Source organism: Glaesserella parasuis (genome assembly GCF_002015085.1).
Classification (GTDB): Bacteria; Pseudomonadota; Gammaproteobacteria; order Enterobacterales; family Pasteurellaceae; genus Glaesserella; species Glaesserella parasuis.
Map to the genome: position 1 here is coordinate 1 of NZ_MUXW01000020.1, position 57,671 is coordinate 57,671.

60 protein-coding genes and 1 pseudogene (1 of these 61 running past the window's edge) are annotated in these 57,671 nt (G+C 37.6%); 51 read left to right on the forward strand and 10 right to left on the reverse strand.

Annotated elements, in window-relative coordinates; all coding sequences use genetic code 11:
• The 4 genes and pseudogenes from B0183_RS13200 to B0183_RS06505 all read right to left on the reverse strand — a co-directional run.
• Positions 1-111 (reverse strand): annotated as a pseudogene (locus tag B0183_RS13200) (IS256 family transposase, variant Zn-binding type); the annotation flags it as partial.
• A 261-nt stretch (positions 112-372) separates the two neighbouring features.
• Entirely contained in the window at positions 373-3,462 is a 3,090-nt protein-coding gene (locus B0183_RS06495; RefSeq protein ID WP_016528221.1) for an efflux RND transporter permease subunit, read from the reverse strand.
• 11 nt (positions 3,463-3,473) lie between these two features.
• A complete protein-coding gene (locus tag B0183_RS06500; protein ID WP_075630567.1) occupies positions 3,474-4,679 on the reverse strand; it encodes an efflux RND transporter periplasmic adaptor subunit in 1,206 nt (401 codons plus the stop codon).
• A gap of 22 nt (positions 4,680-4,701) precedes the next feature.
• Entirely contained in the window at positions 4,702-5,283 is a 582-nt protein-coding gene (locus B0183_RS06505; protein WP_021115681.1) for a TetR/AcrR family transcriptional regulator, read from the reverse strand.
• A 241-nt stretch (positions 5,284-5,524) separates the two neighbouring features.
• On the opposite strand from B0183_RS06505, the gene purH reads away from it, so the two are divergent.
• Positions 5,525-7,123, forward strand: a complete 1,599-nt coding sequence (gene purH, locus B0183_RS06510; protein WP_078208539.1) for a bifunctional phosphoribosylaminoimidazolecarboxamide formyltransferase/IMP cyclohydrolase — start codon at positions 5,525-5,527, stop codon at positions 7,121-7,123.
• A 75-nt stretch (positions 7,124-7,198) separates the two neighbouring features.
• Here purH and metC read toward each other — a convergent pair whose 3' ends face one another.
• The 3 genes from metC to B0183_RS06525 all read right to left on the reverse strand — a co-directional run bounded on the left by metC (position 7,199) and on the right by B0183_RS06525 (position 10,294).
• Entirely contained in the window at positions 7,199-8,389 is a 1,191-nt protein-coding gene (metC, locus tag B0183_RS06515) for a cystathionine beta-lyase (protein WP_010785914.1), read from the reverse strand.
• On the reverse strand, positions 8,386-8,949 hold the full coding sequence (locus B0183_RS06520; protein WP_016528215.1) for a methylated-DNA--[protein]-cysteine S-methyltransferase: 564 nt from the start codon (positions 8,947-8,949) through the stop codon (positions 8,386-8,388). Before B0183_RS06520 ends, metC begins: the two co-directional genes overlap by 4 nt.
• A 67-nt stretch (positions 8,950-9,016) precedes the next feature.
• A complete protein-coding gene (locus tag B0183_RS06525; protein WP_078208540.1) occupies positions 9,017-10,294 on the reverse strand; it encodes an outer membrane protein transport protein in 1,278 nt (425 codons plus the stop codon).
• Between the two features lie 282 nt (positions 10,295-10,576).
• Here B0183_RS06525 and B0183_RS06530 point away from each other — a divergent pair, with 282 nt between their 5' ends.
• The 23 genes from B0183_RS06530 (at position 10,577) to iscX (ending at position 31,114) form a co-directional block, all read left to right on the forward strand.
• The gene (locus tag B0183_RS06530) at positions 10,577-10,852 is read left to right on the forward strand and encodes a YfcZ/YiiS family protein (RefSeq protein WP_026917133.1); all 276 of its coding nucleotides are present in this window, start codon (positions 10,577-10,579) and stop codon (positions 10,850-10,852) included.
• A 51-nt stretch (positions 10,853-10,903) separates the two neighbouring features.
• Positions 10,904-11,485: a Uma2 family endonuclease gene (locus B0183_RS06535; RefSeq protein ID WP_005713681.1), complete on the forward strand. Its 582-nt coding sequence runs from the start codon at positions 10,904-10,906 to the stop codon at positions 11,483-11,485.
• A gap of 163 nt (positions 11,486-11,648) precedes the next feature.
• Complete coding sequence (locus tag B0183_RS06540) at positions 11,649-12,329, forward strand: acylneuraminate cytidylyltransferase family protein (RefSeq protein ID WP_010785910.1); 681 nt, start codon at positions 11,649-11,651, stop codon at positions 12,327-12,329.
• Positions 12,316-13,539, forward strand: a complete 1,224-nt coding sequence (locus B0183_RS06545; protein ID WP_078208541.1) for a flippase — start codon at positions 12,316-12,318, stop codon at positions 13,537-13,539. Before B0183_RS06540 ends, B0183_RS06545 begins: the two co-directional genes overlap by 14 nt.
• Positions 13,514-14,452 (forward strand): glycosyltransferase family 52, encoded by a 939-nt coding sequence (locus B0183_RS06550; RefSeq protein ID WP_035519706.1) that lies wholly within the window; start codon positions 13,514-13,516, stop codon positions 14,450-14,452. The genes B0183_RS06545 and B0183_RS06550 overlap by 26 nt, the downstream gene beginning before the upstream one ends.
• Positions 14,449-15,543, forward strand: a complete 1,095-nt coding sequence (locus B0183_RS06555) for a hypothetical protein (protein ID WP_035519708.1) — start codon at positions 14,449-14,451, stop codon at positions 15,541-15,543. Before B0183_RS06550 ends, B0183_RS06555 begins: the two co-directional genes overlap by 4 nt.
• Positions 15,543-16,616 carry a glycosyltransferase gene (locus B0183_RS06560; protein ID WP_051621642.1) on the forward strand — a complete coding sequence of 358 codons (1,074 nt, stop codon included), beginning with the start codon at positions 15,543-15,545 and terminating at the stop codon, positions 16,614-16,616. Before B0183_RS06555 ends, B0183_RS06560 begins: the two co-directional genes overlap by 1 nt.
• Positions 16,592-17,278: a glycosyltransferase family 25 protein gene (locus B0183_RS06565; protein WP_078208542.1), complete on the forward strand. Its 687-nt coding sequence runs from the start codon at positions 16,592-16,594 to the stop codon at positions 17,276-17,278. The genes B0183_RS06560 and B0183_RS06565 overlap by 25 nt, the downstream gene beginning before the upstream one ends.
• A gap of 1 nt (position 17,279) precedes the next feature.
• Positions 17,280-18,032, forward strand: a complete 753-nt coding sequence (locus tag B0183_RS06570) for a glycosyltransferase family 2 protein (RefSeq protein ID WP_035493560.1) — start codon at positions 17,280-17,282, stop codon at positions 18,030-18,032.
• Positions 18,033-18,179: 147 nt separating this feature from the next.
• Positions 18,180-19,307: a sugar transferase gene (locus tag B0183_RS06575; protein ID WP_234802043.1), complete on the forward strand. Its 1,128-nt coding sequence runs from the start codon at positions 18,180-18,182 to the stop codon at positions 19,305-19,307.
• Between the two features lie 124 nt (positions 19,308-19,431).
• Entirely contained in the window at positions 19,432-20,589 is a 1,158-nt protein-coding gene (locus tag B0183_RS06580; RefSeq protein ID WP_035523896.1) for a polysaccharide export protein, read from the forward strand.
• Between the two features lie 3 nt (positions 20,590-20,592).
• Positions 20,593-21,036: a low molecular weight protein-tyrosine-phosphatase gene (locus B0183_RS06585; RefSeq protein ID WP_010785901.1), complete on the forward strand. Its 444-nt coding sequence runs from the start codon at positions 20,593-20,595 to the stop codon at positions 21,034-21,036.
• Between the two features lie 18 nt (positions 21,037-21,054).
• Positions 21,055-23,142, forward strand: coding sequence for a polysaccharide biosynthesis tyrosine autokinase (locus tag B0183_RS06590; RefSeq protein ID WP_078208544.1), 2,088 nt, complete (start codon positions 21,055-21,057; stop codon positions 23,140-23,142).
• A gap of 234 nt (positions 23,143-23,376) precedes the next feature.
• Positions 23,377-23,823, forward strand: a complete 447-nt coding sequence (locus tag B0183_RS06595; RefSeq protein ID WP_075630551.1) for an Rrf2 family transcriptional regulator — start codon at positions 23,377-23,379, stop codon at positions 23,821-23,823.
• 31 nt (positions 23,824-23,854) lie between these two features.
• The gene (locus tag B0183_RS06600) at positions 23,855-25,075 is read left to right on the forward strand and encodes an IscS subfamily cysteine desulfurase (protein WP_021113876.1); all 1,221 of its coding nucleotides are present in this window, start codon (positions 23,855-23,857) and stop codon (positions 25,073-25,075) included.
• Between the two features lie 164 nt (positions 25,076-25,239).
• Positions 25,240-25,623, forward strand: coding sequence for a Fe-S cluster assembly scaffold IscU (gene iscU, locus B0183_RS06605; protein ID WP_005714639.1), 384 nt, complete (start codon positions 25,240-25,242; stop codon positions 25,621-25,623).
• Positions 25,624-25,783: 160 nt separating this feature from the next.
• Positions 25,784-26,107, forward strand: a complete 324-nt coding sequence (gene iscA, locus B0183_RS06610) for an iron-sulfur cluster assembly protein IscA (RefSeq protein WP_010785898.1) — start codon at positions 25,784-25,786, stop codon at positions 26,105-26,107.
• A 9-nt stretch (positions 26,108-26,116) separates the two neighbouring features.
• The gene (hscB, locus tag B0183_RS06615; RefSeq protein ID WP_010785897.1) at positions 26,117-26,638 is read left to right on the forward strand and encodes a Fe-S protein assembly co-chaperone HscB; all 522 of its coding nucleotides are present in this window, start codon (positions 26,117-26,119) and stop codon (positions 26,636-26,638) included.
• Between the two features lie 54 nt (positions 26,639-26,692).
• On the forward strand, positions 26,693-27,712 hold the full coding sequence (locus B0183_RS06620; protein ID WP_005714644.1) for a virulence RhuM family protein: 1,020 nt from the start codon (positions 26,693-26,695) through the stop codon (positions 27,710-27,712).
• A gap of 105 nt (positions 27,713-27,817) precedes the next feature.
• A complete protein-coding gene (locus tag B0183_RS06625; RefSeq protein WP_078208545.1) occupies positions 27,818-28,453 on the forward strand; it encodes a DUF2625 family protein in 636 nt (211 codons plus the stop codon).
• 174 nt (positions 28,454-28,627) lie between these two features.
• Positions 28,628-30,484: a Fe-S protein assembly chaperone HscA gene (gene hscA / locus B0183_RS06630; RefSeq protein WP_078208546.1), complete on the forward strand. Its 1,857-nt coding sequence runs from the start codon at positions 28,628-28,630 to the stop codon at positions 30,482-30,484.
• Between the two features lie 94 nt (positions 30,485-30,578).
• Positions 30,579-30,920 carry an ISC system 2Fe-2S type ferredoxin gene (gene fdx / locus B0183_RS06635; protein ID WP_010785894.1) on the forward strand — a complete coding sequence of 114 codons (342 nt, stop codon included), beginning with the start codon at positions 30,579-30,581 and terminating at the stop codon, positions 30,918-30,920.
• Entirely contained in the window at positions 30,920-31,114 is a 195-nt protein-coding gene (iscX, locus tag B0183_RS06640) for a Fe-S cluster assembly protein IscX (protein WP_010785893.1), read from the forward strand. The genes fdx and iscX overlap by 1 nt, the downstream gene beginning before the upstream one ends.
• Positions 31,115-31,198: 84 nt before the next feature.
• Here iscX and B0183_RS06645 read toward each other — a convergent pair whose 3' ends face one another.
• Positions 31,199-33,049 carry an ABC transporter ATP-binding protein gene (locus B0183_RS06645; RefSeq protein ID WP_021119080.1) on the reverse strand — a complete coding sequence of 617 codons (1,851 nt, stop codon included), beginning with the start codon at positions 33,047-33,049 and terminating at the stop codon, positions 31,199-31,201.
• Positions 33,050-33,164: 115 nt separating this feature from the next.
• The gene (gene luxS, locus B0183_RS06650; protein WP_021119079.1) at positions 33,165-33,674 is read right to left on the reverse strand and encodes an S-ribosylhomocysteine lyase; all 510 of its coding nucleotides are present in this window, start codon (positions 33,672-33,674) and stop codon (positions 33,165-33,167) included.
• Between the two features lie 263 nt (positions 33,675-33,937).
• Here luxS and typA point away from each other — a divergent pair, with 263 nt between their 5' ends.
• Entirely contained in the window at positions 33,938-35,785 is a 1,848-nt protein-coding gene (gene typA, locus B0183_RS06655) for a translational GTPase TypA (RefSeq protein ID WP_021119078.1), read from the forward strand.
• Positions 35,786-35,833: 48 nt separating this feature from the next.
• Positions 35,834-36,097: a GrxA family glutaredoxin gene (locus B0183_RS06660; protein WP_012621534.1), complete on the forward strand. Its 264-nt coding sequence runs from the start codon at positions 35,834-35,836 to the stop codon at positions 36,095-36,097.
• A gap of 391 nt (positions 36,098-36,488) precedes the next feature.
• On the opposite strand, the gene B0183_RS06665 is transcribed toward B0183_RS06660, so the two are convergent.
• Complete coding sequence (locus tag B0183_RS06665) at positions 36,489-36,833, reverse strand: DUF5339 domain-containing protein (protein WP_021112247.1); 345 nt, start codon at positions 36,831-36,833, stop codon at positions 36,489-36,491.
• 428 nt (positions 36,834-37,261) lie between these two features.
• On the opposite strand from B0183_RS06665, the gene B0183_RS06670 reads away from it, so the two are divergent.
• The 25 genes from B0183_RS06670 to B0183_RS12740 all read left to right on the forward strand — a co-directional run.
• Positions 37,262-38,812, forward strand: a complete 1,551-nt coding sequence (locus tag B0183_RS06670) for a cytochrome ubiquinol oxidase subunit I (RefSeq protein WP_021112162.1) — start codon at positions 37,262-37,264, stop codon at positions 38,810-38,812.
• 13 nt (positions 38,813-38,825) lie between these two features.
• The gene (cydB, locus tag B0183_RS06675) at positions 38,826-39,974 is read left to right on the forward strand and encodes a cytochrome d ubiquinol oxidase subunit II (RefSeq protein WP_021113881.1); all 1,149 of its coding nucleotides are present in this window, start codon (positions 38,826-38,828) and stop codon (positions 39,972-39,974) included.
• 11 nt (positions 39,975-39,985) lie between these two features.
• Positions 39,986-40,084 carry a CydX/CbdX family cytochrome bd oxidase small subunit gene (locus B0183_RS06680; RefSeq protein ID WP_005619000.1) on the forward strand — a complete coding sequence of 33 codons (99 nt, stop codon included), beginning with the start codon at positions 39,986-39,988 and terminating at the stop codon, positions 40,082-40,084.
• Between the two features lie 4 nt (positions 40,085-40,088).
• Entirely contained in the window at positions 40,089-40,379 is a 291-nt protein-coding gene (locus B0183_RS06685) for a cyd operon YbgE family protein (protein WP_078208547.1), read from the forward strand.
• Between the two features lie 169 nt (positions 40,380-40,548).
• The gene (gene ybgC / locus B0183_RS06690; RefSeq protein ID WP_021111517.1) at positions 40,549-40,947 is read left to right on the forward strand and encodes a tol-pal system-associated acyl-CoA thioesterase; all 399 of its coding nucleotides are present in this window, start codon (positions 40,549-40,551) and stop codon (positions 40,945-40,947) included.
• A 24-nt stretch (positions 40,948-40,971) separates the two neighbouring features.
• A complete protein-coding gene (tolQ, locus tag B0183_RS06695; protein ID WP_021112163.1) occupies positions 40,972-41,652 on the forward strand; it encodes a protein TolQ in 681 nt (226 codons plus the stop codon).
• Positions 41,653-41,717: 65 nt separating this feature from the next.
• Positions 41,718-42,158 carry a colicin uptake protein TolR gene (gene tolR, locus B0183_RS06700; RefSeq protein ID WP_005711390.1) on the forward strand — a complete coding sequence of 147 codons (441 nt, stop codon included), beginning with the start codon at positions 41,718-41,720 and terminating at the stop codon, positions 42,156-42,158.
• Positions 42,159-42,174: 16 nt separating this feature from the next.
• Positions 42,175-43,422: a cell envelope integrity protein TolA gene (gene tolA, locus B0183_RS06705; RefSeq protein ID WP_078208548.1), complete on the forward strand. Its 1,248-nt coding sequence runs from the start codon at positions 42,175-42,177 to the stop codon at positions 43,420-43,422.
• A gap of 19 nt (positions 43,423-43,441) precedes the next feature.
• Positions 43,442-44,728 carry a Tol-Pal system beta propeller repeat protein TolB gene (gene tolB, locus B0183_RS06710; protein WP_016528199.1) on the forward strand — a complete coding sequence of 429 codons (1,287 nt, stop codon included), beginning with the start codon at positions 43,442-43,444 and terminating at the stop codon, positions 44,726-44,728.
• 19 nt (positions 44,729-44,747) lie between these two features.
• Positions 44,748-45,197, forward strand: a complete 450-nt coding sequence (pal, locus tag B0183_RS06715) for a peptidoglycan-associated lipoprotein Pal (RefSeq protein WP_021111522.1) — start codon at positions 44,748-44,750, stop codon at positions 45,195-45,197.
• A gap of 145 nt (positions 45,198-45,342) precedes the next feature.
• Positions 45,343-46,203, forward strand: a complete 861-nt coding sequence (gene djlA, locus B0183_RS06720; RefSeq protein WP_075630545.1) for a co-chaperone DjlA — start codon at positions 45,343-45,345, stop codon at positions 46,201-46,203.
• Positions 46,203-46,826 (forward strand): DUF2238 domain-containing protein, encoded by a 624-nt coding sequence (locus tag B0183_RS06725; protein ID WP_078208549.1) that lies wholly within the window; start codon positions 46,203-46,205, stop codon positions 46,824-46,826. Before djlA ends, B0183_RS06725 begins: the two co-directional genes overlap by 1 nt.
• Before the next feature lie 15 nt (positions 46,827-46,841).
• Positions 46,842-47,795: a tRNA dihydrouridine(16) synthase DusC gene (dusC, locus tag B0183_RS06730; RefSeq protein ID WP_075630543.1), complete on the forward strand. Its 954-nt coding sequence runs from the start codon at positions 46,842-46,844 to the stop codon at positions 47,793-47,795.
• Positions 47,795-48,841: a TIGR01620 family protein gene (locus B0183_RS06735; RefSeq protein WP_035493545.1), complete on the forward strand. Its 1,047-nt coding sequence runs from the start codon at positions 47,795-47,797 to the stop codon at positions 48,839-48,841. Before dusC ends, B0183_RS06735 begins: the two co-directional genes overlap by 1 nt.
• A 274-nt stretch (positions 48,842-49,115) precedes the next feature.
• Positions 49,116-49,904: a tRNA pseudouridine(38-40) synthase TruA gene (gene truA / locus B0183_RS06740; RefSeq protein ID WP_010785880.1), complete on the forward strand. Its 789-nt coding sequence runs from the start codon at positions 49,116-49,118 to the stop codon at positions 49,902-49,904.
• A 68-nt stretch (positions 49,905-49,972) separates the two neighbouring features.
• Positions 49,973-51,448 carry a ribonuclease G gene (gene rng, locus B0183_RS06745; protein ID WP_078208550.1) on the forward strand — a complete coding sequence of 492 codons (1,476 nt, stop codon included), beginning with the start codon at positions 49,973-49,975 and terminating at the stop codon, positions 51,446-51,448.
• 192 nt (positions 51,449-51,640) lie between these two features.
• The gene (locus tag B0183_RS06750) at positions 51,641-52,648 is read left to right on the forward strand and encodes an extracellular solute-binding protein (protein ID WP_404856574.1); all 1,008 of its coding nucleotides are present in this window, start codon (positions 51,641-51,643) and stop codon (positions 52,646-52,648) included.
• Between the two features lie 136 nt (positions 52,649-52,784).
• Positions 52,785-53,363: an LPS export ABC transporter periplasmic protein LptC gene (gene lptC, locus B0183_RS06755; protein ID WP_021113890.1), complete on the forward strand. Its 579-nt coding sequence runs from the start codon at positions 52,785-52,787 to the stop codon at positions 53,361-53,363.
• A gap of 25 nt (positions 53,364-53,388) precedes the next feature.
• Positions 53,389-53,892 (forward strand): lipopolysaccharide transport periplasmic protein LptA, encoded by a 504-nt coding sequence (lptA, locus tag B0183_RS06760; protein ID WP_035497265.1) that lies wholly within the window; start codon positions 53,389-53,391, stop codon positions 53,890-53,892.
• Positions 53,893-53,901: 9 nt separating this feature from the next.
• Positions 53,902-54,627 (forward strand): LPS export ABC transporter ATP-binding protein, encoded by a 726-nt coding sequence (gene lptB, locus B0183_RS06765; RefSeq protein WP_005711365.1) that lies wholly within the window; start codon positions 53,902-53,904, stop codon positions 54,625-54,627.
• A 43-nt stretch (positions 54,628-54,670) separates the two neighbouring features.
• Complete coding sequence (locus B0183_RS06770) at positions 54,671-55,210, forward strand: PTS sugar transporter subunit IIA (RefSeq protein WP_043895410.1); 540 nt, start codon at positions 54,671-54,673, stop codon at positions 55,208-55,210.
• On the forward strand, positions 55,201-56,061 hold the full coding sequence (gene rapZ / locus B0183_RS06775; RefSeq protein WP_078208551.1) for an RNase adapter RapZ: 861 nt from the start codon (positions 55,201-55,203) through the stop codon (positions 56,059-56,061). Before B0183_RS06770 ends, rapZ begins: the two co-directional genes overlap by 10 nt.
• Position 56,062: 1 nt before the next feature.
• Positions 56,063-57,244: an FAD-dependent monooxygenase gene (locus tag B0183_RS06780; protein WP_078208552.1), complete on the forward strand. Its 1,182-nt coding sequence runs from the start codon at positions 56,063-56,065 to the stop codon at positions 57,242-57,244.
• 22 nt (positions 57,245-57,266) lie between these two features.
• On the forward strand, positions 57,267-57,563 hold the full coding sequence (locus B0183_RS12735) for a hypothetical protein (protein WP_035520711.1): 297 nt from the start codon (positions 57,267-57,269) through the stop codon (positions 57,561-57,563).
• A 19-nt stretch (positions 57,564-57,582) separates the two neighbouring features.
• Positions 57,583-57,671: the 5' end (the start) of a hypothetical protein gene (locus B0183_RS12740; protein ID WP_234802044.1), read on the forward strand. Its footprint extends 181 nt past the window's final position; the window shows 89 of its 270 coding nt (coding positions 1-89); its start codon is at positions 57,583-57,585; its stop codon lies off the right edge, out of view.

The following is a 57,671-nucleotide window of genomic DNA, read 5'->3' on the forward strand; positions in this document are numbered from 1 at the left end:
AGTCCAAATTTTAATTGAATCTAATTTAGATTTTAAGATAAACGTTTTATAACATTCATTACAAAAATAACGTTGAGTATTATTTTGTATATCATGTTTCTTTATTTTCAGACTTTGGCAAAATGGGCAGTTTTTTGTTCATATTTCAAAAAGAGGGCTTAAAGCCTTGTACTATAAGACTTTAAACCACTTTTTAGCAACAAATTTGTCTATTACACCAATAAATTACATCTTTTATTAAAAAAGGTTAAAGCTTCATCAGGCTTTAACCTTTTTACTATGTCGCTATGTCTTGGCTACTGCACTATCAAAAAAATAAGCAACCCTTACCGAGTTGCTTATTAATTTTACCGCTACATCAGGAATTAAAGTTTAATCCTTAGCATATTTCGCTTCATCAAACTCTCTCAACGGCTTATGCTCACTACCTAAATAGGTATAGATCACAGGCAATACAAACAGTGTAAAGAGTGTACCGATAGCTAAACCTGCGACAATCACCATACCAATACTAAAGCGAGCAATCGCACCTGCCCCTGAAGCATAAAGCAGAGGAATAAGACCTGCGATCATCGCGGCAGTCGTCATCATAATCGGACGCAAGCGGATAGTTGCAGCGTGGAAAATAGCATCACGGCGAGATTTTCCGTGAAGCAACTGCTCTTCTTTTGCCACTTCACACATCAAGATACCGTGTTTTGTTATCAAGCCTACGAGGGTGATTAAGCCGACTTGAGAATAAATATTCAAGGTTGCACCTGATACTTTCATAATACCCAAAATATTCATCACCAATAACGCCCCACTGATTGCTAGCGGAACAGAAACTAAAATCACCAACGGATCACGCCACGATTCAAACTGAATAGCTAAGACGATATAAATCATCACAACTGCCAGCACAAAGGTAAACATTAATGCGTTACCCTCTTGGATATATTGACGAGATTCAGCTTTAAAATCATATTGATAGCCTGATGGCAAGGAGCGAGCTAACTCAGCTTCAGCCCATTTTACGGCATCACCAATAGAACCCGACACCACACCGCCAATTGTTGCCGAGTTAAGCTGGTTCATTCGGCTGAGGGAAGCTGGTTCTGTACTTAATTCCATTGTGACAAAAGAACCCAATGGGATAGATTGTCCGCTCGCTGTTGTCACATAGTAGTTCATTAAATCCTCTGGATTTAATCGGTCATTTCTCACCGCTTGCGATACAATCGGATAAGCTCTGGAATCAATATCAACACGAGTAACTATAGCCCCTGACAAGAACGAACCTAAAGTGCCACTCACCTGTTGCATCGTTACGCCATAAGTCCCCATTTTCTCACGGTCAAACTTCATCTTCATCGTTGCCGTGTTAAATTTAAGGTCTAAGTTAGCGAAGAAAAATTGCCCTGACGCTTGTGCTTTGGCTAAAATTTCACTGGCGACTTCTGCAAGTTTTTCATAGCTATCTGCAGTCGTAATAACCAGTGAGAACGGCAGCCCACTTTCACCTGTCTGAATTTCAGGGAAAGCAACGGCGTTAATATCCATACCAACCACTTGTTTTGCCATACCTGCAACAATGTCTTTCACTTCAAACTGCGATTTGCTACGTTCAGACCAATCTTTTAAAGAGATAATCGACAATGAACTGTTGCCACCGTTAAAGCCTGCAATCGACATTGCGCCGTGAACCTCAGGCAATTTAACCACTTTCTCATTAAAAGGTTTCATCACTTCCTGCGTATAGTCCAAGTTAGTATTTGCAGGACCAGATCCAAAAGCAACCACAACACCACGGTCTTCAGAAGGTGCAACCTCACTAGACAATGAAGTAAACAAGAACGGTAAGCTCGCAAAAATAGCAATCGCAAAGAACAGCATAAAGCCACGCACTGCCATCACTGCTGAAAGCATATTTTGATAACAGCTTGTCATCTTATCTAACATAGCGTGAATGCATTTGACTAAACGCCCTTCTTCACCCTCTTTATGTTCTTTTAACACACGGCTAGACATCATCGGCGAAAGGGTTAATGCTGCAATCCCCGAAATAAATACAGCACCAGCAAGGGTTAAAGCAAACTCTTTAAACAGAGATCCTGTAACCCCTTCCATTAATGCCATCGGTGAATATACCGCCGCAAGAGTAATGGTCATTGAAATGACAGGCAATGCAATCTCACGCGTCCCAATAATTGCCGCATCGAAAGGCGTTTTGCCCTCTTTAACGTGACGCTCTACATTTTCCAATACCACAATCGCATCATCTACCACCAAACCAATTGCCAAAATCAATCCTAGCAAGGTGAGCAAGTTGATCGAGAACCCAAGCATCTGTAATAAGAATAACACCCCAATCAATGAAATCGGGATAGTGATAACAGGGATAATCATCGCACGGAGTGAACCTAAGAATAGGATAATCACAATAAGCACAATGATTGTTGCTTCACCAATGGTTTTAATTACCTCAGAAATAGAGCTATTAATCGCAATAGTGCTGTCATACAAAATCTCAGCTTTAATGGAAGCGGGCAGATTCTTCTCAATTTGTGCAAATAACGGATAGATATTTTTGGCAACGGTTAATTTGTTTGCCGTTGCTGCAGACTCAACAGCAATCACCACTGCATCTTTGCCATTTGCTGTGGCTCGAGCATTATCTGAAGATTTATTCAGTTCAACGGTCGCAATATCTTTTAACTTAATTTGCATACCATCTGCTTTGGTTGCCACAGTAATATTTGCCAGCTCTTCTACCGTTGGAGTTGTCGATAACACCTTGTTTTTATAGACAGTGTAATAACCATTTGCACTGCCTGCCGCCGTCGAAAGGTTATTTGCACTTAATGCCGATAACACATTCGCACCTGAAAGGTTATAGCCAGCCATTCTATCTGGATCTAACCAAATGCGTAAGCCAAAGGTTGAACCACCAAAGATACCAACGCTAGACACCCCATTGATCGTAAAAAATTGCGGTTTCACCACGCGATTTAGGTAGTCCGTAACTTGTGGAGATGAAAGATCATCAGAGGTAAAACGAATATACATAAACGCATCATTTGATCCCGATGATACGCTGATCGCAGGATCATCAATGCCACTAGGCAAGCTTCCACGAATTGCATTTACTTTAGAAGAAATATCCGATAACGCCTCTTGAGGATTGGTATTTAACTTCATCTTTGCCGTTACCGTCGTAGTACTTGGTGAACTTGATGAAGTCATATAGTCGATGTTATCTGCCTGTGCAACAGCTTCTTCAATTTGTGACGTAACAAGAGCTTGCATTAAACTTGCATCTGCACCCGCATAATTAACACTCACAGTAACAATTGAGATCGTCATCTCAGGATATTCACGCACTTGTAGCTTGCTAATAGACTGTAAGCCTAAGATTGTAATCAATAGGCTAATACAGATAGCAAGTACGGGGCGTTTGATAAAAATGTCGGTAAATTTCACAGCTTACCCCATTACAGTTTTGTTTTTGTCGCTGGTGCAATAACCCCAACAGGTTGCACATCAGAAATTTGAATTAAGGCGTTATTTTTTAAACGTTGTAAGCCACCAGTGACAATCACATCACCGGCTTTTAAGCCTTTGCTCAAATGAGAATAGACTCCACTGCGTTCAGCCGTCGTAACTTCCATCTGTTTAGCACGATAGATTTTATTGATGTCTAAACTTTTGTTCATTTCAGTCATTTTAGTCACTTTTTCCTTATCTTCATCAGATAATGGTTGAAGCACATAAACAGTTTCGCCATACATTGTATAAGTAACCGCAATTTGTGGCACAACAACCTGATCGTATAAGGTTGGTAATGCAACATTTAAGCGAGCAAACATACCTGAAAGCAACTTATCTTGCCCTTCTGTGACCACTGCTTCAAGATTAATCAAACCAGTTGATGTATCCACCGCAGGATCGATAGCGGTAATTTTCGCAGGGAAAGTACGAGCAGGTAGAGCATCAATGGTTGCGGTCACTTTTTGCCCAACAAAAATATCTTCTAAGTTAGTCTGAGGTAAGGTAAAACGAATTTTCATCGCAGACTGATCTTCCACACGCACAATTCCTGTGCCAATCGTCACATATTGCCCTACATTCACATTCACAATACCCGCTTCACCGTCGAAAGGCGCATAAATTTGACGACGCTCAATCTGAGCTTTTGTCGCCTCAATAGTCGCCACAAGTTGCTCATAAGTTGCTTTGGCATTATCAAATTCCGCTTTTGAAGCACTGCTTGACGCTACTAAGTTACGATAGCGATTATAGTTTGCTCTCGCTGTCGATAACTGAGCTTCTGTCGCTTTCAAACTGGCTTGTTCCGCACTGCTATCAATTTCAACTAATAGCTGACCTTTTTTCACTTTATCGCCAGACTTCACCAAAACTTTAGTGACCGTGCCAGCCGCCTGTGAACTTAACATAGCCCCTTGATTCGGACGAATAGAACCAACCGCAGAAATAACAGGTGTCCATTCTCTATTTTTAACGGTCATCACTGTTACATTGCTCACAGGCTCAGGCATATTCGCCGCAGCTTCAGCCTTTTTCATCGAAATAAACTGTTGCATACCAACAACACCACCAAACACGATAAGCACAACCAATAAGGTCACAACAATAGCAAACTGCTTACCCTTCGTTGTCTTTTTCATATTTATTATCATATTTTCTCCATATCAATTTTGATTAAATCGTAATCGCTTTCCAAGTACGGATAATCACTTCTTCAAGCATCTCTTGAGCATAAGGTTGATTTAACATTAACTGCTGATACATCAACTCCCACGCTGTTTTCATACTAATTGCAAGTAAAACAAAAGGCGGTAAGTTCGCAATAATATTTTGCGATTGCCCCTGCTTGACAAATTTATTCCACGTCACCCAATCTGCATTCAAACATTCCACCATTGTCGCTTGAAATTGTGGTAGCGACTCGTACTGATGCATATTTTTAACAATATTAGGGTTATCCAACATAAACTGCCAAGTTGCATTCCACAATTTTTTATATTGCTCAAACAGAGGCAAATCAGGATCATATTCCCGATCTACCGCAGAATGAAACGTATTAAACAAATACAACACAAGCTGATTAAGCAAAGTCTCTTTATCCTTAAAATAAAGATAGATCGTACCCACAGATACCCCAGCTTCTTTTGCAATTTTGTGGGTCGAAAGGTTTTGAACCCCTTCTTTTGCCATCAACCTATCTGTTGCATTGAGAATACACATTGCCACCTCATTTTGAGGCAAAATATCCTTAAACATAAAAACAACTCAAGTTACTGAACGTTCGTTCATTCTACTGAGAAAAAAAGATTTTCGCAAAATTTAAAGTTTAAGTTTTGTAAATCATAGATTTGCGCAAACGGTTGCGTTATAATCATCCCTATGATCAAGTAGGGACGCCACGCCTGGCGTCCACTTAATTCAATCTTATATACATATTCAAAGGACACCAAGCGTGGTGTCCCTACATTATTTTTATTCAAATACAAAGGAACCCATAATGGCTCATCGTCCAATCCAACAAGTATTATTAAGTGTGTCTGACAAAACAGGCATTGTCGAATTTGCTCAAGGCTTAGTTCAACGTGGTGTAAAACTACTCTCAACCGGCGGAACAGCAAAATTACTCGCAGACAACGGTTTACCTGTAACCGAAGTATCGGACTACACAGGCTTCCCAGAAATGATGGATGGACGTGTTAAAACCCTACACCCGAAAGTACACGGTGGGATCTTAGGTCGCCGAGGCACAGACGATGAAATTATGGCACAACACAGCATTGAACGAATTGATATGGTCGTGGTTAATCTCTACCCATTTGTCGCCACCGTTGCTAAACCGAACTGCACTCTTGAAGATGCGGTAGAAAATATCGACATTGGCGGACCTACAATGGTGCGTTCTGCGGCGAAAAATCATAAAGATGTTGCGATTGTCGTCAATAACAACGACTTTAACGCTATTCTTGCTGAAATGGATCAAAACCAAAACTCACTCACCTTAGAAACCCGTTTCAACCTTGCAATCAAAGCCTTTGAACACACCGCTCAATACGACTCAATGATTGCCAACTACTTCGGACAAAAAGTACCGCCATATCAAGGTGCTGAGGAAGAAGATATTACCCAAGTCTGCGGACAGTTCCCACGCACATTAAACTTAAATTTCACCCGTAAACAGACAATGCGTTACGGTGAAAACAGCCACCAAAATGCCGCATTCTATGTCGAAAACGAACTGAAAGAAGCGTCTGTGGCAACCGCAGTTCAACTACAAGGCAAAGCGCTTTCCTACAACAACATTGCAGACACGGACGCAGCCCTTGAATGTGTTAAAGAATTTAACGAGCCAGCTTGTGTGATCGTTAAACACGCCAACCCTTGCGGTGTCGCTCTTGGCAAAGATATTTTAGAAGCCTACAACCGAGCTTACCAAACCGACCCAACTTCTGCCTTTGGTGGCATTATCGCCTTTAACCGTGAATTAGACGGCGAAACGGCACAAACAATCGTAGATCGCCAGTTTGTCGAAGTGATCATCGCCCCAACCATCTCTGAAGCAGCCAAAGAAGCCTTAGCGAAAAAGAAAAACGTTCGTGTATTAGCGTGTGGCGAATTTAGCGAAGCACAACCACGTTTAGACTTCAAACGTGTCAATGGTGGCTTACTAGTCCAAGATGCCGACCAAGGACAAGTTGCTGTTGAAGATTTACAATTTGTATCTGAACGCAAACCAACCCAAGAAGAATTAGACGATTTACTCTTCTGCTGGAAAGTGGCGAAATACGTTAAATCCAATGCGATTGTCTATGCGAAAAATAAACAAACGATTGGTATCGGTGCGGGACAAATGAGCCGAGTGTATTCCGCGAAAATCGCAGGGATCAAAGCAGAAGACGAAGGCTTACAAGTGGCAGACTGTGTAATGGCATCTGATGCCTTCTTCCCATTCCGTGACGGCATTGATGCCGCGGCAAAAGTCGGTATTACTTGCGTTATCCACCCAGGTGGCTCAATGCGAGATCAAGAAGTAATTGATGCTGCCAACGAACACGGAATGGCGATGGTATTAACGGGAATGCGTCATTTCCGTCATTGAAATCCCTATCAGCCTTTTGGGAACCTTCCTCCGTAAGCGGGGGAAGGTATGAAAACAAATATATTCTGAAGATATTTACGATGTAATTCGCTCAAACCCTGCTTCAAGATCAGCAATCAAATCTTTCACATCTTCCAAACCAATATGAACACGAATCAGCGTCCCTGTTAATTTACGTTCAATGGCTGGGCGAATACGTTCAATCTCTTTAGGTTGATTAGCCAAAATTAACGACTCAAATCCACCCCAAGAATATGCCATTGAGAAAACCTCAAAATGGTCGAGAAAATTCGCAAGCTCTTCATCAGATAAGGTTTTGCAAAGTTCAAAGGAAAATAGACCGCTTGAACCTTTAAAATCACGTTTAAAATATGTGTTTCCTGGACAGCTAGGTAGCGCAGGGTGATAAACCGCTTTGACTTCAGAGCGTTGAGCCAGCCATTGAGCCACAATAAGACTACTTTCTTCGTGTTGTTTTAAGCGAATACCTAAGGTGCGTAAGCCACGAGCGGTGACATAGGCAGAATCAGCATCAACCATTTGCCCCATTAAATAAGAGTGTTCGCGTAGCTGATCCCAACAACGAGCATTTGAAACGGCAGTACCAATCATTGTGTCAGAATGCCCCACAAGGTATTTTGTTCCTGCTTGGATTGAAATATCAATGCCGTGTTCAAGAGCTGGAAAAAGAATGCCTGCAGACCAAGTATTGTCAATCATAATCACAATTTCAGGGTTGATTGCTCTTGCAGTACGAACAATCGTTGGAATATCAGGAACTTCCATTGTCAGTGAACTTGGCGATTCGAGAAAAAGCACTTTGGTATTCGGCTGAATTAGCGTTGCAATTCCTTCCGCCATTAATGGATCATAGAAAGAGGTTGAAACCCCCATTTTCTTTAATACGATACGACAAAAATCTTGCGTTGGTTCATAGGCTGCTCCAGTCATCAGAACGTGATCGCCTGGTTGTACAAAGGATAAAATCGCATTACTGACCGCCGCTGCACCGCAAGGGTAAAGGTAGCAACCAGCTCCATTTTCTAGTTCACACATTGCATCTTGTAGAGCAAAATGAGTTAGTGTGCCACGTCTGCCGTAAAATAAAGCCCCTTTATAGCGGTTTTTGGTGGCTTCTTTTTTGTCTGCAACAGAATCAAATACAAGGGAAGAGGCTCGTTGAATAACGCTATTTACAGAACCTTGGGTGTAACGTTTTTTTCGCCCTGCGTGAACAAGTTGAGTTGCTAAGTTGTGCTTTGTCATATTGATGTCCATTTTTTATGTTTTGGGTTTACAAATTCAGTGCCTTTATTTTGATAAGAAATACCTTCTAATTCAAGTAGATAACGTTTAGCGGGAAGCCCACCACCAAAACCAGTAAGCGCTTGCGTTTTGCCTAACACTCGGTGGCAAGGTATTAAAATCGAAATCGGGTTGCGTCCAACAGCTCCTCCAACAGCCCTAACGGCGTTAGGATTATTTAACTGCTTGGCAATATCTCCGTAGCTTACCGTTTTACCATAAGGAATCTCAAGCAATATTTTCCAAACAGCTTGCTGAAAAGCAGTACCCTGAGGGTTTAAAAAATCTAGCTGACAAAACGCCACGTTTTCCCCTGAAAAATAGCGGTTTAATACTTGCACTGTTTTGCAAAATAGTTGTTGAATTTCACCGCTTGCCTGTTCTGAACTTTTCCATTGTTGAAAGTTAAGTGTTTGTTGCTCTTGTTCAAATTCAATGCCAAGTAAACCTGTTTGGTTTGCAATAAGAAGCAATTTCCCCACTGGCGAATCATAAAATTGATAGAATATCTGAAATTTCATAGGATTATCCTAAAACAAAAGGCGTGTCACTTAGTGTACACGCCTTTGAGGTTACATCAAATGAAAATTAGAATTTGTAGTTTACGTTTAAGCCGTAAAGGTTAGCAGTTGATTTAACTTTAAATTCACCCACTGCACTTGTAACTGCTGTAACTTGGCTCTCAGTAAAGGTATTTTTGCTACCACGCAAATGTGCATAAGAGAGGTCAACAGATAAATTCGGGGTAAAGCGATAAGTTGCACCTAAAGTGTACCATGTACGATATGTATCAGGGATTGAGATAGATGGATGTGCCACGCTTGCACTTTCATCATAAGCAATACCTGCACGTAATGTTAATGCCTCAATCACATCATAAGACACGCCTAACGCAATGCGAGAGTTATTATTGAACTTCTTATCTTTTTGTAACAATACTCTACCGTTGTTATCTGTTGCACGAAGTTCTCGGAAGCTATTCCAATGTGTCTTTTTATAGCTATATTGTACAGCCAATTTCTCAGTAAGTTTATGATAACCTGAGATTTCCCAATATGCTGGTAACTCAAGGTTTAAGCGACCTGGAATTTCAACATTGGCACTTTGAGTACCCACATATTTCCCTTTGAAACGTAAATCCACTGGAGAATGGTATGCAACACCAAGACGGTTGTTTTCATTAATATCATAGGTTAAGCCCACATTCCAACTAAAGCCCCATTTATCGTCTTTTAATCGACTTGCTGTCGCTGTCGGTGCCATAGGATTTAAAGCACCAAAATGGCGCTCTAATGTTGCTTTTGCATGTACTGCATTTAAGCCAGCACCAAAGCTAAATCCGTAGCCAAGATCATAAGCACTGCTGAAGTTATAGTTTACCGCACTAAGTTTTGTTTTACCTGCTAATACGCCAGCACTATAGGTTTTCTCAAATTCTGATTTTAAGCCATAATTAACATTAACACCGCCACCCACAGCAAAACGCTCAGAGATTGGGGCAACAACATATAAATTAGGGACAATTGCACTTGGAATAATGTCTTTTGCATTTGCATTTCCTGTTGCTGATGATGGAATCGCTCTTCCATTTACTGTTCTATTAAAAGAACCTTTAAAAGAACCTTCAACATCAACATCGGCATCAACATAAACCCCACCTGCAGAAATTTCTACTTGTTTGAATTTGGTCATTAATGCTGGGTTTGTTGCCACAACAGAAGCGTTATCTGCAACTGCCGCATTACCTGCATACGCCATACCCAAACCAGAAGTTGACACTTCAGCTAATTGGAACGCTGCCGCAGAAGCACCAGCTGCAGAAAAAGTAAAGATAGAAGCAAGAGCTGTTTTAGTAAATTTATTCATTAGGTAATCCTTTATAGAATCGACTGTATCAAAATTAATTTATTTCACGTAAAAAATAAATTAAAGAACTGAAATGAAAATATATTGTCATTCTACGTAGCTTAATCATCGGTCGCAATAAAATTCCTCTAAAATACAAAGAGTTCCGACCAGTCAAATAAAAAGATGACATCTTAAAATGGATGTTTTTTAAACTAAAAATTGTTGTTGTTGTTGTTGTTGGAAAAAGGTAGTATAATCAATGGTATAAGAATACAGTTTGCCAGTTTCGAGAGGTAAAATATGTCCGAATGTAATTCAAGTTCCTGCTGTTCTATTGATGTGGGAACTATTATTGATAACAGTGATTGTGCTGTAAATTTTACTCAACTTTACACTACTAAAGCAGAAGCTGAAGATGCTTTAGCATTTTTAACCAGTAAAGCTCGATCAACAGAATCTGAGCCTTGTGAGATTAGCAGTGAAATTATTTCTACAGAAAATGGCTTCCAACTTACCGCTTGTTTCAAGTTTAGCTACCAAGTTGAATCAATGATTTTTGAGTTGGGAATAAGATAGCGAAGCGCTAGATAAAACTCACATAAACAGCTAGGCAATTCGGAGCTTAATATGAATGAAATCACAAGTCTTAGCCAATTAGATTTAAATGGCAGTTATAGCTATGGCGATTATTTAAAATGGAAATTTCAAGAGCGCGTTGAAATTATCAAAGGCAAAATAATGGCAATGTCGCCAGCACCTAATCGATTACATCAACGGATTTCGATGAAATTAACAAAAGCATTCTTAGATGTTTTTGATAGTCATCAGTGTGAATTATATGTCGCTCCCTTTGATGTTCGTTTTCCAGACAGCAATGGCAAAATCAAAACGGTAGTGCAACCCGATTTGTGTGTTATTTGTGACCCGAATAAATTGGACGAAAAAGGCTGTATTGGCGCGCCAGATCTAATCGTTGAAATTCTCTCCCCTGGTAATTCAAAAAGAGAGATGAAAGACAAATACGAACTCTATCAAGAACAAGGCGTAAGTGAATATTGGATAGTCCGCCCTGAAGAACAACATATCCAAATTTATGTGCTAGAAAACGGACGCTACATAGGCGTGCAACCTGTCGTGGAAGGCGATGTAGTTACATCAATAAAATTTCCAGCGTTGAGTTTTGATACGAGTGGGTTGTATGAGTTGTGATTGAGATTAGGGGGATGTATACAAATATGCAAAGATATTTCCCCCATCCGCCCTTCGGGCACCTTCCCCCGTAAACGGGGGAAGTATTAAAAAAGTAATGTAGTCTGAAGATAAAAATTCTTCCCCCATTTATGGGGGATGGGACCATGTAAAGGAGATAAATATGAAAAAAGTAGCCATTATCCCAGCAAGAGCTGGTTCAAAAGGAATCAAAGATAAGAACCTACAACTTGTTGGAGGAATATCTCTAGTTGGGCGAGCCATTTTAGCCGCTCAAGAATCTGAATCTTTTGATGAAATTATTGTAACCTCAGATGGTGATAAAATTCTTGCCGAAGCAGAAAAATATGGAGCAATACCATTTCGTCGCCCTGCTGAATTGGCTCAAAGTGATACTAGAACAATTGATACTATTTTACATTGTGTTACAACGCTTGGATTAACAGAGGGTGTCACTGCACACTTTCAACCTACCAGCCCATTGCGTTCAGGTTTGGATATTCGTAATGCCATGGAATTATTCTTGGCAGGAAATTGCAAATCAGTCGTGTCAGCATGTGAATGTGAACACCACCCGTATAAATCTTTCATTTTGGACGAAAATCACAAAATTCTACCTATTAATCAATTAAGTGATTTTGAAGCTCCTCGTCAGTCATTACCTAAAGCTTATAGAGCAAATGGCGCAATTTACATCAACGATACCGCAAGTTTATTAAAAGAAAAAAATTTCTTTATTCCCGAAGTGAAGTTTTATTTAATGCCAAGTTACCGCTCTATTGATATTGATACAACATTGGATCTGCAACTTGCGGAAAGTTTGGTAAACAATGAAAGTTATTAAAGATAGTGCAATCTATCTATTTGGAGAGTTAGTTTCAAAATCAATTCCTTTTCTTTTACTGCCCTATTTATCTAGAAAATTAGGTGTAGAAGGATTTGGAGAACTCTCTTATTATCAAACATTTTTAGCACTATTTGTTATTTTTATTGGGTTAAGCCAAGAAGGCGCTGTCGCTCGCTATTTTTATCGATATGGAAAACGTTCTTTAGATTTAGTGGTAACAACGGGGTATGCTTATACTATTACGATAGGAGCTTTAGGGCTAATCGCCTGTTGGATAGCAAAATCTGAAATTATGTTTTATTTAGTATTAAGTAGCATATTTCAAGTATTTCTTGCAGTACAACTTAGTATAAGGCAATGTCAAAAACAAGCGTTTCCTTATACACTGATTCAATTAGGCTCAGCAATAACCAATGCAGTATTTACAGTATTAATATTGGAAATCTATGAAACCGCGTTGGCAGAAAAGCGTATTATTGCAGTACTATGTAGCAATATTTTTATTGCTGTTCTAGCTTATATTATTTATAAACGAAAAACAGCGACTAAAATTTTTAGCATCGCACAATATAAACTCGCATTATGGTATGTAATTGCTTTCGGATTTCCAATGATATTTCATCACGGAAGTTTCTTTATAAAAGGGCAACTAGATAGAATCTTTATTTATCACAGATTTAGCGAAGCTGATCTTGGTTTGTATGCGATGGGGGCGCAAATTGCGAGTATTTTATCTGTGGTTATTTTGGCAGTAAACAAAGCATTAGTTCCTTATTTATTTGAAAGATTAAAACAAGGCACCGTAACATTAAAACATTTACAAAAATGGGCAATGTATTCATTGTTTATTGTACCAATACCTTCATTGATAACACTATTAATTCCCGAACAACTATTTTTATGGTTGTTAGGTGAGCAGTTTCAGGGAGTGAAATACTATGTGGCACTATTCTTGCTTTCAACAAGTTTGATTATTCCCTATTTATTTTTAGTAAATTATCCGTTCTATCACGGAAAAACAAAACAGATTTCATATTGCTCTGTTTTATCGACAGGGATTTATTTGATTGCACTAGGTGGGTTAATGTTTACGGAGATTAGCTATATACCTTGGGCGAGTGTTTTAAGTAGTGTAATCATTTTGTATGTTCTAGGTAAATCTAGTAATAGGGATTTTAAAAATGAAAAAAAAATTAATAATTGTTAATTCTATGTTTGGATTAGTATATTCAATGATTTTGTTTGGTCATAAAAATGTAACTTTTGTAGTTAGTGATGGGATATCTAAAAAGATAAGAGAGAAACTATTAAAATTAGGCGTTGATGTATTTTATATTCCTTATCCAAAAGGAATTTTAAGTTATTTAAAATATATTTTAATATCTAGTATATTTAGTTTTTTTATTAGATATAAATATTCTGAATGCATTGGTCATGATCATTTATTTATATCTAATTTGCTAGCTAAACCATACGTTCTAATTGAAGATGGGTATGGTAATTATGCAAATTTAGGACCTAAACGAGGGGTTATATACAGTATTATATATAGAAAATGGTTGGGGTTAGGTCGAAGCGTCTTCTGTAAAAAAATTATTCTGACTGGCAGAAATATAATCCCTAGTGATATTTTGAATAAGGTTGTAACTATTCCTATATCTATTCTAGAACGTCCTTATATGCAGAGACTAAGTTGTATTATTAGTAAGTTGTTTGGCGTTGATCATACTTTGCTAGATAATGTTAAGTTTGTTATATATACACAACCGCTATATCAAGATGGATTTATCTCCAGAGAAGAGCATATTAATATATATTTAAGAATCATAAGAGATTCCATAAGGAATTTATCTGTCAATGAGTTTATATTATTGAAACCTCATCCAAGAGATAGTATAAACTATGAGGAGTTATTGAGCGAATATAAAAATTTATTATTTTTAGATAAGGATATTCCATCAGAATTTTTGGGGTTAATATATCCTAATTATAGCTTCCTTAAAGGAATATCTTTATTTTCTAGCTCTGGGTTAGGAGATGATAACCATACTTTTGTTGCTTCTAAATATTTAGATTCTCAGCAGATTATTAAAATGAAAATTCCAACGGATTTAATATGAATATAGTAATGCCCTTTTTGTTTATACTAGGTGTATCTATTATAAACTTTGGTTTGTTAACAATAATATTTTCGGCGTTAATTTTGTTAGGTGGGAAAAGGTTATTATTGAGATATTCCCTTTCTGAATGTTGTATTTACATTATTTTTATTGGGTATTTAATTATCGGATGGGAATTTTTTGAAGATAGCAATGATAAACTATATTTAATTTCTTTTTTGTATTTTTGTATTGCTGTTATCTTTGCTAAGATATTTTTAGGATTTGAAAGAGTTTATTATATAAAAGCTATAGAGTACTTTATCTATTTTTACATAGCAATTATTATTTTGCAATATATCTTATTTTTTACATTTAAAATATATCTTGATTTCCACAATATTATTACTTTGGGAGAATATCATAGTAGGATTGGTAGTAATACTATTTCTAGTTTGGGGATGATTAGAGCTACAGGGTTGTCAATTGAACCATCAAATGCATCTTCTACTATAGCATATTTGATATGTTTATATTTTGTTTTGGAAGATAATATATCTAAAAAATATCTAATATTATCTCCAGCGATTACATTATCATTCACATCAATATTAGTATTTATTCCTGTTTATTTTTTTAGTATATTATCAGGAAGTTTTAAAAAAAATAGCATACTTTATTTATTATTAGGTTGTATTGTTTTATATATCGGATATATAATTCTAGAATATAGGCTATCTTATGATGATTATGATGCAATTTCTTTTAGGAGCCTTATAATTTATTTTTTATTAGAAAGTAATTGGGTGAATTTATTGATTGGTCATGGTATTTATATGTCAGAAATCCCAATTCAATTGGGCAATTATACATTGTACCATTCAAATATAAGGGATGCAGGGTTGTTTTTTAATTTAATATTCTCTTTTGGGATACCTATAACTGTGATATTTTATTACATTTTTTTAAAAAAGTTATTTTCAATATCCATTCTTTCTGCGGTTTTATTTGTTGCATTAGGAATGCTCAAATTTGATTATATGCAACCTATTTTCTGGTTTGTCATGAGTATTATAGCTACGTATAAACCTAATAATCTAAGGAGATATTAGTGAATAAAAAAATTTTGATTGTTTCTCCTGCCTTAGTTTATGGAGGAGGAGAAAGTTACCTATTACAATTAAATAATATACTTAACCAATTAGGTTTTTTTACAGAATTTATTGTATCCAATGAGCGTTTGTTCAAAAATTTAGAATGTAATAATAAAAAACTTATTATGGCAAAAAATCAACATATAGCAGCGCTAAAATGTATCTTTTTAATCAGAAAAATTTTACGGGAGCACCAATATGATTTTGTAATTTTAAATGGCTTATCAGAGATAGGAGTTTTTTCTAATTTTATCTCGCATGAGAAGATCATTGTAATTGGGCATAGTAATGAAGAATGGTTAATATATAAACCTTATCGTATAGGTGTATTACATACTTTAAAAAGAGTAATTTCATATAAGTTTGATAAAAAATTATTTTTATTTATTGCTTTGAATGATATCACTGTTTCTAATACTAGATTATATGGGAATTTATATAAGAAAACAGTGAAGATTTATACAGGTATTGAGGCAATGAATGTAGTCAATGAATCTGATCCTAATATAATCTTTTTTGGTAGAATAGGTAGACTTATAGAAAAGAAAGGTAATCGTAATTTAATAAAAGCTTTTAGTGTTATTCATAAAGTATATCCTAATACTAAATTAGTATTTGCGGGAGATGGGTATAAGAGAAAAGAATTAGAGCAGTTGGCAAAAGATTTAGATATAAGTGATTCGGTTATATTTATGGGAGAAGTTAATCCGCAACAGTTTTATTCTAAAATAGATTGTATGATATCTCCTTCATTAAGCGAAGCCTTTCCAATGATTTTATTAGAGGCTATGTCATTAAAGATTCCTATTATATCTACTAATGTTGGAGGATGTACAGAAATTCTAGTTGATGGAAAAACCGCTAGATTGATTTCCCCTAATAATGTTTTAGAGTTACAAAAAGCAATGGTAGACTATATACAAAATAAAGAAACATACAAAAAGTTTTCAGAAGAGGCTTATAGTGTGTATTTGTCTAAATTTTCAACATTTTCATTTCTAAAGCAATGGGAGATGGTTTTAAAATCATGATTGTAGAGGATACTGTATTAGTTAAAGTAATTTCATTAAAAGATGAAATAGAAAAAAGACAACATATTATTAACGAGTTAAAAGAAGTCATGAATTTCTCTTTTTTTGATGCTATTGATGGAAGAGATTTATTGTCTATGAAATACTTTAAATATCTTAGGAGGTTAAGAGGTAGAGCTAAGAATAGAGGATATATCACTCCAAGTGAATTAGGATGTACGTTAAGTCATTTTTCCGTGTATCGTGATTTTTTAAATAGTGATAAGGAATGGTTATTAGTTCTAGAAGATGATGTAACTATAAATAGTAATTTATTTTTTCTATTGGAGAGTATTATTAATCAAAATTATAGTGACTATATTAATATTCTGGGGGGACAGGAGGGGTTGAAAAGACCTAGAGTGCTAGAGTTTCTTTTTCGAGAAAATATAAAAATTCTTAATTCCCCTTTTTATGGATTCTTTTTATATCGAACGTGTAGTTATTTGGTTTCTAGAGCTGTTGTGGAAAGATTGTATCATGTACATAAAAAGTTTTGTTATTTAGCAGATGATTGGGGGAATCTTGCTATTCAATCTAGTATCAAAGGTTTTACATATTGTAAGATTTTTTCTCATCCTGAAGATTTATCTAATTCTAGAATAGAGTGTGAAAGGAAATAACATGAATAATAAAGTCTCAATTATAACCCCTTGTTATAATTCTGAAAAATTCTTGTATGATGTATATAACTCTCTTTGTTGTCAGACTTTTAAGAATTTTGAATGGATTGTAGTTAATGATGCTTCTAATGATTCCACGAATGATATTATTGTCTCTTTCATTAAAGAGTCTAAGTTAGATATTCTTTATATAATAAATGATAAAAATGAAGGTGTATCATCATCTAGAAATAAAGGATTAGATTTAGCAACAGGAGATTATATTTGTTTCTTAGATTCTGATGATATTTGGTTGGAAAATAAATTATGGGTTCAATTGGATTTCATGACTAAGAATAATTTATATATATCATATATGGATTATAATCAAGTGAATGCTAACCTTGGGTTTGTTAAAAAAATAATTTCTCCAAATGAGTGTAATTTTCAACGTTTATTAAAATCTAATGTGATTGGAAACCTTACTTGTATGTTTAAGTCTGATATAGCTAAAAATATTAGGTTTGTTAATCATGGTCATGAGGATTATATTTTCTGGTTAAGTATTTTAAATTTAGGTTATAAAGCTCATAAAGTCGTAAGTAATAGTATACTCTGTCATCACCAAGTTTATCAAGGATCATTGTCCTCTAATAAATACAAAGCAGCTAAATGGCAATGGAGTATATATAGAAATATATTAAAACTAAGTACATTAAAATCTGTTTATTATTTTATTCATTATGCAATGAATGGAATTGTAAAACATATGTAATTGTCACAATTGAGAAGGAAAAATTAGTGAATAGTCTACAGAGATATGTTAATTTACTTAATAAATTACTCCCCAATATATTTTTTTCAGATGATAGTAATGTTCATATTGGACGTTATATTTCCTATCATGTTATTAGGGGTAAATGTGGATGGTAAATTTATTATTCCATTAATCATTAGTCAATTCATTATTTTAGCGCTATTTATAATATTGATGCGTTATCCTGGTAACCGTTCTGTCGGGTTTATTCCTAGTTCTGTTATCTCAGTTTATGGATGTCTTATTTTATTCTTAGCTATTTTTAGATTAAACTACTCCTCTCTATTGCTTATTTCTAGTTTTTTTATGAGCTTGCTTTCAGGTTTCATTCTATATTTTATTACGATACGGTTTTCAAAAAAACGTATTGCCATTATCCCCTTAGGTAACATACAGAATTTAGAAAAAATCACCACCGTAGATTGGATAAAATTAGAAAAACCAGATTTATCAGAAAAAACTTATGATGCAATTGTTGTCGATCTTTATTCAGAAGATCTAGCAGAAGAGTGGCAGAAATTTTTAGCTGAAACTGCGTTAATGAATATCAAAATATATAACGCTAAAAATTTAGAGGAATCATTAACAGGTCGTGTTAGATCTCGTTATTTTTATGAAAATGACTTAGGAACTCTTCAACCATCAGGAATTTATCAGATCATTAAAAGAGTCATTGATGTCATTGCTGTATTAGTCACTTTACCAATTACTATTTGTATTATGCTTATCACAGCAATTGCTATTCGCTTAGAAAGTAAAGGAAATGTTCTTTTTATACAAAAACGTGTAGGTCAAGGCAGGAAAGAATTTAATCTTTATAAATTCAGAAGTATGTGTCAAGATTCTGAAAAAGATGGTGCAAAATTTGCCACAACAAATGATATGCGTATAACAAAGGTAGGGAAATTTATTCGCAAAACGCGTATTGATGAATTGCCGCAATTTTTTAATGTATTAAAAGGGGACATGAGTTTAATAGGGCCACGGCCAGAACAGAAAGTATTTGTAGATAAGTTTATTAAAGAAATTCCTTTTTATAACTATCGACATATTGTAAAACCAGGTATTTCAGGTTGGGCACAAGTAATTCAAGGCTATACTGCCGACGTAAATGACACAAAAATAAAGCTACAATATGATTTATATTATATTAAGAATTTTTCTATTTGGTTAGATATTCTCATTGTTTTCAAGACAATTAAAACAATGCTCACTGGATTTGGTGCAAGGTAGGCAACGATATAAACTAATACATAAAACCTTAAGTAACAAACACTCTACATTATTGAGAATTTTTACAAAATCAAACCACTTGTTATAATAGACTTCTATTAATTATATAAATAAGGAACAAACTATGCGTAAACTAACTCAAGCTCTTATCGCCACCGGAATTGCTTTATCTTTATCTGGATGTGCTACAGTTTATCCTACGACACAATCTCCTATTAATTCAAATGTAAAAGTAAGAGGAGAAAAAGTAGATATTGCTAAAGCTGTTGATGCTTATTTAATTACCCCGTCTTTGGTTAAGCAATTAGCGCCTCGTGTATCTGTGGCTAAAGTTAATGCTCGATTAGAACAACAATTGAAAAGTTATCAATATAAAATTGGTGTAGGCGACGTGTTAAATGTGACAGTGTGGGATCACCCAGAGTTGACAACACCTGCAGGTGCTTATCGTTCAGCTGCTGAATCAGGTAACCAAGTCCATGCCAATGGAACGATTTTTTACCCTTATGTCGGAAAAGTTGAGGTTGTAGGACTAACGGTTAATCAGGTGAGAGATAAATTGGCGAAGCAGCTATCTGCCTATGTTACCGATCCTCAAATTGAAGTGACTGTTGCAGCATATCAATCTAAGAAAGCTTATGTAACAGGGGAAATTAAAAATCCTGGCCAGCAGTTTTTAACTAATGTTCCATTAACTTTATTAGATGCAGTGAATAAAGCTGGCGGTTTGTCTGAAAATGCTGACTGGCATAATGTGACTATTACTCGTCATGGTAAAGAGGAGAAAGTCTCTTTAGCAGAATTGATTCAATTTGGTAATTTAACGCAGAATCGTTTGTTATCTGATGGCGATGTGGTTCATATTCCACGCAATGATGCGAATAAGGTGTTTATTGTGGGGGAAGTGTCAAAACCTCAGATGTTGAAAATTACTCATTATGGTATGACGTTAACCGAAGCAATTGCTCAGAGTGGGGGAATTGATAAATTATCTGCAGATGCAACGGGTATTTTTGTTATTCGTGGTCAACGTGATGTAAATAAGTCAACGGTTTCAAATGAAGCTGAAAAAACAGATAAGATTGCAGATATTTATCAATTGGATTTGACTAATGCAACTTCCTATGTATTAGGAACAGAGTTTTATTTAAAACCTTATGACATTGTTTATGTGACAACAGCGCCAGCAACTCGTTGGAATAGAGTGATTGCCCATGTTGTTCCATCATTATCTGGTTTCAATAATCTAACAGAGTCTATCTTAAGAGTGAGGAATTGGTAATTAATGTTTGGAAGTATTTTAGTTGTTTGTATCGGTAATATATGCCGCTCCCCCGTCGGAGAAAAATTATTAAAACAATATTTTCCTGAAAAGCGTATTTTTTCAGCAGGTATTTCAGCTGAGCGTAGCCATTTAGTTGGAAAAGGTGTAGATCCAACAATGCAACAAGTTGCTATTTCTCGTGGAGTGGATCTTTCTGAACATCGTTCACAGCAATTAACGTCTGAACTATGTAAGAATGTAGACTTGATTCTTGTCATGGAAAAAGGTCATATTGACTTGGTTCGACAAATTTCACCAGAAAGTTCTGGAAAAGTCATGTTATTTGGTCATTGGTTGGATAGCAATAAAGATATTCCAGATCCTTATCGTCAAAGTGAAGATATGTTCCGAGAGGTTTATGCATTGATTGAGGATGCAGCATTGAGATGGAAATTGAAACTCTAATTTTAAGGCAGTTAAAAGATGAATGAAAATAATCATGATGAAATTGATTTAGTAAAGTTGTTGGGGGCTTTATTAGATTATAAGTGGTGGATAGCTCTTTTTACATTGTTGGTGACGTTATTTGGTGTTGCTCATGTTTTACTAGCTCCGCCTGTTTACACTGCGAATGCTTCAATTCAAGTAGAAAGTAAATCTTCAAGGGGGCTTTTAAACGATTTCCCAGGAGTTTTAGAGGGTGAATCATCTTCAAGTACTGAAATTGCAATTTTAAAATCAAGAATGGTTTTATCTAATACTGTTGAGCAACTTAATTTAACTACGGTAGTTGAACCTCAATTCTCGATCCCTTTTCTTAGTAAAGGTCTTCATCGTTTGATGGGATATGAACCACAATTGTCGCTCTCTTTATTTGAGCCTAAGAATCCTCAGATGAAAGAGATGATTTTGGAGGTTGGGGAGAATGCTGGAGAGTTCTCATTATTTTTCGCAGATGAAAAAGTTCTTGAAGGGAGCATTGGGAAAAAGTATCAAACGGAAGATTTTTCGTTTGCGATTTCTGAATTAGAGGCTAAGCCAGGACAATTATTTAAAATTAAAAAGAATGATGTGTTGTTAGCAATTAACTCTTTACAAAAACAAATTTCGGTAACAGAGAGTGGTAAGCAGACAGGCATTATTGAAATTTCTATTAATGGAGAGAATAAAGCTCAAATTAAGAAGATAGTAAAGAGTGTATCTGAAAATTATTTGCTGCAAAATATTGTTCGTGATTCTGCAGAAGCGTCTAAGAGTTTAGAGTTTTTGTCTAAACAATTACCAGAACTTAAAGCTCGTTTGGCAGAGTCTGAGAATAATTTGAATGAATTCCGCTTAAAAAATGAATCAGTAGATCTCAGTCTAGAAGCCAAATCAGCATTAGATACTATAGTTCAGTTAGAAGCAGATTTAAATGAGTTAGCATTAAAGGAGAGTGAAATTTCTCAGAAATTCACTCGAAATCACCCTGCTTATGTTGCTTTGATTGATAAGCGTAAAGTATTAAATGAGGAAAAAATTCGTTTAAATAAACAAGTAGAACGTTTACCTAATACTCAAAAAGAGGTTATTCGGTTAACTCGAGATTTGGAGGTAAACCAGCAAATTTATATTCAATTGTTGAATAAAATGCAAGAGTTAGAAATTGTTAAGGCTAGTACGGTAGGAAATGTTCGTATTTTAGACGAGGCGCAAGTTTTTCCTAATGCCGTTTCACCTAGAAAAATGATTGTGGTTGCCTTGGCATTTATGTTAGGACTTATCTTTGCCTCAATTACTGCGATAGCGAAAACGCTACTACATAGAGGTATTGAGGGAACATCTGAATTAGATGTGTTAGGCTTGCCAACGTATGCTACGATTCCATATTCAAATGAACAGCCTATTTTTTCTAAGCATAAGGTTCAGCGTTTTACATTATTGTCGGAGTCAACGCCTACAGATCCAGCAGTTGAGGCTTTGCGTAGTTTGCGTACAAGTTTGCATTTTGCAATGTTAGAAGCTAAAAATAATATATTAATGATTTCTGGAGCTTCTCCGTCTGTGGGAAAAAGTTTTATTTCAACCAATTTGGCTAATGTTCTTGCTAAAGCTGGGCATAAAGTGTTGTTAATTGATGCAGATTTAAGAAGGAGTTATTTGCGTCGATTATTAGGTTTAGCAAAAGAGGTTGGATTGAGTGATGTGATTGCACAGCAAATTCCTTTTGAACAAGTGATTCAACATTATGATAATTTTGATATTATTGTTAAAGGAGAAACTCCACCAAATCCATCTGAATTACTATCTAATGCTCGTTTTCAGGCACTATTAGAATGGGCAGCAAAAGAATATGATTTAGTGATAGTGGATACAGCGCCTATTTTGGCTGTTACAGATGCAGCTATTATTGGTAGGTATGCGGGAACATCTTTACTTGTTGGGCGTTTTGGTGAAACTACACTTAAAGAAGTTGGATTAGCTAAAGAACGTTTTGAACGTGCAGGGGTCTTTATTAAAGGTTTTATTTTGAATGGTATAAAACGTAAGGCTTCTAATCGTTATGATTATTATCAATATGATTACAAATAGTTGCTAACTTTGTAATCTTGACGTAAGCGGTGGGATTTTAACTATGGTTATAAAAATAGTTTAGAATTTCGCCGCTTAGTGTTTTATCTAAACTTTAAAATAATGTTTATGTGAATAAGATTAGCAAATTGATTAAAAAAACCTTTTGATTTAATTTGTGTAAAAATATTGACTAAATTAGTAGGGTATATAGAATTCTTTCCTAACAATCGAGCATTTTTAAAAAGTTTGAGTATGAAATTAACTTCACGAGGACGTTATGCTGTAACTGCAATTTTAGATATTGCGTTGCATGGCAAAGATATGCCAGTGAGTTTGGCAGATATTTCAGATCGCCAAGCCATTTCACTTTCTTATTTAGAGCAACTTTTTGCACAACTTCGCCGAGAAGGTCTTGTGCATAGCGTGAGAGGTCCTGGCGGTGGCTACCAATTAGGAAAATCTGTTGAAGAAATCAATGTGGGAATGATTATTGCCGCTGTAAATGAGAGTGTTGATGTATCTAAATGTAAAGGCAATGGAAATTGCAGTAATAACAGTCGTTGTTTAACCCATTCGCTGTGGGAGCGTTTAGAAAATCAAATCGAACAGTATTTACATACGATAACTTTAGTCGAATTAGTTGAAGAAAATAGCGATCACGATTGTGAGACTTCTCACTGCCACGATCATCACCATTAATCTTATAAAAATCTCTTAGTTAGGAGTAACAATGAAATTACCAATTTATTTGGACTACGCAGCAACTACGCCCGTTGATGAGCGTGTTGCAAAAAAAATGATGGAATATATGACAAAGGACGGCGTGTTTGGTAACCCTGCATCTCGTTCTCACAAATTTGGTTGGGAAGCAGAAGAAGCGGTTGATGTAGCTCGTAATCAAATCGCTGATTTAATCGGTGCAGATGCTCGTGAAATCGTATTTACTTCAGGTGCAACCGAGTCTGACAACCTGGCAATTAAAGGTGCAGCACATTTCTACCAAACCAAAGGTAAACACATTATCACTGTTAAAACTGAACATAAAGCCGTATTAGATACGTGCCGTCAGTTAGAGCGTGAAGGTTTTGAAGTCACTTATTTAGAGCCTGAAACAACAGGTTTAGTGGATATTGCAAAATTCGAAGCTGCAATTCGTCCAGACACAATTTTAGTTTCCGTAATGCATGTGAACAATGAGATCGGTGTTATTCAACCAATCGAAGAGATCGGTAAAATCTGCCGTGCGAAAAAAATCATTTTCCACGTGGATGCAACACAATCAGTGGGTAAAATCCCTGTGGACGTTCAAGCATTAAACGTAGATTTAATGTCTTTCTCAAGTCATAAACTTTACGGGCCAAAAGGTATCGGCGGTTTATATGTTTGCCGTAAGCCTCGTGTACGTTTAGAAGCGATTATTCACGGTGGTGGCCACGAGCGTGGTATGCGTTCAGGTACATTACCTGTTCACCAAATCGTGGGTATGGGTGAAGCATATCGTATCGCAAAAGAAGAAATGGTAACTGAAATGCCACGCATCAAAGCACTTCGTGACCGTTTATTTAACGGTTTCAAAGATATGGATGAAGTGTATGTGAACGGTACGATGGAAGCAGGTAAACGTGTAGATAGCAACTTGAACATCAGCTTTAACTTCGTTGAAGGTGAGTCAATGATGATGTCGTTAAAAGACATTGCGGTATCTTCGGGTTCTGCGTGTACATCTGCAAGTTTAGAGCCATCTTATGTACTTCGTGCATTAGGCTTAAACGATGAATTAGCACACAGCTCAATCCGTTTCTCAATCGGTCGTTGGACAACGGAAGAAGAGGTCGATCACACTATCGAAATCGTGAAAAAAGCAGTAACTAAATTACGCGAACTTTCACCACTTTGGGATATGTTCAAAGAAGGTATCGACTTAAACTCAATTGAGTGGTCGCATCATTAAAATGAAATTCTTCCCCCATGTAATGGGGGAAGTACCTTGCGAAGCAAGGTGATGGGGGCAAATAATCAAGTAAATTTTTCTATATATTCAATCCCCCTTCGGTTTCGCTTCGCTCAACCACTTCCCCCGTAAACGGGGGCAGAATAAAACAGAGGAATTAAAAAATGGCATACAGCGATAAAGTTATTGATCACTATGAAAACCCACGTAACGTAGGTTCATTCGACAAAAAAGCATCAGATATCGGTACAGGTATGGTGGGCGCACCAGCGTGTGGTGACGTAATGCAACTTCAAATTAAAGTGAACAAACAAGGTATCATTGAAGATGCTCGTTTCAAAACTTACGGTTGCGGTTCAGCGATTGCATCAAGCTCATTAATTACTGAATGGGTAAAAGGCAAATCATTAGATGAAGCTCAAGCAATCAAAAACAGCGACATCGCAGAAGAGCTTGAATTGCCACCAGTAAAAGTACACTGCTCAATTCTTGCAGAAGATGCAATTAAAGCAGCGATTGCAGATTACAAAGAGAAAAACGGTAAGTAATCTCTAACAAGCGGTTAGTTTTTGCAAAAAATTTGCAAAATCTGACCGCTTGCGTTTAAAGCGGTTGTAGGGTGGGTTTTAACCCACCATCTCTTTCATTAATGGTGGGTTAAAACCCACCCTACAAACGTTTTAGTAAATCAATTCATTAGGAGAAAAAATGAGTATCACCCTAACAGAAACTGCGGCAGATCGTGTTCGTACCTTCCTTGAAAACCGTGGCAAAGGCATCGGTTTAAGGCTGGGTGTCAAAACATCGGGCTGTTCAGGGTTAGCTTATGTCCTTGAATTTGTTGATGTATTAAACGAAGATGATCACGTTTTTGAACAACACGGTGTTAAAATTATTGTAGATGAAAAAAGCCTTGTTTACCTCAGTGGCACGGAATTAGATTTTGTCAAAGAAGGATTAAACGAAGGATTTAAGTACAACAACCCAAATGTGAAGAATGAATGTGGTTGTGGTGAAAGTTTTAACGTCTAAGAGGTTATGATGTCAAATCCATTTACGCTTTTTGATCTGCCTGTGCAATTCCAAGTAGATAATGCTCAACTGTCTGAGCGTTATTTAGCCTTACAAAAATCGCTTCACCCCGATAATTTTGCGGCAAGTTCTGCGACAGAACAGCGTTTAGCAATGCAGAAATCGGCGGAAATTAATGATGCGTTACATATTCTCAAAGATCCGATTTTGCGTGCTGAAGCGATCATCGCTATTCATACGGGCGAACAGCAAGATATTGAGCAAAAAAGTAACCGAGATATGGCGTTTTTAATGCAACAAATGGAATGGCGTGAAACCTTAGAAAGCATTGAAACCACAAAAAACGAAGCGGATCTCACCGCTTTCGCCCAAGAGATTGAACAACAGCAAAAAGCCATTTTACAACAACTTGAGCAAGCTCTTAATGCACAACAATGGGCGGATGCACTAGCCATTAACGACAAACTTCGTTTTATTAAAAAATTATTGGTAGAAATTGAACGAGTAGAAGAGAAGTTGTTTGAGTTTTAATTATGGCAGATTCGCCATAATTAAAATATCCGATTATTTGACGAGTGAATTAACATGTCTAACTTACAGATTCCAACGAGTGCGAATATATTATTCTATACAACACCTGATGAATCAGTAAAAGTGAATGTCTTTTACCAAGATGAGACTTTTTGGCTTTCTCAAAAAAGTATGGCTGAGTTGTTTGGTGTTGATGTTCCGGCTATTTCTAAACACTTAGATAATATCTATAGTACAGGGGAGCTTGTTCAATTTTCAACCATTTCCAAAATGGAAATAGTTCAACAAGAAGGTCATCGCCAAGTTACTCGTTTGACGAATGTTTATAATTTAGATGCAATTATTGCTGTCGGATATCGTGTAAACAGTCGGGAAGCAACACAATTTCGAATTTGGGCAACTCAAGTTTTACGTGAATTTATTTTAAAAGGTTTTGTACTTGATGATGAGCGTTTGAAACAAGGTAAACAGTTTGGTTTAGATTATTTTACTAATCTTGTTGAACGTATTCGTGAAATTAGAGCTTCTGAGCGACGATTTTACGAGAAAATTACCGATATTTATGCTCTAGCCAGTGATTATGATAAATCTTCCGCCCATACAAAACGCTTTTTTTCCACTGTTCAAAATAAATTACATTGGGCGATTACAGGCAAAACAGCTGCAGAGTTGATTTATACACAAGCCGATGCAGAAGCTATAAATATGGGATTAACAACTTGGAAAAATGCACCGGATGGAAAAATTTTAAAGAGTGATGTCAGTATTGCTAAAAATTATTTAAGCGAGCAACATATTAAAGAGTTAGAACAGTTGGTTTCAGCTTATTTAGATTTAGCAGAGAATAGAGCTACTCGCCAAATTTTAACATCAATGGCAGAATGGGAAACTTTTTTAGATAGCTTCTTAACTTTATCAAATTATCCGATTTTACGAGATAAAGGAAAAATAAGTCACGAAATGGCAAAATTAAAAGCTGAACAGGAATATGATAAATTTAGAATAAAGCAGGATCGTATTTACAGAAGTGATTTTAATCATTTTTTAGAAGCGACATTGAAACTAAAAAAGTAAAAATTGAGCGAGTAGAAGAGAAGTTGTTTGAATTTTAATTGTGTGGTATTCGCATAAAAGAAAGTAGGGACGCCACGCGTGGCGTCCCTACATAGAAAAATAAATATGAAAACCCTCGAAGAGCTGAATGATAAACAAAAATCCGCTTGGACAATTATGCAAGATTGGTTCAAGCAAGCGAATAACCATTATGAAATCCTGCCGAGAGATGTGGAAAATGCAGGGGCAGAATTGGTGGGAATGCAGTTACCGACAAGTATGCCACTGGGTGCGGTAATTTATGAAACGGGCGGTATTTTAGTCGATCACGGCTGGTTACGCATTTTAGGTTCGGGTAATGAGAAACTGCCACGCGGTTTGTTTGAGTGGAATTTTGGTAAAACCTTTGAACAATCGGGCGAAAGACCGTTTCATTTACTGATTGCTGATGATGCCATTGGTGGTTATTTTGCGGTGAACGGGGGCGGATTAGGCGAAAAAGTCGGTTTAGTTCATTATTTCCACCCGAAAAAGCAGAAATGGGAAAGTATTGGCTTAAATTATTCACAATTTATCGGCTGGGCATTAACTGCCGATATTGCTAGTTTTTACCACAGCCTGCGTAGTGAAAATTGGCAAGCTGAGATTGCAGATTTAAACGGCAATCAAGTGATAAATTTAGACACAAAACAAAAACAACCGATTGAACGCCATTATCAAGCGACATTTGCGCCTGATGATATGGGGTATACGGTGAATTAACATAATCCCTTCCCCCGTTTACGGGGGAAGGTGCCGAAGTCGGATGGGGGGCAAACGAAGTTTGCAAAATTTTTTCAAAATCAAACCGCTTGTAGTTGTCCTAACGGACAATCCCCTCTCCCTAGCCCTCCCCCGTAAACGGGGGAGGGGAATGAGTTATAGAGAGATAATAAAATGGCATTACTTCAAATTGCAGAACCAGGGCAAACGGCAGCGCCGCACCAACATCGCTTGGCGGTGGGGATTGACCTTGGGACGACAAATTCTTTAGTAGCAACGGTGCGTAGCGGACAAGCTCAGGTATTACTTGATGAGAAAGAGCGTGCGTTAGTGCCGTCAGTAGTACATTATGCGGCTGAGAATAAAGTTGTTGGTGTGGAAGCCTTTGAGCAAGCAGCAGCTGATCCGCAACATACAGTGATTTCTGTAAAGCGTTTAATTGGTCGTTCTTTGGCAGATGTTGAACAGCGTTATCCAAATCTGCCTTATCAATTTGTTGCGACGGATAACGGCTTGCCGTTAATTCAAACGCCACAAGGCAATAAAAGCCCGATTGAAGTGTCTGCCGATATTTTAAGTCACTTAAATCAATTTGCAGAAAAATGCTTGGCGGGTGAATTGGCTGGCGTGGTGATTACTGTGCCTGCCTATTTTGATGATGCACAACGTCAAAGTACCAAAGATGCCGCTCGTTTGGCGGGGCTTAATGTATTGCGTTTATTAAATGAGCCAACTGCTGCGGCTATTGCTTATGGCTTGGATAGCGGTCAAGAAGGCGTGATTGCTGTATATGACTTAGGTGGCGGTACTTTTGATATTTCGATTTTACGCCTGAGCCGTGGTGTATTTGAAGTTTTGGCAACAGGTGGCGATACCGCTTTAGGTGGCGATGATTTCGATCATCTGTTAGCGAATTGGATTGCGGAACAAGCAGGTATTCAGCCAAATACAGCAAGTCAGCAACGTGAACTACTTACTCTTGCCACTCAAGTGAAAATTGGCTTATCACAAGCGGACAGTTTTACTGCAAAATTTGCAAATTGGCAGGGTGAAATCAGCCGTTTGCAATTTAATGAGCTAATCCAACCGCTTGTAAAACGCTCGTTAATGACTTGTCGCCGAGCCTTGAAAGATGCTGGGGTAGAAGCTCAAGAAGTGCGTGAAGTTGTGATGGTTGGTGGCTCAACGAGAGTACCTTTTGTGCGTGAACAAGTAGGCGAATTTTTCGGCAAAACGCCATTAACCTCTATTGACCCCGATAAAGTGGTGGCGTTGGGTGCAGCTATTCAAGCGGATATTTTAGTCGGCAATAAGCCTGATGCAGAAATGTTGTTGCTAGATGTTGTACCACTTTCGCTAGGGATCGAAACGATGGGCGGATTGGTGGAAAAAATCATTCCTCGCAATACCACTATTCCTGTGGCAAAAGCACAAGAGTTCACCACATTTAAAGATGGGCAGACAGCGATGACGGTTCACGTTGTACAAGGTGAACGTGAGTTAGTCGATGATTGCCGTTCACTTGGACGTTTTACCTTGCGTGGTATTCCACCGATGGTCGCTGGTGCGGCACACATTCGCGTGACTTATCAAGTCGATGCGGACGGGTTACTGAGTGTCACCGCAATGGAAAAATCAACCAAAGTGCAAGCGTCTATCCAAATTAAGCCGTCTTACGGTTTAACGGACGAAGAAGTCACCGAAATGATTAAATCGTCAATGACGAATGCGAAGCAAGATATGGAAGCCCGTCAGCTGGCGGAACAGCGTGTGGAGGCAGATCGTGTGATTGATAGCGTTGTCATTGCGTTGCAAGAAGATGGTGCAGAGCTACTTTCGGTTGATGAATTTAAAGGGATTGAAGCGGAATTACAGAAATTGATTTACGCAAAACAAGGAACAGATCGCCAAGCTATCCAGCAAGGTATTAAAGATCTTGATATTGCCACCCAAGAATTTGCCGCTAGACGAATGAATTTATCCATTCAAAAAGCCTTAGCAGGTAAGGCGGTTGATGAGGTGATGGGATAAAATCCAGTAGGGACACACTGCGTGTGTCCGCAAAATAAATAACGGACACACGCAGTGTGTCCCTACAAATAAACAGAAGATATTAGAGGACATTATGCCAAAAATTGTTTTTCTTCCACACGAAGAATTTTGCCCAGAGGGTATGGTTGTTGAAGCTCAAGCGGGTGAAAACTTATTAGAAGTTGCTCACAATGCAGGAGTTGAAATTCATCACGCTTGTGACTGTTCTTGTGCTTGCACTACTTGTCACGTTGTAATTCGTGAAGGTTTTGACAGCTTAAATGAAACATCAGATCAAGAAGAAGATATGTTAGACAAAGCGTGGGGCTTAGAAATCGACAGCCGCTTGTCTTGTCAATGTATTGTGGGTGAAGAAGATCTCGTTGTTGAAATTCCAAAATATAACTTAAACCACGCAAATGAGGCAGCACACTAATGAAATGGACTGATGTAAGAATGATCGCAGAAAATCTGTATGATATGAACCCAGATTTAGATCCAACCACCGTGCGTTTTACTGATATGCATAAATGGATCTGTGAGATGGAAGATTTTGAGGATGATCCAGAAGCGTCAAATGAACATATCTTGGAAGCGATTTTAACGATTTGGTTAGAAGAGTATGAATAACCCCATAGGGCTGTAAAACAAAAAGTTGGTAATAATTATATTCCTGATTCTTACCAACTCTTTGATTTAAATAGTTCTTCTATCTTATATATCGTCCTGTAATTCCTGCAAGAACCCACCACTTTGATGAGCCCACAGTTTTGCATAGACACCATTGAGAGCTAATAATTCCTCGTGACTACCTTGCTCAACAATTTCGCCTTTATCTAATACAATCAAGCGATCCATTGCCATAATGGTCGATAAACGGTGTGCAATGGCAACGACAGTTTTCCCTTCCATTAATTCGGTCAAATTTTCTTGAATAGCGACTTCCACTTCAGAGTCTAAGGCACTGGTTGCTTCATCTAATAATAAAATCGGTGCGTCTTTCAACATCACACGAGCAATCGCAATACGTTGACGTTGTCCGCCTGAGAGTTTCACGCCTCGTTCGCCGACGTGTGCATCATAGCCTGTTCTGCCTTTAGCATCACTGAGAAGCGGAATAAAATCAGAGGCAGAGGCTCGCTCAACGGCTTTAAGCATTTCTGCTTCTGTCGCCGTTGGACGACCATAAAGCAAATTATCTCGAACGGAACGATGTAATAATGAGGTGTCTTGGGTCACTAAACCAATTTGCGAGCGTAGGCTTTCTTGTGTTACATCACAAATGTTTTGCCCATCAATTTCCACGGAGCCTTTTTGCACATCATAAAAACGTAACAACAAATTCGTTAAAGTAGATTTTCCTGCCCCACTACGCCCCACTAAACCCACTTTTTCACCCGCCTTGATATGTAAATCAAAGCCTTTCAGTAGAGGCTTTTTCGCATTATAGGCAAAATCAACCTGATTAAATCGAATTTCACCTTGTGCCACTTCAAGCGGTTTTGCCTCTGCTTTATCTACAATTGTTCTTGGCTTGGATAAAGTTTCCATTCCATCTTGTACTGTCCCTAAGTTTTCAAATAAGCTAGCAAACTCCCACATAATCCATTGTGATAGACCTTTAATGCGTAACGCCAAAGCAGTAGAAGTGGCGATTGCCCCTGCAGTCACTTCACCTAACGTCCAAAGCCATAGCCCAATACCTGCGGTGATCGTAATTAATGCGATACTACTAAAATAGGTCAATGTTTCAATCGTTGTCACTAAACGCATCTGTTTATGTACTGTTACCATAAACTCTTCCATCGACTCTTTGGCATAGCGAGATTCTCGATTACCGTGAGAAAACAGCTTCACTGTCGCAATGTTTGAATAAGCGTCGGTAATTCGCCCTGTCATTAAACTGCGAGCATCGGATTGCTCTTGAGCTGCTTGAGCAAGTTTTGGCACATATAACCAAATAATCGTTGCCAAACTGACTACCCAAATAATAAAAGGCAAAAATAGCCAGCCATCAAGCTGAAGCAAAATTACACTGGTTGTCGTCAAATACACAATCGCATAGACCAGCATATCCGCACAGGTCATCAACACATCACGCACGGCTAATGCTGTTTGCATCACCTTAGCAGATACACGCCCAGCAAACTCGTCCTGATAAAAGCTCATACTTTGTCCGAGCATCAAACGGTGGAAATTCCAACGCAACCGCATCGGAAACACCCCTTGTAACGACTGAAAGCGAACAGCACAGCCGAGATAGACGAACACCACGCTCATCAATGCCACAATCAGCATCAATATCAGAGAAGTGCCTTTTTCTTGCCACAATTGTTGAGCAGAATAAGTGTTTACCCAGTCCACCAACTCGCCCATATACTGAAACAAAATCCCTTCAATAATGCCTATAAATGCAACAAAAATGATTAACGCCACAAAATAGCTTCTCATTCCTTTGGTGCTTTCAAAAATAAAAGGAATAACCTTTGCTCGAGGCGTATTCGGCATATCTTCTGGATAAGGATTAATGCGATTTTCAAACCAATCAAATAATTTATTTAACACGGGCTTTCCTTATAAGTATGGTAGGTAAAAATTGCAAGGTAATAAAATGTAGCGGACACACTCAGTGTGCCCCCTACCATTTGAAAAGAAACTATTGTTAGTTCCGTAGCAATAACTATGGATTTAGCAATTTCTCATCTAATGCTAAATCTTCGTTACGGTTAATACCAATCGGTTGTTTTAACACATTACGCGCAATTTCGTGTGCATCAGCTAAAGAGTGTTCTTTATAAGAGCCACATTGATATTCGTTTAATTCAGGAATTTTAGACTCATCAGGCACTTTTTCTAACGCATCACGCATAGAGGCTTCCCACGCTTTTGCCACTTCTTCAGCCGAAGGTGAACCAATTAACGACATATAAAATCCCGTACGGCAACCCATCGGGGAAATATCAATAATTTCAACGGTATCGCTATTGAGATGATCACGCATAAAACCAGCAAATAAATGTTCCATGGTATGAATACCACGAGGCGATAAAATCTCAATGTTTGGACGGACAAAACGTAAATCAAATACAGTAATCGTATTGCCCTTCGGGGTTGTCATGGTTTTTGCAACACGCACTGCTGGGGCATTCATTTTGGTGTGGTCAACTTTAAAGCTATCTAGTAAAGGCATAACAGTTCTCCAATAAATAAAATTATGTAGGGATTATAGCCTATTTAAGCCTGAGTTTTCATACAAGCGGTAAGTTATTCGAAATAATTTGCAAATTTTTACGCCAATCTAACCGCTTGCTTTCTAGTCAGTTTGGTGAAAATTCTGTATAATCGCCCGTCTTTTGTGATCTTCATCACAATTTTGGATTTCGTCAGATGAGCTTTAGCTCATCATTTTTTATTCTCGGTGGGCGAGCCCCACCCTACAATTAAGTTATTTCAATGCAACAATTAGATACTCAAAAACTGCGTAATATCGCAATCATTGCTCACGTTGACCACGGCAAAACCACGCTGGTTGATAAATTATTAAAACTTTCAGGCACATTAGACACTTCTCGTGGTGATGTAGATGAACGTGTAATGGACTCCAACGACCTTGAGAAAGAGCGTGGCATTACCATTCTTGCGAAAAATACCGCAATTAACTGGAACGGCTATCGTATCAATATCGTAGATACCCCAGGACACGCAGACTTCGGTGGTGAAGTTGAGCGTGTACTTTCAATGGTGGACTCGGTATTACTTGTGGTCGATGCCTTTGACGGTCCAATGCCACAAACCCGTTTCGTAACCCAAAAAGCATTTGCTCACGGTTTAAAACCTATCGTGGTTATCAATAAAGTTGACCGCCCAGGTGCTCGCCCTGACTGGGTGGTGGATCAAGTATTCGACTTATTCGTGAACCTTGGTGCGACAGACGAACAATTAGATTTCCCAATTATTTATGCTTCTGCATTAAATGGTGTTGCAGGTTTGGATCACGAAGATCTTGCACCAAATATGGATCCGCTCTTTGAAGCGATTGTAGGGCAAGTTTCTCCGCCAGATGTTGAACTTGATGCACCGTTCCAAATGCAAATTTCACAGTTAGATTACAGCAAATATCTAGGCGTTATCGGTATCGGTCGTATCAAACGTGGTACGGTTAAACCTAACCAACCTGTGACTGTCATTGATGCAGAAGGTAAAACCCGTAATGGTCGTGTTGGTCAAGTGTTAGGTCACTTAGGCTTACAACGCTATGAAGCCACCGAAGCCTATGCCGGCGACATCATTGCGATTACAGGTTTAGGCGAATTAAACATTTCAGATACCTTATGTGACATCAACAATGTTGAAGCACTTCCAGCTTTATCTGTTGATGAACCGACAGTGACAATGTTCTTCTGTGTAAACACATCACCCTTCTGCGGTCAAGAAGGTAAATTCGTTACTTCACGCCAAATTTTAGAGCGTTTGAAGAAAGAGTTAGTGCATAACGTCGCATTACGCGTAGAAGAAACTGATGACTCTGATGTTTTCAGCGTATCGGGTCGTGGTGAATTGCACTTGTCTGTATTAATCGAAAATATGCGTCGTGAAGGTTATGAATTAGCGGTATCTCGTCCAAAAGTAATTTTCAAAGAGATTGATGGTCGTAAACAAGAGCCGTTTGAGCAAGTGACCATTGATATTGAAGAACAACATCAAGGGGCGGTGATGGAAGCGCTTGGTATCCGTAAAGGTGAAGTGCGTGATATGATCCCAGATGGTAAAGGTCGTACTCGTTTAGAATACATTATTCCAAGCCGTGGCTTAATCGGTTTCCGTAATGAGTTTATGACGATGACATCAGGTACAGGCTTACTTTACTCAAGTTTCAGCCACTATGACGATGTAAAAGCAGGTGAAATTGGTCAGCGTATTAACGGCGTATTGATTTCAAACGGCACAGGTAAAGCCCTTGCTTACTCGCTCTATGCACTACAAGATCGTGGTAAATTAATGATCGATCACGGTGCAGAAATTTATGAAGGGCAAGTAATTGGTATTCACAGCCGTTCAAATGACCTAACCGTAAACCCGCTTGAAGGGAAAAAACTCACCAATATGCGTGCGTCAGGTAAAGATGATGCTTTAACCTTAACAACGCCAGTTAAATTCAGCTTGGAACAAGCGTTAGAATTTATTGATGATGACGAGTTAGTGGAAGTAGCACCAAAATCAGTGCGTATTCGTAAAAAATTACTCACTGAAGTAGAACGTAAACGTGCAAGTCGTACCACGACAAGTACCAGCACGAAGTAATGAGAAGTAGGGGCAACAATGCCCCTAATAATTTATAGGAGATTAAAAATGTTTGTAGAAATTTACGGCAGATTAAGTTGCCCTTATTGCGTTCGAGCAAAACAGCTTGCAGAAAAAATGAAAGCAGAATTACCTGATTTCGATTTTAAATTTGTCGATATGATCGCTGAAGGTATTGAAAAACAAGATTTAGAACCGCGTGTGGGTAAACCTGTTGCGACTGTGCCACAAATCTTTTTAGATGAGGTTCACGTTGGCGGTTATTCGGATTTTGCTCCTCTTATAGAAGAGAAGTTTGGAATTAAATTATAAGAAGATTTTAACTTACCCATTTGGAATTCGGTTAGTTAATCTGTAGCATTGCCTATAATAGGCTACTGACATATGAGAGAGCTTTTTAAGGGATTGTATACAAAAATTTATATAAGAATTAGGTTAAAGCCTTATTGTTATAAGGCTTTAACTTTCTAATCAACAAAAATTATTCATTATTTTAGTCTATTAAAAATCGTTATATTTAGATATGAGATCAGTTTTTTTATGAATTTAGAATACTTATTTCATATGGGAACCTATTATGATGAATAGAATTATCAATATAGGAGCTGGTGTAATAGACAAAATAGCAATTAAGAAATCATTATAAATATTTAGACTGTCGGGAGTAATATCACAGGGTATGAGATCACGTAGATCGTGTTCTTTACTCTCCATTGCTATTGTGTTTCAGTCCATTAAGCGCAACCAGCCCTTTATCACAACTTTTTTTCTGCATGATGAGATCTAATTTGAGGATCTGTTGTTTTGATGAAGAGAGTTTGTTCTTCATTGTCTGCATTTGAGTATGTGTACCAGGTTGTTTTTCTGCATCAGCAATCAGTTTATCAACTTCTTGAAACATTTTTTGGCACTGTTCAGGTAATATGCCATTGGTTTGAGGTTTGGTCATTACCAGTGAAGATGTTTTCAATTCAGTAGTGAAACCACTTATCGCAATGAATAATGCACCAGTTGCGATAATCATTGAACGTAAAATAGCGTTTTTCATAGTGTTCCTAATGATTAGTTTAACTGTTAGATGAAAGTCGCGTATACTAACATAGATCTTGATATATCGTCACGTACTATTTAAGGATCTTTATTCTTTATGTAAACAAATTGTTAAACTCAAAAGTTATATTCACAAATAATTTACAAATAGGTTGGACAGATAAATGTGTAGTATTTTGTCTAACTTGATTTATATCAAGTTATAACAATATAAATTTCATATTTTTTAAATATTTAGCTCAAAAATGTGACCAATGTAATAATTTTGCTATTTTTTATTTGCTTATTTACGAGTAGAATAGATTCTTGACATTATTGCTACTTATTAATCTTTGATTAGTAACTGTGCGAAAACAATGTTGATTGGGGGATTACTTGGTATTCTTGTAATCGAATAATTCAGACTTGTATATAAAGAGGTTTGAGATGTTAGACGTTGTTGAACTCTCACGTTTGCAGTTTGCTTTAACTGCTCTCTATCACTTCTTATTTGTACCGCTTACATTAGGCCTTTCTTTCGTTCTTGTGGTGATGGAAACCTTATATGTAACAACAGGTAAAGAAGTGTATAAGGATATGACAAAGTTCTGGGGTAAGTTATTTGGTATTAACTTTGCTCTAGGGGTAACGACAGGGATTACAATGGAATTCCAATTCGGTACTAACTGGTCATATTATTCTCACTATGTGGGTGATATTTTTGGTGCTCCATTAGCGATTGAAGGCTTAATGGCGTTCTTCTTAGAATCTACCTTCATTGGTCTTTTCTTCTTTGGTTGGGATCGTTTATCAAAAGGTAAACACTTACTAACGACTTTTGCGGTCGCATTTGGTTCTAACTTCTCTGCTTTGTGGATCTTAGTTGCGAACGGTTGGATGCAAAGCCCAGTAGGTTCAGAATTTAACTTTGAAACAATGCGTATGGAAATGGTCAGCTTCTCTGACTTAGTGCTAAACCCAGTAACACAATCTAAATTCTTACACACTGTTTCAGCAGGCTATACCTGTGGTGCGATCTTCGTATTAGGTGTAAGTGCATACTATATCTTAAAAGGTCGTGATCTTGGATTTGCTCGTCGTTCATTCTCAGTAGGTGCAAGTTTCGGTTTAGTGGCTATTATTTCTGTATTAATTATGGGTGATGAGTCTGGCTATGAAATCGGTAAAGCACAACCTGTGAAATTAGCGGCAATGGAAGGTGAATTTGAAACTCACCCAGCTCCAGCAGCGTGGAATGCGTTTGTTATTCCTAATACTGCAGAGATGAAAAATGAAGTTGCTATCGCAGTGCCTTATGCAGCAGGGATTATCGCAACTCGTTCTTTAGATACAGAAATTAAAGGTTTGAAAGATCTTCGTGAAGAGAACGTACAGCGTGTACGCAATGGTATCGTTGCTTACGGTTTATTAGAAAAATTACGTTCAGGCAACTATACTGTGGAAGATAAAGAAGCGTTCAAAGCAGTTCAAAAAGATCTTGGCTTTGGTTTACTTTTAAAACCATATACAGACAAAGTTGTTGATGCAACAGAAGAGCAAATCTTAAAAGCAGCAGCGGATACTATTCCAAACGTAGGTCCAACATTCTGGTCATTCCGTATTATGATGATTGCCGGTGGTTTAATGTTATTACTTATAATCGCAGCATTTGTTCAAAATGTACGCGGTACAGTAGGTACTAAACCATTGTTATTAAAAGCATTGTTATGGGGTATTCCACTTCCTTGGATTGCGATTGAAAGCGGTTGGTTCTTAGCTGAATATGGTCGTCAGCCTTGGGCAGTGTATGAGGTATTGCCAACAGGAGTAGCAAACTCTGCATTAACAACAGCAGATCTTTGGATTGCTATTGGTTTATTATGTGGCTTGTACACATTATTTTTAGTTGTAGAAATGTATTTAATGTTCAAATACGGTCGTCTTGGCCCAAGTGCATTAAAAACAGGTCGTTACCATTTTGAACAATCTGCGAAATAAGTAGGAGTAAAATATGTTAGATTATGAAGTTCTACGCTTTATTTGGTGGATTTTAATCGGTGTACTTTTAATCGGCTTTGCAATTACCGATGGTTTTGATATGGGGGTATTAACCCTATTGCCTGTGGTAGGTAAAAGCAATGTTGAACGCCGTGTCATGATTAACTCAATCGCTCCGCACTGGGACGGTAACCAAGTTTGGTTATTAACTGCAGGTGGTGCGATTTTTGCAGCGTGGCCAACAGTTTATGCAGCATCATTCTCTGGCTTTTTCTTAGCTATGATCTTGGTTTTAGCTGCGTTATTCTTCCGTCCAGTAGGTTTTGAATACCGTGCGAAAATTGATGATCAAAAATGGCGTAATGCTTGGGACTGGGGATTATTTGTGGGCGGTTTCGTTCCATCATTAATCTTTGGTGTTGCATTCGGTAACTTATTACAAGGCGTACCATTCCACTTTAATGAGTTAAACCAAGTAACTTACGAAGGTTCAACCCTTTGGAAATTATTAGGCTTATTAAATCCATTTGCATTACTTTGCGGTGTGGTAAGTTTAATGATGCTCACCACTCAAGGTGCAACTTGGTTACAAATGAAAACAACTGGCGAATTGCGTAACCGTGTAAGAAATGTGGCTCAAGTGACCGCTTTAGTGGCGTTAGGTGCATTCTTACTTGCTGGTGTTTGGGTTTACTTCAAAGATGGATTTGTGGTAACTAGCGTTTTAGATCACAATGCACAATCTACTTTAGTGAACAAAACAGTCGTATTAGAAAGCGGTGCGTGGTTCAAAAACTACTTTGAAATGCCAGTATTATTCATCATTCCTGGATTAGCAGTAATCGGTGCATTAGGTACAGTGGTTGGCTCTAAAGCAAATAACGGTGGACTTGCATTCTTATGCTCATCAATTATGCAAGCTGGCGTGATCTTAACTGCTGGTGTTGCAATGTTCCCATTCGTAATGCCATCAATTACTCACCCTGAAATGAGTTTAACAATGTGGGACGCAACTGCAAGCCATAACACATTAATGATTATGTTTGTGGTAGCTTGTATCTTCGTTCCAATCGTATTAGCTTATACTGTGTGGACTTACTTCAAAATGTTTGGTCGTCTTGACGCTAAATATATTGAAGAGAAAAGTGCAAGTTTATACTAAGGAGAACCAATATGTTTTATGTAACTTGGGTACTAGGTGTATTACTTGCTATTCTGTTTGCAACAGTAATCACTGTAAGTATTGAAAAAACAGGTAAGTTTGACGAGTAATGAGATGATTAATTCACTCTATCAACTCACAAGAAAGGGCTGGCTACAAGCCCTTTCTTTTATCCTTTCTATTGCAATGTTTGCAATGATATTGCTCTATTCCAACACCTTTGCTCTCTATTTTGGAGGGAAAATTCCTTACTTAGTCGCAGGTGTTTTCTATGGTATGTTGATTTTATTTGTTCATGGTTTTGGCTTTGAGATTAAATCAATGAGATGGCAGGTCGTTTTTATGCCATTGTTGGGGTATATCATTATCTTACCTTCACTAATTGCATTAGTCGTATTGCATTAGTCTTTAAATTAAGAGCCCAAAGCAACGGGTTCTTATCATATTGCTTATTTTATATTCAATTTGTTTCTAAAAATACTTGCACAACGATTTTTCTCTCTCTAGAATGACGAGCAATTTACGCCTGATTTTGGGGCGTTTTTCGTTTTGGAAAGATAGATAGGGCATTGCAATGGATTTTCCTATTCGTGTGTATTATGAAGATACTGATGCTGGTGGTGTAGTCTATCACGCATGTTATTTACATTTTTTTGAACGTGCAAGAACAGAATTTTTACGTCAGTTAGGGTTTTCTCAACAGCTATTACTAAGTCAATCAATAGCTTTTGTTGTGAAGAAAATGGAGATTGACTATAAGAAACCTGCTTATTTAGACGATTTTCTCACAGTTAAAAGCATTATTTCTGAACTAAAGGGTGCCAAAATAGTCTTTAAACAGACGTTATGGCGAGGTGAAGAGCGCTTGTGTGAAGTGAGTGTGGTTGTTGTGAGTGTTGATCTGTCAAAAATGAAAGCGATCGCCATACCTGAAGATATTAAGCAGGCTTTTAACGCTATAATCTCAATGTAATTGTTTTATTTGGAGTTTTTATCAATGGCAACTGAATTTAATTTAGTTTCATTATTTATGGAAGCGAGTATTGTTGTTAAGTTAGTTATCTTAATACTGATCTCTTTTTCCGTGTTATCTTGGGCAGTGATTATTCAACGTAGCCGCGTATTAACAAGAGCTAAAAAAGATTCTTTAGCCTTTGAAGATCGTTTTTGGTCTGGCGAAGATTTACATCGTTTACACGAAGGGTTAGAACATCGTCGAGATGGTCTAACTGGTGCTGAACACATTTTCTACGTTGGTTTTAAAGAATTTAACCGCTTACAGCAAGCAAACCCAGATTCGCCAGAGTCAATTATTCAAGGTTCTAGCCGTGCAATGAATCTTGCATTAAACCGTGAATTAGAAGAACTTGAAAATTACATTCCGTTCTTAGGTACTGTTGGTTCGATCAGCCCATATATTGGTTTATTTGGAACAGTTTGGGGGATTATGCACTCATTTATGGGACTAAGTGCGGTAAAACAAGCAACCTTACAATCTGTTGCACCAGGTATTGCCGAAGCATTAATTGCCACAGCGATTGGTTTATTTGCAGCAATTCCTGCAGTAATGGCATATAACCGTTTGAACTTGCGTGTAGGCAAATTAGAGCAGAATTATGTGAACTTTATTGATGAGTTCACCACAATTCTACATCGCCAAGCGTTTGCGAAAAAATAAGTAAAAATTAAGTGAAATGCTACCGCTTGTTGCGGTAGTTTGAATGGATAGATAAAGAGGAAACTATGTCTTACCGTCGTCGTAAACGTAATGACATTAAATCTGAAATTAACATAGTGCCATTTTTGGACGTGTTACTGGTGTTATTGCTGATTTTTATGGCAACAGCACCGATTATTAGTCAAAGTGTTGAAGTGGAATTGCCTGAAGATCGCCATAGTCAATCCGTTTCAAATGAAGATAAAACCCCTGTTATTTTAGAGATCGCTGGGGTCGCTTTGTACAAATTGAAAATTGACGGAAACTACATTCAAGTTAATGAACAAGAGAACTTAGCGGAGCAAGAAGTCATTGCTTATGCTGGTGAGGCTTTCCAAAAGGACAATAATACCTTATTCCTTGTGGCAGGTGGTAAAGATGTACCTTACGAAGAGGTAATGAAAGGTATCTCATTATTAAAAGATGCAGGGATCAAAACCGTAGGTTTAATGACCGAAGGTAAATAGTCAGCGAGGATAGAGCGTGAAATATCAAAATGATAGATTAGAACTCGCTATAATTGTGTCAGTTTTACTGCATTTATTGTTGATAGGCTTATTAATACTGGGTTCTTTTTTCACTAATACTCACTTAGCTTCTGCTGGCGGAAGTGGCGGTGATAGTGAATCTCTTGAAGCTGTGATGGTTGATACTGGACAGGTAGCCGCTGAATATGGGCGATTAAAAGCTGAAAAGCAAGGGCAAGCGAAGGTTGAACCTAAAGAAGAGCCTAAAGAGGAAGTTAAGGAAGAGGTTGAAGATAAACCTACCCCAGAAGAAATTGCTGAACAACAAGAACGTGAGAAGGCAATTCAGTTAGCTCAGCAGAAGCAACAAGAAGAAAAACGTCAGCAAGAATTGGCTCGTCAAGAAGCATTGAAACAAGAGCAAATTAAGCAAGAACAGTTGAAAAAACAGCAGGAAGAAGCAACACAACGTAAACTTGCAGAAGCTGCTCGTTTGAAAGCTGAAGCCGAAGCAAAACGTTTAGAAGCCCTTGCAAAGCAAGCGGAAGAAGAACGGAAAATAAAAGAAGCAGAGCAACAAAAACGACTTGAAGAGCAGAAAAAGCTAAAAGCAGAACAGCAAGCTAAAGCACAAGCAGAAAAAGAAGCAAAAGAGAAAGCAGAACAAGAAGCGAAGCTCAAAGCCGAAAAAGAGGCTAAAGAAAAAGCAGAGAAAGAAGAGAAGCTCAAAGCTGAAAAAGAAGCAAAACTAAAAGCGGAGAAAGAAGCTAAGGCAAAAGAGGAAAAAGAAGCGAAAGCTAAAGCTGCTGCAGAGGCAAAAGCGAAAGCTGAAGCGGCTGCAAAAGCTGAAAAAGCGAAAAATAATAAAGCGCTTGATGATTTTTTAAGTGGCGGCGAAGTTGGCGGAGGCACGAGCAACGGCGGTAATAAAAATAGTGCTGGCTCACAAGGCTCTGGCGGTACAAAAGGTTTAGGTCAGGGTGCTAATGTTGATGGCAATGCCTATGGGCAGCGAATTAAAAAACTTATTCAGTCAAAATACCGTGTTGATCCGAGTTTTGCAGGTAAACAATGTGATGTGAAAATTTTCCTAGAGCGAGATGGTACTATTACCAACTATCAAGTCGTTTCAGGGGATAAAGCAGTGTGTGATGCGGCTGTAAGTGCAATTGTAGCAACCCGTAAAGTGCCACCAGCACCATCAGATGCAGTTTATCAGCAATATAAGTCACCAACATTAGATTTTAGTTTAAAAGTTCAATAGTTCAACCTAGAGGGTTAAGATGAAATTAGTATCTCGTTTAACGAGTATTCTTGGTGTTATCGGATTATTTTTTTCTGTTAGTGTAAAAGCTGAGTCAGATGTTAGAATTTCGATTGACCAAGGTGTGAGTATGGCTCAACCGATAGCGGTTATCCCATTTAAAGCAATGGGGGGCGTACCTGATGATGTCGCTCAAATTATCGCTGATGATTTGAGAAATAGTGGCAAGTTTACACCGCTTGATCGTGCGAGTTTACCTGCACAACCAAGTTCAGCGGTAGAAGTTAATCCTGAACAGTGGACGAATATCGGCATTGATAATGTGGTTGTTGGGCAAGTATCTGTGGTAGGTGGTGGCTATAACATCGCTTATCAATTAGTGGATACCCTAGGAAAGTCAGGGGCAGCAGGCAATGTGATTGTACAAGGTTCATTTAATGTTCCAGCAGCTCAAATGCGTTTAGGTGCTCATACAGTAAGCGATCAAGTATTTGAAAAATTAACACAGATCCGTGGTGCATTTAGAACTAAAATCGCTTATGTGGTACAACGTGGAGTGTCCTCTTACGAGTTGCGTGTATCAGATTATGATGGTTTTAACGCCTTTACCATCGTAAAAAGTAAAGAGCCTTTAATGTCACCAGAATGGTCACCAGATGGTTCAAAATTAGCTTATGTGACTTTTGAAAACAAAAAATCACAGGTTGTTGTTCACGATATTCGTTCGGGAGCAAGAAAAGTGGTCGGATCTCTTAGAGGGCATAATGGCGCGCCCTCATTCTCACCAGACGGTTCAAGAGTGGCGTTTGCTTCTAACCAAGATGGTGTATTAAATATTTATGTAACAGGGGTGGGCGGTGGTTCACCAAGACAATTAACCAGTAACGCAGGAAATAATACCGAACCAAGCTGGTCACCAGATGGTGGTTATATCTTGTTTACATCAGACCGTGGTGGCTTACCACAGGTTTATCAAATGAGTTCATCTGGTGGTGGTGCTAGCTTAATTGGTGGCAGCGGCAGTGGTAAAATTTCGGCAGATGGCAAGAATTTAATCATGGTTTCAGGTGATAGAATTGTAAGACGAGATCTTGTTTCGGGTAGCACAGAAGCAATCAGTTCTACGTTTTTAGACGAAAGTCCAAGTATTTCACCAAATGGAACAATGGTTATTTATAGCTCTACCAAAGGTGTGAGTAAAGTGCTACAATTGGTGTCCGCAGATGGGCGTTTCAAAGCTAATTTGCCGGGAGCAGGTGGACAATATAAATTCCCTGCTTGGTCACCTTATCTGACTAAACAATAATTCTTTTTTGGAGAAAAAAATGAAAAAACTAGCTAAAGTTTTAATGATTGCGGCACCAGCTTTCGTTTTAGCAGCTTGCAGCAGCTCAAATGACAACGCAAGTGCTAATGCAGGTCAAACATTCGGTGGTATGTCTGCTCAAGATTTACAAACCCGTTACAACACTGTATATTTTGATTTCGACAGCTACACAGTAAAAGCTGAAGATCAACAACTTTTAGATGCACACGCACAATACTTAGTTGCATCTAAAGGCAAAGTAACTGTTGCAGGTCACGCTGATGAGCGTGGTACTCCAGAGTACAACATCGCTTTAGGTCAACGTCGTGCTGACGCAGTTAAAGATGTTTTAGCAACTAAAGGTGCTAGCAACGTAGCAACAGTTTCTTACGGTGAAGAAAAACCAGCAGTATTAGGTCACTCAGAAGCTGATTACTCTAAAAACCGTCGTGCAGTGTTAGAGTACTAATTTTTAGTTTTCTAAAATGCCAAACAGTAAAGCTCCGAAAATTCGGGGCTTTATTTTTATGTGTAAATTCTATATTACTTAATTATTTTTTAAGGATTTTCCGTTAAAATGCTCACAATTTTGAATAAGTAAGTAAGGGCAGTCGATGCAATTTATTGGGAAAATTCTCGGTTTCATTTTAGGTTATAAGTTTTTTGGCGGATTTTTTGGCGGTTTGCTAGGGCTTATTATTGGGCATTGGGGCGATAAAAAACTGTATGAGCTAGGTAGCGTATCTTCAACTATGTTTGGCAAAGCACTAACTCGTCAGTCACTCTTTATGCAGACAACTTTTGCGGTATTAGGACATATTTCCAAAGCAAAAGGACGAGTAACGGAAAATGATATCCAGCTTGCCCGTCAGTTAATGGCGAATATGAAACTCGATGCAAATAATCAACAACTTGCTCAAAAAGCCTTTACTTTAGGAAAAGAGGCTAATTTCCCGTTACGCCAAGTTATGCAAGAGTTCCGTGAAGCCTGTGGACAACGCCGTGATTTATTGCGTTTCTTCGTGGAAGTTCAAATGCAAGCTGCATTACAAGATGGCAATTTAGATGGCAATGAGCAACAAATTTTATTCACTATCGCCGAAACGTTAGGAATGTCTCGTTTACAGTTTGAGCAGATGATAGCAATGGTGGCAGCAGCTCAACGTTTCCGCTCAGGCTATTATCAATATGAACAGCAAGGCTCAAACCAACAAGGACAATATCAAGGAAATTATGGTGGTTATCAGCGTTCAAGTGAACCAAGTTTAAAAGATGCTTATAGCGTATTAGGGGTGTCAGAAAGCGGCGATCAAACGACGGTTAAACGTGCCTATCGCAAATTAATGAATGAACATCACCCAGATAAGTTAGTCGCTAAAGGTTTACCGCCTGAAATGATGGAAGTGGCAAAAGAAAAAGCACAGCAAATTCAAGCTGCTTATGATCTTATTTGTAAATCAAAAGGTTGGAAATAATGCAAAAAAGTTCTCATATCGTTCCGCTTTTCTTAGCGATTGTGATTACGGTTGTTTCCGTATGGTCTGGTTTTAACCCGACAGACAGAGCCGTCTGGTATGCAGAAGTAATGCCGATTTTTGTGGTATTTGCTCTACTTCTACTCACTTATCAACATTTTCAATTTAGTGGGCTTGCCTATGTGCTGATGTCACTGTGGATGATTATGCACCTCATCGGTGCAAAATATACCTTTGCGAATGTGCCGTTTGATTGGGCAAATCAGTATTTGACCTTCTTAGGCGAAGATCGTAACCACTTTGATCGTGTAGCTCACTACATTATCGGCTTTTATAGTTTCCCAATGGCAGAATGGTTATTGCGTAAACGTAAATGCGGCTTGGGCGTGGCATTCTTCTTCTCGCTCTTTTTTATTATGTCAGTTGCCGCAACTTACGAAATCATCGAATGGCAATATGCAGTGATTGAAGGGGGTAATGCTGGCATTGAATTTTTAGGTTCGCAAGGCGATATTTGGGACGCACAAAAAGATATGCTTGCCGATACGTTAGGGGCAATTACTGCATTAATCATCTACTTAATTGCTCGCCCTGACCTACGTTTACACCATTTTTCTTACTAATAGCGGTCGGATTTTGTGGAAAATTTACCAAAAGTTATCCTTGCACCTATGCAAGGGGTGTTAGACCCTTTTGTGCGTCAATTATTAACGACAGTCAATGATTATGATCTGTGCATTTCAGAATTTGTGAGAGTGGTCGATCAAAAACTGCCGAAGAAAACGTTTTATCGCCTTTGCCCTGAATTACATAATAACGGTTTTACCCCATCGGGTACGCCTGTGCGTGTACAACTTTTAGGACAACACCCACAATGGTTAGCAGAAAACGCAGCACTTGCCGTTGAACTAGGCTCGTACGGGGTTGATCTCAACTGCGGTTGCCCGTCTAAAACAGTGAATGGCAGTAACGGCGGTGCGTCCTTGCTGAAACAACCTGAATTGATTTATCGAGCAACAAAAGCAATGCGAGAAGCGGTGCCTAGCCATCTTCCTGTGTCGGTCAAAGTACGGCTAGGCTGGGACAGTAGCGAACAAGCCTTTGAGATCGCCGATGCGGTGGTGCAAGGCGGTGCAACGGAAATTACTGTGCACGGCAGAACCAAAATGGACGGCTATCGAGCAGAACGCATTAATTGGCAAGCCATCGGCGAGATAAAAAAACGACTGCCTATCCCTGTAATTGCAAATGGCGAAATTTGGGATTATCTCTCTGCAAAAAAATGTCGTGAAGTGACCGCTTGCGATGCGTTAATGATTGGGCGTGGGGCGTTAAATGTGCCAAATTTAAGCAAAGTTGTGAAATATAATCAGCCTAAAATGGCGTGGAACGAGGTATTACAGCTCTTATTTCAATATGTACATATGGAAAACGAACTGGATACCGGCTTTTATCACGTCGCACGCATTAAACAGTGGCTACGTTATCTCGATAAAGAGTATCCCGAAGCGGTGCAACTGTTTGATATTCTCAAAACAGAACACGGCTACGAAGGGTTAAAGCAACACATTACACAAGCGGTGAGATCTTAATGGAAAAACGCATTTTTACCGAAGAAATGGTTGAAACAGAAGTAAAACATCAACCAAAACAAGAGTTTAGCGACGCAGACATTCAGCTTGACGAAGATCCAAAAGCAGTTGAAGCAGAACTGATTATTGAAGAAAGTTTAAAACCCTCTTGCTTCTGGCTAAGGTTATTTCTAGCTGCGTTGGCTCTGTTTGGCGTTGCGACCATTGCTCAATCAGTGCAATGGTTGATTGATACTTGGCAAGCAAATCAATGGATCTATTTTGCCTTTGCCGTTGCTTTTTTTGGCATCAGTTTGGCTGGTGTAGGGGCTATTATCAACGAATGGCGGAAGTTACGTTGGTTGCGTAAACATCATTATCATCAGCAAGTGAGCCAACAATTACTACTGGAAACAGCGGATACAAGCGGTGAAAAAGCACGAGAATTTTGCAAATTGGTGGTTAAAAATTTGGCTCAAACGCCGATGGTTCAACAGGCGGAACAGCGTTGGCAATCTCAGCTTGACGAAGCCTATAACAGCCAAGAAGTGCTGTATCTTTTCAGTGAAAATGTATTAAGCCCGATTGATAACCAAGTGAAAAAGTTAATTAGTAAAAATGCGGTGGAAAATGCAATTATCGTTGCAGTAAGCCCTTTGGCGTTGGTGGATATTTTAATGGTGGCGTGGCGAAACATTGCTTTAGTCAATAAAATCACCAAAGCCTACGGTATGGAATTGGGCTATATCAGCCGTTTAAAACTGTTCCGAATGGTGATGACCAATATGCTCTTTGCAGGGGCAACGGAAATTGCCAGCGATGTCGGGTTAGATTTTTTCTCACAAAATCTCACCGCTCGTTTATCGGTTCGAGCGGCACAAGGGATTGGTATGGGACTGCTCACCGCTCGCTTAGGCATTAAGGCAATGGAATTTTGTCGTCCAGTGGTGTTCCAACAAAATGAACGACCAAAACTTTCTGTTGTCAGACAAGAGCTGATCGGCGTTCTAAAAGAACAAATGTTCAGTAAAAGTAGGGAAGAATTTGAGTTTTTCCACAATAATTAATTTTACAATATCTGCATGAGTTTACTGATGTTGTATTCTCTTCGGGGGCAAAATTGTGTAGTTGTTTTAAATTAAATACTAATCTGGCATAATGCCCGAAGAGCGAATTAATCCCTGAATAAAATGATTTACTGGCTGTTTTTGTTTGGATGTCAATCATTAAATGATACGGACAGCGGTATAAATAATACGATTTAGCTATAGTAACTTATCAAGTTACTTTCTTATGAAAAAAAAGAGTTAATCAGATTAATTAAATGTTTTAGGTTGTCTAATGAAAATTGCCCTTGGAATTGAGTACGATGGTTGCCGTTATTGTGGGTGGCAGCGCCAACAATATGTTGATTCAGTACAGCAAAGATTGGAAGAAGCCTTATCAGTCATTGCAAATTCATCTTGTGAAGTGTTTTGTGCAGGGCGAACTGATGCGGGAGTACATGCTACTGGGCAGGTTGTACACTTTGATACGGATGTAAATCGACCTATGCAGAGTTGGTGTTTAGGGACCAATGCTCATTTACCAGAAGATATTGTGGTGAAATGGGCTATTGGAGTAAGTGACGATTTTCATGCTCGTTTTAGTGCTCTTGCTCGTCGCTATCGTTATGTTATTTATAATAATAAATTACGTTCAGCCATATTACCGAAAGGGATTTCTCATTATCACTATTCTCTGGATCATGAAAAAATGCATGAAGCAGGGCAGTTTTTATTGGGAGAGAATGATTTCAGTTCATTTCGAGCTGCGAAGTGTCAATCACATACGCCATGGAGAAATGTTCATCATCTCATTGTGAGTCGCCATCAAGACTATATTATATTGGATATTCAAGCGAATGCCTTCGTTCACCACATGGTAAGAAATATAGTTGGTAGTTTGATTGAGGTTGGAAGAGGCGATAAACCTGTTGAATGGATTAAATGGCTATTAGAAAAACGAGATAGGACGTTGGCTGCACCAACAGCGAAAGCTGAGGGACTATACTTGGTTGAAGTTATTTATCCTGAGAAATTTAGTATTCCTCAGATGCCATTAGGACCTTTATTCTATTATGGTAAATAACTATTTATGTATATTTTAAGAAAATCAGTACTAGTATCTTTGTAAATGATTCTAGGGATAAATTTAAGATGAATTGTGCAGAATTATTAGTCAATGTAACCCCAAGTGAAACGAGGGTAGCATTGGTTGAAAATGGTGTGTTAAAAGAAGTCCATATTGAGCGTGAGGCAAAGCGAGGTGTTGTCGGTAATATCTATAAAGGACGAGTGACACGGGTTTTGCCTGGTATGCAGTCGGCATTTGTTGATATTGGCTTAGAAAAAGCGGCATTTTTACACGCCTCAGATATTGTTTCTCATACTGAATGTGTTGATGAAAGCGAGAAAAAGCAATTTGTTGTCAAAAATACCAGCGAGTTAGTGCGAGAAGGGCAGGATATTGTGGTGCAAGTGGTCAAAGATCCTTTAGGTACTAAAGGGGCAAGATTGACGACAGACATTACATTGCCCTCTCGTTATTTGGTTTTTATGCCAGAAAATAGTCACGTTGGCGTGTCGCAACGCATTGAAAGTGAAGAAGAACGTAATCGCTTAAAATCGTTAGTTGAGCCGTATTGTGATGAGCTAGGCGGTTTTATTGTAAGAACGGCTGCTGACAGTGTGAGCGAAGAGAGCCTTGAACAAGATGCGGCTTTCTTAAAGCGGTTATGGCGAAAAGTACTAGAGCGAAAAGGAAAATATCCTGCGAGATCTTTACTTTATGGGGAATTAGCTTTGGCACAACGAGTGTTGCGTGATTTCGTTGGAACGCATATTCATTCAATTCAAATTGACTCAAAAATGACCTATGAGCAGGTAAAAGAGTTCTTAGCTGAGTTTATGCCAGAGTTAGCCAAGAATGTGAGTTTATATAGTGGGACTTTACCCCTCTTTGATGTTTATCGCATTGAAGATGGTATTCAAAAAGCCTTGGATAAACGTGTTGATCTAAAATCAGGTGGGTATTTAATCATTGAGCAGACAGAAGCAATGACCACCATAGATATTAACACTGGGGCTTTTGTCGGACACCGAAATCTTGCACATACGATTTTTAATACTAACATTGAAGCAACACAGGCAATCGCACATCAATTACAACTGCGAAATTTGGGTGGTATTATCATTATTGATTTTATTGATATGCAGGAAGAAGAGCATTGTCAGCGTGTGCTAGAGTCCTTAGAGCTTGCCTTAAAAGGCGACCGAGTTAAAACAAATGTCAATGGCTTTACCCAACTTGGTTTGGTTGAAATGACGCGTAAACGTACCAGGGAAAGCCTTGAACGAGTGTTATGTTGCGATTGTTCTTCGTGTAAAGGGCGAGGTACGATAAAAACCGTTGAAACAGTCTGTTATGAGATTGTTCGAGAGGTGGTTCGAGTTCATCATTTATACAAATCGGAACGTTATGTAGTATATGCTTCTCGTAGCGTGGCGGAATACTTGATTAATGAAGAATCTCACGCATTGCTTGCGGAATTAGAAGTTTTTATCGGTAAAAAAGTCGAAATTAAAATTGAGCCGTATTATCACCAAGATCAATTTGACGTAGTGGTAATGTAATATTAGGCTTGATAGCTTAAAAAATAATCTATTTTGAAATAAAGTTGTTGCAAAATACAGGGGGGGGCTTAGAATTCCCCCGTCTTTTATTTGAAAGACTTGGTTTTTTTGGAGTAATCCAACCTCTTCTTTATTTTACTCTTTTAGGAGAACACATTGATGAAAAAATGGGCTGTTGCATTCGCTTCGGGTATGGTGATGTTAGGGGCAAATAGTGCATTAGCAAATGACACTGTACATCTTTATACTTGGACAGAATATGTGCCAGAAGGTTTGTTAGAAGAATTTACTAAACAGACAGGTATTAAGGTTGTGGTTTCAAGTCTTGAATCAAATGAGACAATGTATGCGAAACTCAAAATTCAGGGCAAAGATGGCGGTTATGATGTAATCGCACCAAGTAACTACTTCGTGTCAAAAATGGGTCGTGAAGGTATGTTAATGGAACTTGATCATAGCAAATTACCTGTGATCAAAGATCTTAACCCAGACTGGTTAAATAAACCTTACGACAAAGGCAACAAATACTCTTTACCACAATTATTAGGTGCGCCAGGTATTGCATTTAATACTAATTCATACAATGGTGACAATTTCACCGCTTGGGGTGATTTATGGAAACCTGAGTTTAAAGGTAAAGTTCAATTACTTGATGATGCTCGTGAAGTATTCAACATTGCTTTATTAAAATTAGGTCAAGATCCAAATACTAAAGAACCAGCAGTAATTAAAGCAGCTTATGAAGAGTTATTAAAATTACGTCCAAACGTATTAGCATTTAGCTCTGACAATCCTGCAAACTCATTTATTTCAGGTGAAGTAGAAGTGGGTCAATTATGGAATGGTTCTGTGCGCATTGCGAAAAAAGAACAAGCCCCTGTAAATATGGTGTTCCCGAAAGAAGGCCCAGTATTATGGGTGGATACGCTTGCAATTCCATCTAATGCGAAAAACCCAGATGGTGCGCATAAGTTAATTAACTACCTATTAAGTGCGCCAGTGGCTGAGAAATTAACATTAGAAATCGGTTATCCAACTTCAAACGTAAAAGCGTTAGAAAAATTACCAAAAGAGATTACCGAAGATCCAGCAATTTATCCAACCTCTGAAGTGTTACAAAAAAGTCAGTGGCAAGATGATGTGGGTGATGCGATTGAACTCTATGAAAAATATTATCAAGAGTTAAAAGCTGCGAAGTAATTCATAGACATCGCTTAAAAACCTCAAGGCTTACCTTGAGGTTTTTTGTATGAACTTTTCTTGCAATTTTCGTTCTATATTGCCGTAGGAATTTATGTTAAAATTCTCAGCTGTATCTAAACGAAGAAGAGATTGTATGAATATCCGTTTAAATATTATTCTAGCCACATTAGCAGCAGTACTTGCTGGTTGGTATTATAGTCAACAAAGCAATGGTACTGGATTGTCTCAGCTAATAAAGAAGGAAGGAAGTGCAGAGTATATAGGGCAAAAGATTTCTACAAGTGCTTATGATTTAAATGGAAAGCCGCAATATTTTGCTCAAGCAGAAGAGGTTAAACGTTACGAAAATACGCAACGAACAGAATTTCTAAAGCCATTACTTAATTTATTTGATGCAGAAAGTGCATTAAAACAGTGGCAAGTCGAAGCCGATTATGCAGATGTTACCAAAGATAAAATATTGAATTTGCGTGGAAATGTTAAAATTAATAGCTTAGATCCGACTTCTCGGTTACAGAAAATCGAAGCAGAAGTGTTAAGCATAGATTTAAATACTCAAGATATTTTTTCAGACAGTACGGTGAAATCAACAGGTATTGGATTTACAAGTACTGGAATTGGCTTAAAAGGCAATTTGAAAAAACAAACGGCAACCTTAACCAAAGATGTGAAAACTTATATTGAACCAAAATTTATTAATGTTGATAAATAATTAGAGTTTTACATAGGGATATAGAATGAATTTTAGAACTAAACTTGTATTAATAATTGCATTGTGTCTTGTAAATCTATCGGTTAAGGCTTTGGAAACAGATAGAAATATGCCCATCAAAATTGATTCAGGTAGCCAGTCATTGGATATGGAAAGAAATATTGTGACATTTAGCGACAATGTTGTTGTTACTCAAGGGTCAATTAAGCTTAATGCAGAAAAAGTTACAATCATTAGAAGGGATACTCAAAAGGAACTTATTGAGGCTTTTGGCACACCGGTTGTTTTTCAGCAGACCCTTGATAATGGTAAGATTGTTAATGGTACGGCTAATTCTGTACATTATGATTTAGATTCTGAATTTTTGATATTAAGAGGCAATGCTGAATTAAAGCAGCTAGATAGTGCCATTAAAGCAGAAAAAATTACTTATGATGTCAAAAAACAGAACCTTAAAGCGACGAGTAATGACCGACAAAGAGTAAAAACTGTATTAATTCCAAACCAATTGCAAAGTGATAAGAAATAGGAATTCTGTATGCCAACATTATATGCTGAATATTTGGCTAAAAGTTATAAAAGTCGCCAAGTTGTTAAAGATGTAAGTTTAAATATTAAATCGGGAGAAATAGTTGGACTATTAGGTCCTAATGGTGCAGGAAAAACGACTACTTTTTATATGGTAGTAGGCCTTGTGCGTCACGATCATGGTAAAATCCGTATTGATGATCAAGATATCAGTGTTTTACCTATGCATGATAGAGCAAAACAAGGTATTGGTTACTTGCCTCAAGAAGCCTCTATTTTTCGTCGCTTAAGTGTTTATGATAACTTGATGGCGGTGTTACAAATTAGGAAAGATCTAACCGATGCAGAGCGTCAAGCAAGAGCAGATGAATTAATCGCAGAATTTCATATTGAGCATATTCGTCACAGCTTAGGGCAATCTTTATCTGGCGGTGAACGCCGTCGAGTAGAAATTGCACGTGCGTTGGCAGCTAATCCTAAGTTTATTTTATTGGATGAACCTTTTGCTGGGGTTGACCCTATTTCAGTGATCGATATTAAGAAGATTATTGTGAATTTAAAGGAACGAGGATTAGGTGTTTTAATCACAGATCATAATGTAAGAGAAACCTTAGATGTTTGTGAGCGTGCTTATATTGTGAGTAATGGTCAGATGATAGCTAGTGGGATTCCTCAAGAAATTTTACATAATGAGGATGTGAAAAAAGTTTATTTAGGTGAGCAATTTAGACTGTAATATAAAATTCTTAAGATATTTTTTTGTCGTTTGATTTTTTATGATGCAATTAACCACATTTTTAGATATTAATAATATTCATTACAATGTTCCCATTTCTAATAAAAAACAGGCTTTAGAGTTTCTGGGGAAGGCGATGGCAGAAATATTAAATAATAGCCTTTCACCTACAGATAAACTATGTATTCATCCAGCAGAATGTTTTAGCTATTTCTTTAAACGTGAAAAATTAGGTTCTACCGGAATTAATAATGGAGTGGCTTTACCTCACGCAAAATTGTTGATGAGTCAAGAATTTCAGCTAGAGAAACCAATTGCTATTTTCCTGAAACTAGAGGCAGGAATAAATTTTGAATCAATAGATCATAAGGATGTGGATATTATTTATGCCATATTCTTTTCGGAAAAAATTTGTGTAGAATATAAGGATTCTTTGAGAGAAATAGCACAGCAATTAAGTGATAAGAATTTGTTAAAGCATCTAAGAGCTGCATTATCCAGAGAAGAAATTTGGCAAGTATTGAGTTATTATGATTATTCGGTAAACAAAAATTTAGAATCGAGGAATGTAATGTGGAATTGATTATTATGAGCGGGCGATCTGGTTCAGGAAAGTCTGTTGCGTTAAGAGCGTTGGAAGATTTAGGGTATTATTGCGTGGATAATATTCCTCTTGCTTTAATTCCCCAGTTAACAGATTATTTAGAAAAATTGAAGAGATCTGTTGTTGTTAGCCTTGATGTGAGAAATTTACCAGAAGATCCAGATGTGCTTGAGCAAGTATTACATGCGTTTCCCTCTCACATTTCAAAAACTTTAATCTTTCTTGACTGTCAGCGTAAGGCTTTAGTTCGTCGGTATAGTGACTCTCGTCGTTTACATCCATTATCTACCAATGATTTATCTTTAGAAAATGCGGTTGATTTAGAAAATCATCTTCTTGAACCATTATTTCAGCATGCGGATTATATTATTGATACAACGTACTTTTCTTCACATGAGTTAGCCGAGAAATTAAGAGAATTATTAAATGGATCATCGGAGAAAGAATTAAATATTATTGTTGAATCTTTTGGTTTTAAGTATGGCATTCCTGCTGATGCAGATTATGTTTTCGATGTCCGTTTTTTACCTAATCCCCATTGGAATCTTGAGCTTCGCCCTATGACAGGATTAGAAAAACCTGTTATAGATTTTCTAGAAAATCAGCCAGAAGTTCATCAATTTATTTCTCATACTTGTAATTATTTAGAAGTGTGGTTGCCTTTATTGGAGCAAAATAATAGGAGTTATTTAACGATTGCCATAGGCTGTACAGGCGGAAAGCACCGTTCTGTATTTGTTGCAGAGAAATTAGCCAGGTATATTGAAAGTAAAGGCAAAAAAGTAAGAGTTCGTCACTGTAGTTTAGAAAAACATTATAAGACATCGTAGAATGAAAACAGCAGATATTACCATCATTGGTGGAGGAATGGTTGGCTTAGCTTTAGCAGGATTACTTGCAAATAGTAATTGTCAAATCAAGATTATTGATAAAACAGTTCCTTATTTAAGTAAGTCAATCAGTAATAGAGTAAGTGCAATTAATTTTACTAGCCAAAGAATGCTTGAGGAAATAGGTGCTTGGTATCATATTTCTGAAAGTGATTTATCTCCTTATGACCAAATGTATGTCTGGGAAAAGGATAGTTTTTCAAGTCTCTGTTTTGACAATAAAGATCCCGTAATCAAAGAACTTGGACTAGAGCAGCTAGGATTTATTATTGATAATCAGCAGATTCGTTATGCTCTATGGAAGCAAGTCATTCATCAGCATAATGTAGAAGTGATATTGGATGCTCCTAAATTTTTAGGCATTAATGATAACTGCGCTTTTTTAACTCTAGAAAACGGAGAGATGATTACAAGTAAGTTAGTTATAGGTGCAGATGGAGCTCATTCTTGGGTTCGTCAACAAGCTAAAATTCCATTGATTAGTAGAGATTATCAACACACTGCATTAGTATGTAATGTGAGAACAACAGAAATGCATCAACAAGTGGCTCGTCAAGTTTTTTCGCCTGATAGTATTTTAGCTTTCTTGCCTTTAAAAGATGAACATCTTTGTTCTATTGTTTGGTCTTTGCCTACACTTGAGGCTAGTAGACTAGTTAATAGTGATGAAAAATCTTTTCTCAAACAATTGAATATTGCTTTTGATAATCAATTAGGAATATGTGAGTTACAAAGTGAAAGGGATGTTTATCCTTTGACCGCACGTTATGCTCGCGATTTTGCCCAGCAAAGGATTGCTTTGATTGGTGATGCAGCTCATACGATCCATCCTCTAGCGGGTTTAGGTGTTAATTTAGGTTTTGCAGATGCTATTCTATTGGCAAAAGAGCTACAGAAATTACTCTCCTTTGGAAAAGATATAGGAGAGTACCGTAATTTACGTCAATTTGAACGAGTTAGAAGGTTAGAAGCGATAAAGGTTTTAGTTGCAATGGAGGGCTTAAAGCACCTTTTCTCTGGCAATAATCCATTTAAAAAATTAGTTAGAGGTGTTGGATTATCTGCAACTAATCAAAATAGTTTTGTAAAAAAGCTACTTATTCAGCAGGCAATAAGTGTGTAATAACTGGATAAGAATGATTTATATGAATATATTTAATAAAGATTTTTTAGTATTATTTGGATATTTTGAAATGAATAAGTTTATTAAAATTATTACCTTAGTATTATGTATGATGTTTTTATCTTCTTGTGATAATGTCGGAAAGCATGAGAGTATCAATAGTACTTCTTTAGAAAAAACATCAAAAGAAGATGTGCATACAGTGGAGAGTTCGGCTTCTATTGAAGCTGTGGAAGACTTTAATAAGTTGGTATTATGGAATATTAAGCAAGAACAGGTATTAGCAGAATTGCAACAAAAGCTGAGCAGATCAAGATAAATCTGAAATTGAAGAGGGGTTGAATATCTTTAAAACTAGAATATCTTCTATTATACAAAATCTAGAGATGATAGAGGTTAAAAATACGGATATTCAGTTATTGAAATT

Bases quoted from the DNA above. Each gene is read 5' to 3' on its own strand.
- rng (WP_078208550.1), top strand. From the start codon at position 49,973: ATGAATTGTGCAGAATTATTAGTCAATGTAACCCCAAGTGAAACGAGG.
- tolR (WP_005711390.1), top strand. From the start codon at position 41,718: ATGTCTTACCGTCGTCGTAAACGTAATGACATTAAATCTGAAATTAAC.
- cydB (WP_021113881.1), top strand. From the start codon at position 38,826: ATGTTAGATTATGAAGTTCTACGCTTTATTTGGTGGATTTTAATCGGT.
- B0183_RS06540 (WP_010785910.1), top strand. From the start codon at position 11,649: ATGAAAAAAGTAGCCATTATCCCAGCAAGAGCTGGTTCAAAAGGAATC.
- B0183_RS06570 (WP_035493560.1), top strand. From the start codon at position 17,280: ATGAATAATAAAGTCTCAATTATAACCCCTTGTTATAATTCTGAAAAA.
- B0183_RS06590 (WP_078208544.1), top strand. From the start codon at position 21,055: ATGAATGAAAATAATCATGATGAAATTGATTTAGTAAAGTTGTTGGGG.
- metC (WP_010785914.1), bottom strand. From the start codon at position 8,389: ATGACAAAGCACAACTTAGCAACTCAACTTGTTCACGCAGGGCGAAAA.
- lptC (WP_021113890.1), top strand. From the start codon at position 52,785: ATGAATATCCGTTTAAATATTATTCTAGCCACATTAGCAGCAGTACTT.
- B0183_RS06550 (WP_035519706.1), top strand. From the start codon at position 13,514: ATGAAAAAAAAATTAATAATTGTTAATTCTATGTTTGGATTAGTATAT.
- truA (WP_010785880.1), top strand. From the start codon at position 49,116: ATGAAAATTGCCCTTGGAATTGAGTACGATGGTTGCCGTTATTGTGGG.
- iscX (WP_010785893.1), top strand. From the start codon at position 30,920: ATGAAATGGACTGATGTAAGAATGATCGCAGAAAATCTGTATGATATG.
- B0183_RS06665 (WP_021112247.1), bottom strand. From the start codon at position 36,833: ATGAAAAACGCTATTTTACGTTCAATGATTATCGCAACTGGTGCATTA.
- B0183_RS06525 (WP_078208540.1), bottom strand. From the start codon at position 10,294: ATGAATAAATTTACTAAAACAGCTCTTGCTTCTATCTTTACTTTTTCT.
- lptB (WP_005711365.1), top strand. From the start codon at position 53,902: ATGCCAACATTATATGCTGAATATTTGGCTAAAAGTTATAAAAGTCGC.
- B0183_RS06545 (WP_078208541.1), top strand. From the start codon at position 12,316: ATGAAAGTTATTAAAGATAGTGCAATCTATCTATTTGGAGAGTTAGTT.
- B0183_RS06535 (WP_005713681.1), top strand. From the start codon at position 10,904: ATGAATGAAATCACAAGTCTTAGCCAATTAGATTTAAATGGCAGTTAT.
- B0183_RS06600 (WP_021113876.1), top strand. From the start codon at position 23,855: ATGAAATTACCAATTTATTTGGACTACGCAGCAACTACGCCCGTTGAT.
- B0183_RS06780 (WP_078208552.1), top strand. From the start codon at position 56,063: ATGAAAACAGCAGATATTACCATCATTGGTGGAGGAATGGTTGGCTTA.
- iscU (WP_005714639.1), top strand. From the start codon at position 25,240: ATGGCATACAGCGATAAAGTTATTGATCACTATGAAAACCCACGTAAC.
- purH (WP_078208539.1), top strand. From the start codon at position 5,525: ATGGCTCATCGTCCAATCCAACAAGTATTATTAAGTGTGTCTGACAAA.
- B0183_RS06565 (WP_078208542.1), top strand. From the start codon at position 16,592: ATGGGAGATGGTTTTAAAATCATGATTGTAGAGGATACTGTATTAGTT.
- ybgC (WP_021111517.1), top strand. From the start codon at position 40,549: ATGGATTTTCCTATTCGTGTGTATTATGAAGATACTGATGCTGGTGGT.
- B0183_RS06660 (WP_012621534.1), top strand. From the start codon at position 35,834: ATGTTTGTAGAAATTTACGGCAGATTAAGTTGCCCTTATTGCGTTCGA.
- B0183_RS06685 (WP_078208547.1), top strand. From the start codon at position 40,089: ATGATTAATTCACTCTATCAACTCACAAGAAAGGGCTGGCTACAAGCC.
- B0183_RS06505 (WP_021115681.1), bottom strand. From the start codon at position 5,283: ATGTTTAAGGATATTTTGCCTCAAAATGAGGTGGCAATGTGTATTCTC.
- tolB (WP_016528199.1), top strand. From the start codon at position 43,442: ATGAAATTAGTATCTCGTTTAACGAGTATTCTTGGTGTTATCGGATTA.
- B0183_RS06595 (WP_075630551.1), top strand. From the start codon at position 23,377: ATGAAATTAACTTCACGAGGACGTTATGCTGTAACTGCAATTTTAGAT.
- B0183_RS06520 (WP_016528215.1), bottom strand. From the start codon at position 8,949: ATGAAATTTCAGATATTCTATCAATTTTATGATTCGCCAGTGGGGAAA.
- typA (WP_021119078.1), top strand. From the start codon at position 33,938: ATGCAACAATTAGATACTCAAAAACTGCGTAATATCGCAATCATTGCT.
- lptA (WP_035497265.1), top strand. From the start codon at position 53,389: ATGAATTTTAGAACTAAACTTGTATTAATAATTGCATTGTGTCTTGTA.
- B0183_RS06735 (WP_035493545.1), top strand. From the start codon at position 47,795: ATGGAAAAACGCATTTTTACCGAAGAAATGGTTGAAACAGAAGTAAAA.
- B0183_RS06680 (WP_005619000.1), top strand. From the start codon at position 39,986: ATGTTTTATGTAACTTGGGTACTAGGTGTATTACTTGCTATTCTGTTT.
- fdx (WP_010785894.1), top strand. From the start codon at position 30,579: ATGCCAAAAATTGTTTTTCTTCCACACGAAGAATTTTGCCCAGAGGGT.
- B0183_RS06500 (WP_075630567.1), bottom strand. From the start codon at position 4,679: ATGATAATAAATATGAAAAAGACAACGAAGGGTAAGCAGTTTGCTATT.
- B0183_RS06770 (WP_043895410.1), top strand. From the start codon at position 54,671: ATGCAATTAACCACATTTTTAGATATTAATAATATTCATTACAATGTT.
- B0183_RS12735 (WP_035520711.1), top strand. From the start codon at position 57,267: ATGAATATATTTAATAAAGATTTTTTAGTATTATTTGGATATTTTGAA.
- iscA (WP_010785898.1), top strand. From the start codon at position 25,784: ATGAGTATCACCCTAACAGAAACTGCGGCAGATCGTGTTCGTACCTTC.
- B0183_RS06585 (WP_010785901.1), top strand. From the start codon at position 20,593: ATGTTTGGAAGTATTTTAGTTGTTTGTATCGGTAATATATGCCGCTCC.
- tolQ (WP_021112163.1), top strand. From the start codon at position 40,972: ATGGCAACTGAATTTAATTTAGTTTCATTATTTATGGAAGCGAGTATT.
- B0183_RS06670 (WP_021112162.1), top strand. From the start codon at position 37,262: ATGTTAGACGTTGTTGAACTCTCACGTTTGCAGTTTGCTTTAACTGCT.
- luxS (WP_021119079.1), bottom strand. From the start codon at position 33,674: ATGCCTTTACTAGATAGCTTTAAAGTTGACCACACCAAAATGAATGCC.
- B0183_RS06750 (WP_404856574.1), top strand. From the start codon at position 51,641: ATGGTGATGTTAGGGGCAAATAGTGCATTAGCAAATGACACTGTACAT.
- B0183_RS06625 (WP_078208545.1), top strand. From the start codon at position 27,818: ATGAAAACCCTCGAAGAGCTGAATGATAAACAAAAATCCGCTTGGACA.
- pal (WP_021111522.1), top strand. From the start codon at position 44,748: ATGAAAAAACTAGCTAAAGTTTTAATGATTGCGGCACCAGCTTTCGTT.
- B0183_RS06620 (WP_005714644.1), top strand. From the start codon at position 26,693: ATGTCTAACTTACAGATTCCAACGAGTGCGAATATATTATTCTATACA.
- djlA (WP_075630545.1), top strand. From the start codon at position 45,343: ATGCAATTTATTGGGAAAATTCTCGGTTTCATTTTAGGTTATAAGTTT.
- hscA (WP_078208546.1), top strand. From the start codon at position 28,628: ATGGCATTACTTCAAATTGCAGAACCAGGGCAAACGGCAGCGCCGCAC.
- B0183_RS06530 (WP_026917133.1), top strand. From the start codon at position 10,577: ATGTCCGAATGTAATTCAAGTTCCTGCTGTTCTATTGATGTGGGAACT.
- hscB (WP_010785897.1), top strand. From the start codon at position 26,117: ATGTCAAATCCATTTACGCTTTTTGATCTGCCTGTGCAATTCCAAGTA.
- B0183_RS06580 (WP_035523896.1), top strand. From the start codon at position 19,432: ATGCGTAAACTAACTCAAGCTCTTATCGCCACCGGAATTGCTTTATCT.
- B0183_RS06555 (WP_035519708.1), top strand. From the start codon at position 14,449: ATGAATATAGTAATGCCCTTTTTGTTTATACTAGGTGTATCTATTATA.
- B0183_RS06725 (WP_078208549.1), top strand. From the start codon at position 46,203: ATGCAAAAAAGTTCTCATATCGTTCCGCTTTTCTTAGCGATTGTGATT.